46 protein-coding genes and 1 pseudogene (1 of these 47 running past the window's edge) are annotated in these 57,671 nt (G+C 68.3%); 27 read left to right on the top strand and 20 right to left on the bottom strand.

Translation table 11 applies throughout. From position 1 onward, the window contains the following. The 3 genes from ACFWAY_RS20020 to ACFWAY_RS20010 all read left to right on the top strand — a co-directional run. Positions 1-1,008 carry the 3' portion of a cytochrome P450 gene (locus ACFWAY_RS20020; RefSeq protein ID WP_378511804.1) on the top strand. Its footprint begins 351 nt before the window's first position, so the window shows 1,008 of its 1,359 coding nt (coding positions 352-1,359); the start codon falls outside the window, past its left edge; the stop codon is at positions 1,006-1,008. Between the two features lie 73 nt (positions 1,009-1,081). Next, on the top strand, positions 1,082-2,242 hold the full coding sequence (locus tag ACFWAY_RS20015; RefSeq protein ID WP_378511803.1) for an alkaline phosphatase family protein: 1,161 nt from the start codon (positions 1,082-1,084) through the stop codon (positions 2,240-2,242). A gap of 74 nt (positions 2,243-2,316) precedes the next feature. Then, positions 2,317-3,078, top strand: a complete 762-nt coding sequence (locus ACFWAY_RS20010; protein WP_378454549.1) for an HNH endonuclease family protein — start codon at positions 2,317-2,319, stop codon at positions 3,076-3,078. Here ACFWAY_RS20010 and ACFWAY_RS20005 read toward each other — a convergent pair whose 3' ends face one another. Together ACFWAY_RS20005 and ACFWAY_RS20000 are read right to left on the bottom strand one after the other, a co-directional pair. Then, positions 3,079-3,702 (bottom strand): DUF3060 domain-containing protein, encoded by a 624-nt coding sequence (locus ACFWAY_RS20005; protein ID WP_378511802.1) that lies wholly within the window; start codon positions 3,700-3,702, stop codon positions 3,079-3,081. It abuts the gene before it with no gap. Positions 3,703-3,736: 34 nt separating this feature from the next. Then, on the bottom strand, positions 3,737-4,756 hold the full coding sequence (locus ACFWAY_RS20000; RefSeq protein WP_378454547.1) for a beta-ketoacyl-ACP synthase III: 1,020 nt from the start codon (positions 4,754-4,756) through the stop codon (positions 3,737-3,739). A 284-nt stretch (positions 4,757-5,040) separates the two neighbouring features. On the opposite strand from ACFWAY_RS20000, the gene ACFWAY_RS19995 reads away from it, so the two are divergent. From ACFWAY_RS19995 to ACFWAY_RS19980, 4 genes are all read left to right on the top strand, one after another. Further along, the gene (locus ACFWAY_RS19995) at positions 5,041-6,156 is read left to right on the top strand and encodes a DUF4185 domain-containing protein (protein ID WP_378511801.1); all 1,116 of its coding nucleotides are present in this window, start codon (positions 5,041-5,043) and stop codon (positions 6,154-6,156) included. A gap of 21 nt (positions 6,157-6,177) precedes the next feature. Continuing rightward, positions 6,178-6,801 carry a class I SAM-dependent methyltransferase gene (locus ACFWAY_RS19990; protein ID WP_378511800.1) on the top strand — a complete coding sequence of 208 codons (624 nt, stop codon included), beginning with the start codon at positions 6,178-6,180 and terminating at the stop codon, positions 6,799-6,801. Positions 6,802-6,883: 82 nt separating this feature from the next. Then, a complete protein-coding gene (locus tag ACFWAY_RS19985) occupies positions 6,884-8,719 on the top strand; it encodes an acyl-CoA dehydrogenase (protein WP_378454544.1) in 1,836 nt (611 codons plus the stop codon). A 229-nt stretch (positions 8,720-8,948) separates the two neighbouring features. Beyond that, positions 8,949-9,932 (top strand): hypothetical protein, encoded by a 984-nt coding sequence (locus ACFWAY_RS19980; protein WP_378511799.1) that lies wholly within the window; start codon positions 8,949-8,951, stop codon positions 9,930-9,932. A 72-nt stretch (positions 9,933-10,004) separates the two neighbouring features. Here ACFWAY_RS19980 and ACFWAY_RS19975 read toward each other — a convergent pair whose 3' ends face one another. Both ACFWAY_RS19975 and ACFWAY_RS19970 read right to left on the bottom strand, forming a co-directional pair. After that, positions 10,005-12,239 (bottom strand): VanW family protein, encoded by a 2,235-nt coding sequence (locus tag ACFWAY_RS19975; RefSeq protein WP_378511798.1) that lies wholly within the window; start codon positions 12,237-12,239, stop codon positions 10,005-10,007. 330 nt (positions 12,240-12,569) lie between these two features. After that, complete coding sequence (locus tag ACFWAY_RS19970) at positions 12,570-13,904, bottom strand: acetyl-CoA C-acetyltransferase (RefSeq protein ID WP_378511797.1); 1,335 nt, start codon at positions 13,902-13,904, stop codon at positions 12,570-12,572. Between the two features lie 130 nt (positions 13,905-14,034). On the opposite strand from ACFWAY_RS19970, the gene ACFWAY_RS19965 reads away from it, so the two are divergent. Both ACFWAY_RS19965 and ACFWAY_RS19960 read left to right on the top strand, forming a co-directional pair. Then, positions 14,035-15,381, top strand: coding sequence for a 3-oxoacyl-ACP reductase (locus tag ACFWAY_RS19965; protein WP_378454539.1), 1,347 nt, complete (start codon positions 14,035-14,037; stop codon positions 15,379-15,381). Beyond that, positions 15,381-16,244, top strand: coding sequence for a MaoC/PaaZ C-terminal domain-containing protein (locus ACFWAY_RS19960; protein ID WP_378511796.1), 864 nt, complete (start codon positions 15,381-15,383; stop codon positions 16,242-16,244). Before ACFWAY_RS19965 ends, ACFWAY_RS19960 begins: the two co-directional genes overlap by 1 nt. Before the next feature lie 48 nt (positions 16,245-16,292). Here ACFWAY_RS19960 and ACFWAY_RS19955 read toward each other — a convergent pair whose 3' ends face one another. Both ACFWAY_RS19955 and ACFWAY_RS19950 read right to left on the bottom strand, forming a co-directional pair. Continuing rightward, positions 16,293-16,892: a TetR/AcrR family transcriptional regulator gene (locus ACFWAY_RS19955; RefSeq protein ID WP_005243713.1), complete on the bottom strand. Its 600-nt coding sequence runs from the start codon at positions 16,890-16,892 to the stop codon at positions 16,293-16,295. A 102-nt stretch (positions 16,893-16,994) separates the two neighbouring features. Beyond that, the gene (locus ACFWAY_RS19950) at positions 16,995-18,179 is read right to left on the bottom strand and encodes a glycoside hydrolase family 3 N-terminal domain-containing protein (protein WP_378511795.1); all 1,185 of its coding nucleotides are present in this window, start codon (positions 18,177-18,179) and stop codon (positions 16,995-16,997) included. 118 nt (positions 18,180-18,297) lie between these two features. Between ACFWAY_RS19950 and ACFWAY_RS19945 the strand changes: the two genes are divergently transcribed. The 4 genes from ACFWAY_RS19945 to ACFWAY_RS19930 all read left to right on the top strand — a co-directional run bounded on the left by ACFWAY_RS19945 (position 18,298) and on the right by ACFWAY_RS19930 (position 24,538). Continuing rightward, entirely contained in the window at positions 18,298-18,765 is a 468-nt protein-coding gene (locus ACFWAY_RS19945; RefSeq protein WP_378454642.1) for a universal stress protein, read from the top strand. A 29-nt stretch (positions 18,766-18,794) separates the two neighbouring features. Continuing rightward, entirely contained in the window at positions 18,795-19,886 is a 1,092-nt protein-coding gene (locus ACFWAY_RS19940; RefSeq protein WP_378454536.1) for an isochorismate synthase MenF, read from the top strand. A 127-nt stretch (positions 19,887-20,013) separates the two neighbouring features. Beyond that, positions 20,014-20,187, top strand: a complete 174-nt coding sequence (locus tag ACFWAY_RS19935; protein ID WP_005258546.1) for a DUF2613 domain-containing protein — start codon at positions 20,014-20,016, stop codon at positions 20,185-20,187. A 46-nt stretch (positions 20,188-20,233) separates the two neighbouring features. Next, positions 20,234-24,538 (top strand): alpha-(1->3)-arabinofuranosyltransferase family protein, encoded by a 4,305-nt coding sequence (locus tag ACFWAY_RS19930; RefSeq protein WP_378511794.1) that lies wholly within the window; start codon positions 20,234-20,236, stop codon positions 24,536-24,538. A gap of 20 nt (positions 24,539-24,558) precedes the next feature. Here ACFWAY_RS19930 and ACFWAY_RS19925 read toward each other — a convergent pair. Next, positions 24,559-25,581, bottom strand: a pseudogene (locus tag ACFWAY_RS19925) (acyltransferase family protein); the annotation flags it as partial. A gap of 247 nt (positions 25,582-25,828) precedes the next feature. On the opposite strand from ACFWAY_RS19925, the gene ACFWAY_RS19920 reads away from it, so the two are divergent. After that, positions 25,829-26,983: a DUF3068 domain-containing protein gene (locus tag ACFWAY_RS19920; protein WP_378454534.1), complete on the top strand. Its 1,155-nt coding sequence runs from the start codon at positions 25,829-25,831 to the stop codon at positions 26,981-26,983. 150 nt (positions 26,984-27,133) lie between these two features. Here the strand turns inward: ACFWAY_RS19920 and ACFWAY_RS19915 are convergent, their stop codons facing one another. Beyond that, positions 27,134-28,342, bottom strand: coding sequence for a polysaccharide biosynthesis protein (locus ACFWAY_RS19915; RefSeq protein ID WP_378511793.1), 1,209 nt, complete (start codon positions 28,340-28,342; stop codon positions 27,134-27,136). 54 nt (positions 28,343-28,396) lie between these two features. Here ACFWAY_RS19915 and ACFWAY_RS19910 point away from each other — a divergent pair, with 54 nt between their 5' ends. Next, complete coding sequence (locus tag ACFWAY_RS19910; RefSeq protein WP_378511792.1) at positions 28,397-30,118, top strand: hypothetical protein; 1,722 nt, start codon at positions 28,397-28,399, stop codon at positions 30,116-30,118. Here the strand turns inward: ACFWAY_RS19910 and ACFWAY_RS19905 are convergent. Then, positions 30,059-31,279, bottom strand: a complete 1,221-nt coding sequence (locus tag ACFWAY_RS19905) for a glycosyltransferase family 4 protein (protein WP_378511846.1) — start codon at positions 31,277-31,279, stop codon at positions 30,059-30,061. The two genes, ACFWAY_RS19910 and ACFWAY_RS19905, sit on opposite strands and share 60 nt — an antisense overlap. 174 nt (positions 31,280-31,453) lie before the next feature. On the opposite strand from ACFWAY_RS19905, the gene ACFWAY_RS19900 reads away from it, so the two are divergent. From ACFWAY_RS19900 to ACFWAY_RS19880, 5 genes are all read left to right on the top strand, one after another. Continuing rightward, positions 31,454-32,209, top strand: coding sequence for a class I SAM-dependent methyltransferase (locus ACFWAY_RS19900; RefSeq protein ID WP_378454640.1), 756 nt, complete (start codon positions 31,454-31,456; stop codon positions 32,207-32,209). A 2-nt stretch (positions 32,210-32,211) separates the two neighbouring features. After that, entirely contained in the window at positions 32,212-33,099 is an 888-nt protein-coding gene (locus ACFWAY_RS19895; protein ID WP_378511791.1) for an ROK family protein, read from the top strand. A 79-nt stretch (positions 33,100-33,178) separates the two neighbouring features. Next, a complete protein-coding gene (locus ACFWAY_RS19890) occupies positions 33,179-34,348 on the top strand; it encodes a phosphotransferase family protein (protein WP_378511790.1) in 1,170 nt (389 codons plus the stop codon). Continuing rightward, positions 34,345-35,490 carry a hypothetical protein gene (locus tag ACFWAY_RS19885; RefSeq protein WP_378511789.1) on the top strand — a complete coding sequence of 382 codons (1,146 nt, stop codon included), beginning with the start codon at positions 34,345-34,347 and terminating at the stop codon, positions 35,488-35,490. Before ACFWAY_RS19890 ends, ACFWAY_RS19885 begins: the two co-directional genes overlap by 4 nt. A 28-nt stretch (positions 35,491-35,518) precedes the next feature. Continuing rightward, positions 35,519-36,967, top strand: a complete 1,449-nt coding sequence (locus ACFWAY_RS19880; RefSeq protein ID WP_378454528.1) for an aldehyde dehydrogenase — start codon at positions 35,519-35,521, stop codon at positions 36,965-36,967. 65 nt (positions 36,968-37,032) lie between these two features. Here the strand turns inward: ACFWAY_RS19880 and ACFWAY_RS19875 are convergent, their stop codons facing one another. From ACFWAY_RS19875 to tnpB, 5 genes are all read right to left on the bottom strand, one after another. Next, entirely contained in the window at positions 37,033-37,533 is a 501-nt protein-coding gene (locus ACFWAY_RS19875) for a hypothetical protein (RefSeq protein ID WP_378454527.1), read from the bottom strand. Positions 37,534-37,684: 151 nt separating this feature from the next. Continuing rightward, complete coding sequence (locus tag ACFWAY_RS19870; protein ID WP_378454526.1) at positions 37,685-39,514, bottom strand: phosphoenolpyruvate carboxykinase (GTP); 1,830 nt, start codon at positions 39,512-39,514, stop codon at positions 37,685-37,687. A gap of 274 nt (positions 39,515-39,788) precedes the next feature. Beyond that, on the bottom strand, positions 39,789-40,118 hold the full coding sequence (locus ACFWAY_RS19865; RefSeq protein ID WP_378454525.1) for a DUF6802 family protein: 330 nt from the start codon (positions 40,116-40,118) through the stop codon (positions 39,789-39,791). Positions 40,119-40,231: 113 nt separating this feature from the next. Then, positions 40,232-40,930, bottom strand: a complete 699-nt coding sequence (locus ACFWAY_RS19860; RefSeq protein ID WP_378511788.1) for a hypothetical protein — start codon at positions 40,928-40,930, stop codon at positions 40,232-40,234. A gap of 48 nt (positions 40,931-40,978) precedes the next feature. After that, positions 40,979-42,355, bottom strand: a complete 1,377-nt coding sequence (tnpB, locus tag ACFWAY_RS19855) for an IS607 family element RNA-guided endonuclease TnpB (protein ID WP_378511787.1) — start codon at positions 42,353-42,355, stop codon at positions 40,979-40,981. Positions 42,356-42,820: 465 nt separating this feature from the next. Here tnpB and trmB point away from each other — a divergent pair, with 465 nt between their 5' ends. From trmB to ACFWAY_RS19840, 3 genes are read left to right on the top strand one after another with little or no spacing between them, the layout of a single operon-like run. Further along, positions 42,821-43,597, top strand: a complete 777-nt coding sequence (gene trmB, locus ACFWAY_RS19850) for a tRNA (guanosine(46)-N7)-methyltransferase TrmB (RefSeq protein WP_378458750.1) — start codon at positions 42,821-42,823, stop codon at positions 43,595-43,597. Further along, positions 43,594-44,325 carry an NYN domain-containing protein gene (locus tag ACFWAY_RS19845; protein WP_378511786.1) on the top strand — a complete coding sequence of 244 codons (732 nt, stop codon included), beginning with the start codon at positions 43,594-43,596 and terminating at the stop codon, positions 44,323-44,325. The genes trmB and ACFWAY_RS19845 overlap by 4 nt, the downstream gene beginning before the upstream one ends. A gap of 10 nt (positions 44,326-44,335) precedes the next feature. Beyond that, the gene (locus ACFWAY_RS19840) at positions 44,336-47,317 is read left to right on the top strand and encodes an MMPL family transporter (protein WP_378458748.1); all 2,982 of its coding nucleotides are present in this window, start codon (positions 44,336-44,338) and stop codon (positions 47,315-47,317) included. Here the strand turns inward: ACFWAY_RS19840 and ACFWAY_RS19835 are convergent. From ACFWAY_RS19835 to ACFWAY_RS19815, 5 genes are all read right to left on the bottom strand, one after another. Beyond that, positions 47,292-49,154 (bottom strand): DUF2339 domain-containing protein, encoded by a 1,863-nt coding sequence (locus ACFWAY_RS19835; RefSeq protein WP_378511785.1) that lies wholly within the window; start codon positions 49,152-49,154, stop codon positions 47,292-47,294. The two genes, ACFWAY_RS19840 and ACFWAY_RS19835, sit on opposite strands and share 26 nt — an antisense overlap. A 67-nt stretch (positions 49,155-49,221) precedes the next feature. Next, on the bottom strand, positions 49,222-49,872 hold the full coding sequence (locus ACFWAY_RS19830) for a DUF1707 domain-containing protein (RefSeq protein ID WP_378511784.1): 651 nt from the start codon (positions 49,870-49,872) through the stop codon (positions 49,222-49,224). 61 nt (positions 49,873-49,933) lie between these two features. Then, positions 49,934-50,602: a response regulator gene (locus ACFWAY_RS19825; protein ID WP_378511783.1), complete on the bottom strand. Its 669-nt coding sequence runs from the start codon at positions 50,600-50,602 to the stop codon at positions 49,934-49,936. Further along, positions 50,595-51,797: a MacS family sensor histidine kinase gene (gene macS, locus ACFWAY_RS19820; RefSeq protein WP_378511782.1), complete on the bottom strand. Its 1,203-nt coding sequence runs from the start codon at positions 51,795-51,797 to the stop codon at positions 50,595-50,597. Before macS ends, ACFWAY_RS19825 begins: the two co-directional genes overlap by 8 nt. Then, entirely contained in the window at positions 51,781-53,016 is a 1,236-nt protein-coding gene (locus ACFWAY_RS19815) for an AI-2E family transporter (RefSeq protein ID WP_378511781.1), read from the bottom strand. The genes macS and ACFWAY_RS19815 overlap by 17 nt, the downstream gene beginning before the upstream one ends. A gap of 188 nt (positions 53,017-53,204) precedes the next feature. Here ACFWAY_RS19815 and ACFWAY_RS19810 point away from each other — a divergent pair, with 188 nt between their 5' ends. After that, a complete protein-coding gene (locus tag ACFWAY_RS19810; protein ID WP_378458742.1) occupies positions 53,205-54,662 on the top strand; it encodes an adenylate/guanylate cyclase domain-containing protein in 1,458 nt (485 codons plus the stop codon). A 28-nt stretch (positions 54,663-54,690) separates the two neighbouring features. Continuing rightward, on the top strand, positions 54,691-55,824 hold the full coding sequence (locus tag ACFWAY_RS19805) for a YbhN family protein (protein WP_378511780.1): 1,134 nt from the start codon (positions 54,691-54,693) through the stop codon (positions 55,822-55,824). A gap of 32 nt (positions 55,825-55,856) precedes the next feature. Here the strand turns inward: ACFWAY_RS19805 and ACFWAY_RS19800 are convergent, their stop codons facing one another. Next, entirely contained in the window at positions 55,857-56,687 is an 831-nt protein-coding gene (locus ACFWAY_RS19800; protein ID WP_378511779.1) for an alpha/beta fold hydrolase, read from the bottom strand. An 86-nt stretch (positions 56,688-56,773) separates the two neighbouring features. Here ACFWAY_RS19800 and ACFWAY_RS19795 point away from each other — a divergent pair, with 86 nt between their 5' ends. Both ACFWAY_RS19795 and ACFWAY_RS19790 read left to right on the top strand, forming a co-directional pair. Next, positions 56,774-57,346, top strand: coding sequence for a TetR/AcrR family transcriptional regulator (locus tag ACFWAY_RS19795; protein WP_378511778.1), 573 nt, complete (start codon positions 56,774-56,776; stop codon positions 57,344-57,346). A 148-nt stretch (positions 57,347-57,494) separates the two neighbouring features. Then, on the top strand, positions 57,495-57,671 hold a 177-nt coding region (locus ACFWAY_RS19790; RefSeq protein WP_378511845.1), incomplete at its 3' end, for a YceI family protein.

Below are 57,671 nucleotides of genomic sequence, written 5' to 3'. Positions count from 1 at the left end.
ACCCGCGACCGGCTGTCGCGCTATACCGAGGCACTCCATCCGGCCGTCGAGAAGGGGCTCGACGCCTGGCAGCCCACCCCGGGCTTCGCCGCGTATCCCGCGCTGAAGGAGTTGACACTCGATCTCGCCACGAGCATCTTCATGGGCGGCGCCGAGGGGTCGACGCCCCGGGAGATGGCCGAGATCAACAAGGCCTTCATCGACTGTGTGCAGGCCGCCACGTCGGTGGTGCGGTATCCGCTGCCCGGAACGCGATGGAAGCGTGGCATCGACGGGCGCACACGACTCGAGGAGTTCTTCCGCCGCTACCTGCCCGCGCGTCGAGGGGGTGCCGGCGACGACCTGTTCTCCGCGCTGTGCCACATCGAATCCGAAGAGGGGCAACGGTTCGGCGACGACGACGTCGTCAACCACATGATCTTCCTGCTGATGGCCGCGCACGACACGTCCACCATCACTTTGTCGACGATGATGCAGTACCTCGGTCAGCACGCCGACTGGCAGGAGCGGTGCAGGCGGCAGTCGGCGGCGCTGGGAACGTCCACCCCGACCTACGGTCAACTCGACGAACTGACCGACCTCGACCTCGTCATGAAGGAATGCCTGCGCCTCGTTCCGCCGGCCCCGGTGGTCGCTCGCCGCGCCGTCGAGGACACCGAGGTACTCGGCCACTACATCCCCCGGGGCACGTACATGTCGGTGGTGGTGCACTTCACCCATCACATGCCCGAGTACTGGCCCGATCCGGAAAGGTTCGACCCCGAACGGTTCGCACCCGAACGCCGTGAGGACAAGGTTCACCGGTTCGCGTGGGAGCCGTTCGGCGGCGGCGTGCACAAATGCCTGGGGATGCACTTCGCGGGCGCCGAGATCAAGACGGTCATGCACCACCTGCTGCAGCGATTCGACTGGCAGGTGAGCCCCGGCTACGTCGCACCGCTCAACTACACCTCGCTGCCGTTCCCGTCCGACGGCCAGCCCGTGGACCTGTATCACCGCGTCGGCTGAGCCGATACCGCATGGTGCAGTCCGAGCCGATACCCCATAGTGCAGGCCGGGCCGATCCACCATAGTGGAAGTCATGACCGTTACGGCGCCCCCGCTCGACGTGTATTCGCAGCCCACGCTGTCTGCCCTGATGCCGTCCGTCCTCGCCTCACTGGGCGTTGCCGGCGAACCCAACCGGCTGCACCTGCCGGACAGCAGGCACACCGTGGTGTTCTTGATAGACGGACTCGGCTGGACGCTGCTGCGCCGCCACCGCGAACACGCCCCGTTTCTCGACAGCCTGACCGGACGGCCGATCCGGGCGGGCTTCCCCACCACGACCGCCACCAGTATCGCGTCGTTCGGCACGGGGTTGCCGTCCGGCGATCACGGCATCACCGGCTACCAGTCATACGTTCGTGAGGTTCGCGGCACGCTCAACTGGTTGTCGTGGCGGGCAGGCCACAAGGGCGACGAACTGACCCGGCTGGTGCCCGAGGTCGTCCAGCCCGCACCGACCGTGTTCGAACGCGCCGCGGCAGCCGGTATCACGTGCACGACGGTGGTTCCCGCGAAATTCGACGGGTCCGGGCTCACCCGCGCCGTCCTCCGCGGCGGCACGTTCGCAGGAATACACGCGTACGGTGACCTGATCGCGCACGTCGTCACCGCGGCCCAGGCGGGCGAACGGACCCTCACGTACTGCTACCTCAGCGAAATCGACACGCTCGGGCACATTTACGGACCGGGATCCGAATCCTGGCTGCACCAGGTCACCCTCGTCGACCGGCTCGTCGAGAGGCTCGCCGCCGGACTCGCGGCGGCACAACCCGACACCACTCTCTACGTCACCGCCGACCACGGCATGGTCACCGTCGACGACGCCGACAAGATCGACTTCGACGCCACTCCCGCCCTGTCGGACGATGTGGTGGCGCTCGCCGGCGAACCGCGGTGCAGGCACGTCCACACCCGAGCCGGAGCCGGGCACGACGTCGCCGCCCGGTGGAGGAGCGAACTGGGACACCGCATGTGGATCGGCACGAGGGACGAGGCCGTCACCGCGGGACTGTTCGGGCCGGCCGTGCGATCCGAGGTGCAGGGCCGCATCGGAGATGTCGTCGCCATCGCACAGGGCGGCGTCGCGGTGGTCCGGCGCAAGGCGGAGTCGAGGCTGTCCGCTCTCCCCGGGCAGCACGGCGCCCTCACCGACGACGAGTTGCTGATTCCCCTGCTGCAGGGCACCACGACGTAAACCCGGGCCGATCACCGGCCCGCGGGGCAACTCCTGATAGAAATGACGAACAGCGTTGATTTCAGGAGAGATTCATGCCCCGCTCTGCGGTACCGAACACCGGCTCCATCATCACGACCATCCGCACCAAGTGGCCATGGATCTTCGCCGGGCTGCTCGTCGTCGTACTCGTCGCGATGCTCTCCCCGGACCCCGACGACACCCTCGCCGCCGGAACCGAACCGGCTGCACCCTCGGAAGTCACCGACGCACAACAGATACAGACGGCGTTCACCGAGCTGTCCACCCTCGAGGTGAAGGGCCGGGCACCCAAGACGGGATACGACCGGGAACTGTTCGGCGCCAGCTGGACCGACAACGTGTCGGTCGAACTCGGACGCAACGGCTGCGACACCCGCAACGACATCCTGCGACGCGACCTAGTCGACATCACCTCACGGGACCGCACCCGCAACTGCGTAGTGCAGACGGGCACGTTACGGGACCTCTACACGGGCACCATCATTGCGTTCACCCGCGGGACGAAGACGTCGGACGACGTGCAGATCGATCACGTGGTGGCACTGTCGGACGCGTGGCAGAAGGGCGCTCAGCTCCTCGATGCGCAGACGCGGGCGGACCTTGCGAACGATCCCCGCAACCTGCAGGCGGTGGACGGACCCACCAATCAGCGCAAGAGCGATGCCGACGCGTCGACGTGGCTGCCCCCGCTGGCGGCGTACCGCTGCACCTACGTGGCGCGTCAGGTGGAAGTGAAAGTGGCGTACCGACTCTGGGTGACGCCGCCCGAGCGCGATGCGATGGCCACAGTGCTCACCAGCTGCGGCGCCCGGTGATCACGCGCCGGGTGGGGTGAGCCGGTTCTCCGATCCCGTGTCGACCGCCGGGGCCGTCGCACCGGAATCCCAGTCGACGGAATTGTTGGACCCGGTGAGTTCGAGGGAGTCGAGGGACACGGCGCGCACGAAGTTGTCGTTGCCACTCACCGTCATCGCACCGGAGTCGTCCACGTTCACGGAGTTCCCGCTTCCGCTGACCGAGATCCGCTCCGCCTGCTTGCCGAGCACGGTCACGGCGTTGCCCTGCACGTCGATCGACTCGGCGACGTCGATGGTGGAACTGTTGCTGCGCCCCGAGATGGTGAGCGTTCCGGTCTGCCCGCCGACGACGTTGGTGTCCTGACCGCGCACGATGACCGCGTTCGACATGGCGACGTTCGCCGAGACGCCGTTGGCCTCGATGGTGACGGTGCCGCACTCGCCGTCGAGGACGACCCCGGCACCGTCCCTGCTCACGATCACGTCGCGGCCGGCGCAGTCACCGCCCGAGTTCAGTTCCACCGCAGAGCCGGACACCGTCGAGGCGCTGCCGCCGCCGGTGCTCCCGCCGCCGCAGCCCGCGAGGGCCACGGTGCAGGACATCAGCACGGCGACGGTGACCGACTGCCGGGTGACGCTCATCGACCCCTGCTTTCCTGCCCCCGACGGGACCGGGTCAGTTCTTCGCGAGTACCGGCATCGTCACGACCTGGGCCGCGTAGGACAGCCCGGCACCGAAGGCGAGCAGCAGGGCGGTGTCGCCGGGCTTGGTGGCGCCGGACTGCAGCATTTCCTCCATCGCGAGCGGCACGGACGCCGCCGACGTGTTGCCGCTCTCGGCGATGTCGTCGGACACGGGCACATTCTCGGGGAGTTTCATGCTGCGCGCGATCACCTCGGTGATCCGCGAGTTGGCCTGGTGCGGGACGAACGCGTCGAGATCGTCGACGGACATGCCGGCCTTCTCGATCGCCCGCAGTGCCACCTTGCCCATCTCGAAGGCGGCCCACCGGAACACCGCGGTACCGGCCATCTTGATGTACGGACGCGTGGCACCCGGCGTCGTGATGTATTCGTACCAATCCAGGTCCTGCACGATGGCGTCGGCCTGGGCGCCGTCCGAACCCCACTCCACCGGACCGATGCCCGCGACGTCGCTCTTGCCCACGACCACGGCGCCGGCGCCGTCACCGAAGATGAACCGCGTCGCGCGGTCGGTGGGGTCGGTGGTGATGCTCATCTTCTCGACACCCACCACGAGGGCGTAGTCGACGGATCCGCCGCGAACCAGATCCGACGCCACCGTCAGCGCGGTGCAGAAGCCGGCACAACCACCGCCGAGATCGAACGCTCCGGGCCCGTTGGTGCCCAGCGCGTCGGCCACCACCGCGGCGGCGGGCGGCGTCAGCAGGAGGTACGTCGACGTGGCGACGATGACACACCCGATCTGCTCGGGATCGATCCCGCTCGCTTCGATCGCCTTGCGCCCTGCCGCGATGGACATCGTGACGACATTCTCGTCCTCCGCCGCGAACCGCCGGTTGCGGATTCCCGAGCGCGACTGGATCCACTCGTCGTTCGAGTCGATCAGTTCACAGATCTCGTCGTTGGTGACGACCCGTTCGGGCCGGTACACGCCGAGCCCGAGAAGGGCGGACTGCCGACCTCCAGCCACGGTGGCAATCTGCTTTCCCATCGATCGATCTCCTCATCAGGTCCCGCGTGGTTACGCGCAGTGTGGACTTGCCGCCAGCACACGTTACGTCGGCGGCCGCCCAGCGGGTAGCACCGGTTCCTGTTACTCGTCGGTAACATCGATGCCGTGGGGGCGCCCATGAAACGAACAGTGCGGTCAAACCGACACTTTCGTAAGAACAGACTTGTTAGACTTCTCGCGATTTCCAGCAGTTGATCACCGGTAGGGGGAGTGGTCTCTTCGGGCCACGCGTGCCGCCTGCTGCTAGAGATGGAGTGTCCTTCGTGAAGCGAACCAGAGCTCTTGCAGCAGCGTCGCTCGCCGGCGCAGCCGTGACGTTGATCGCATTCGCCGGCCCGGCCGCCGCGAATCCCAACGCCATCAATCCGATCCCCGGACTCAACGGCACCAACGGGATTCCACACCTCACCGGACGCACCCAGGCGGTCGCGCAGCAGACCGGCATGCTCAGTCCGAACCGAACCCAGGACGCCAACGTCCTCGGCACCGACCTCGGCGTCATGTGGGACAACGGCCAGGGCCAGGTCCTCACGGCGTTCGGCGACTCCGCCGGGCTCGGACTGCCCAACCTGCTGTCGGGCAGCCTGTGGGCCTGGCGCAGCAGCACACTGTTCCGCAGCTCCGACGGCATCCTCTCCGACGGGATGAACTTCGACAGCTCACCCCGCGACATCTTCGGCCAGTCCAAGGAGCTCGTCCCGAGTCCGAAGATTCCGTTCGTCGAGATCAGCCGAATCCCCACGGCCGGCGTCGCCGTCGGCAACACCCAGGTTCTGAGCATGATGTCGGTGAAGAACTGGGGACCGGCGGGAACGTGGGACACCAACTATTCCGGCCTCGTCTACTCACAGGACAACGGCGAGAACTGGACCGTCGCGCCCGAGACGCAGCGCCCGAACGTCGGTGGCAACGCCAACTTCCAGATGAGCGCCTTCGTCAAGGCCGACGGCTTCGTCTACCAATACGGCACGCCCGCCGGCCGCGGCGGACTCGTCCACATCGCGCGGGTCCCGGAACCCCAGATCATGGACCTCGGCGCGTACGAGTACTTCGACGGCGCCAAGTGGATCAAGGGCAACCCCGACGTCGCCAAGCCGATCATGCCTGGCGGGGTCGGCGAATTGTCCGTCGCGTACAACGAGTACCTCGGTCAATACATCATGCTGACCACAGACCAGTACAACTCGGTGGTCATGCGCCGCTCACCGTCGGTCACCGGACCGTGGGGCCCACCGGAGGTACTCGTCGACACCCGGGAGCTGCCCTCCGCGTACGGCGCCTACATCCACCCGTGGTCGTCGGGACGCGACCTCTACTTCCTCACAACGGTGCACAACAACTACAACGTGCTCCTCATGCGGACCACACTCACTCCGTAGCCCGCGTACTAGCGTCGGGGCATGGATGCAGCTGCCTGGGACGAACGGTATTCACAGAGCGAACTGGTGTGGGGCGCGCCACCCAACGCCGTCGTGGTCGAGCGGGTCACTTCGCTCCCCCGCGGCCGCGCACTCGACCTCGCGTGCGGGGAGGGCCGCAACGCGCACTGGCTCGCCACCCGCGGCTGGGAAGTGACGGGGCTCGATTACTCGGCCGTGGCCCTCGACAAGGCCCGCCGGGTGGCCGCCGAGGCACCCCGCTCGGTCCGGGAACGGCTCGACTACCGCGTCGCCGACGTCACCGATTCGGACCTCGGCGGCGAGTACGACCTCGTGCTCATGATCTACCTCCATCTCGCCCCCGAGGAGCGTCTGCAGGTTGTGAACCGCGCCATATCTGCGCTGAAACCTGACGGAATCCTCATGATTTTGGGGCATGACGCCGTTAACTTGTCGCAGGGAGTCGGGGGTCCCCAGGACCTTGAACTCCTTTACACGCCAGACGATGTGGTGAATTCGTTCGACGGGCGACTCGTCGTCGACGTCGCCGAACGGCGCTTCCGCGAGACGGACGCCGGAACGGCGATCGACGCGCTCGTCGTCGCACACCGCCCGAGTCTTGGCAGTCAGGTAAATCGGGCGTAATATCGCTGATGTTACCGACGAGTAATAACTTGGGCGGTACTAACGGATAGACCGCACCATCTCACTGGGAGAGACAGAAGACATGGGCCATTACAAGAGCAACGTCCGCGACCTGGAGTTCAACCTCTTCGAGGTACTCGGTCTCGAGCAGCCGCTGAGTGAAGGCGTGTGGGGCGATCTCGACGCCGACACCGTCCGCAACATGCTCAGCGAAGTTGCCCGCCTCGCCGAGGGACCGCTGGGCGAGTCCTTCGCCGACGCCGACCGCAACCCTCCGGTCTTCGACCCCGAGAACCACACCGTCACCCTGCCGGAATCCTTCAAGAAGTCGTTCCGCGCACTGTGGGACGCCGAGTGGTACCGCATGGGGCTCTCCGAAGAAATCGGCGGCGTACCCGTCCCCCGGTCCGTCGTGTGGGCCATCGGTGAGCTGATCCTCGGCGCCCAGCCGGCCGCGCACATGTACCAGGCCGGACCCGCGTTCGCGGACGTGCTGTTCCACAACGGCACCGAAGAGCAGAAGAAGTGGGCCGCCACCTGCGTCGAGCGCGGCTGGGGTGCCACCATGGTCCTCACCGAACCCGACGCCGGTTCCGACGTCGGCGCAGGCCGCACCAAGGCCATCAAGCAGGACGACGGCTCCTGGCACATCGAGGGCGTCAAGCGGTTCATCACGTCCGCCGACTCCGACGACCTGTTCGAGAACATCTTCCACCTGGTCCTGGCCCGCCCCGAGGGCGCAGGCCCCGGCACCAAGGGACTGTCGCTGTTCTTCGTCCCGAAGACGCACTTCAACTTCGAGACCAACGAATTGGGCGAGCGCAACGGCGCCTTCGTCACCAACGTCGAGCACAAGATGGGCCTGAAGGTCTCCGCCACGTGTGAGGTCACGTTCGGCGGCCACGGCATTCCCGCCCAGGGCTGGCTCGTCGGCGAGGTCCACAACGGCATCGCGCAGATGTTCGACGTCATCGAGCACGCCCGGATGATGGTCGGCACCAAGGCCATCGCCACCCTCTCCACCGGCTACCTCAACGCCCTCGACTACGCGAAGGAACGCGTCCAGGGCGCCGACCTCACGCAGATGACGGACAAGGCCGCACCGCGCGTCACCATCACGCACCACCCCGACGTCCGTCGCGCCCTCGCCATGCAGAAGGCGTACGCGGAGGGCCTGCGCGCCGTGTACCTGTACACCGCGGCGCACCAGGACGAGGCCACCGCCAAGCTGGTGTCCGGCGCCGACAAGGACCTCGCGTTCCGCGTCAACGACCTGCTGCTCCCCATCGTCAAGGGCGTCGGCTCCGAGCGGGCGTACCAGTACCTGACGGACAGCCTGCAGACCTTCGGTGGCTCCGGCTTCCTGCAGGACTACCCGATCGAGCAGTACATCCGCGACGCCAAGATCGACTCGCTGTACGAGGGCACCACCGCCATCCAGGCGCAGGACTTCTTCTTCCGCAAGATCGCCCGCGACCGCGGTGTGGCACTCGCCCACGTCGCAGGCGAGGTCAAGAAGTTCATCGACAGCGAGGCAGGCAACGGACGCCTCAAGGCCGAGCGCGCCCTGCTCGCCACCGCCCTCGAGGACGTCCAAACCATGGCCGCCACCCTCACCGGGTACCTCATGGGTGCGCAGGAGCAGCCGTCCGAGCTGTACAAGGTCGGCCTCGGTTCCGTCCGCTTCCTGATGTCCGTCGGCGACCTGCTCATCGGCTGGCAGCTCCTCCGCCAGTCCGAGATCGCGATCAAGGCCCTCGACGAGGGTGCCTCCGACAAGGACAAGGCGTTCTACGAGGGCAAGGTCGCCATCGCGTCCTTCTTCGCGAAGAACGTCCTGCCGGAGCTGACCGCCACCCGCAGCATCGTCGCCAACATCGACAACGACATCATGGAGCTCGACGAAGCAGCGTTCTGATCCGCTTCACACCGCCCGGCGGCTAGGGTACTTCCCCGGCCGCCGGGCTTCTTCGTGCCCCGACCACGTGGACTCCGGCACTTCTTCTCGGTCGACGCACATCTTCTCGGCCCCCACACGCAGTGCGCGAGCCGAGAAAGAGTGCGGGAGTTGTCCACAAGCCTCAGTTCATCCACAGACGGGTCCTTCGGACCGGATTCTTCAGGTGGCTCCGGCGAGAATCGTTCCCATGGAACATGACCCGGAGGCGATGCTGCGGCGCCAGGAGGCGTTGGACCGCGGCTACAGCGACGACGAGATCCGACGTCTGTACACGCGCGGCGACTGGCAACGCATCGGCCGCGGTGCGTACCTCTCCGCGTCGATGTACACGGCGCTCGGCGAGGAGGAACGTCATCGATTCCTGATCGACTCGACAGTTCACGCCGTGTCGGACGACGCGGTGCTCAGTCACCAATCCGCAGCCGTCGTGTATGGCCTGCCGCTGCGGAAGACACCCCTCGACCGCGTGCACGTCTCCAGAAACCGACGCGGAGGTGGCCGGATCAAGCGGCGGATCACGGTGCACTGTGCCCCGATCGGAGAGCACGTGGCAGTGGTCGACGGGCATTCGCTGACGCTCCCGGCGCGGACCGTGATCGACCTCGCGAGAACTCTGCCGTTCGAGCAGGCCGTCGTGGTGGGTGATGCGGCGGTCCGCAGGTTCGGCATCGGCCGCGACGAACTGGACGCCGAACTCACCCGCGCTGCGCGTCGTCACGGCGTCGATGCGGCGCGGAGGGTCGTCCGCTTCGTGTGCGGGCACAGCGAAAGTGTCGGTGAATCACGGAGTCGGGTGATGTTGTGGAATGCCGGGCTCCCCGCCCCGTTCCAGCAGGGTGAGGTGTTCGAGCCCGATGGGCGGCGAATCGGACGCGTCGACTTCCACTTCGACGGCATCGTCCTCGGGGAGTTCGACGGACGCGTCAAGTACGGACGCCTGTTGAAACCCGGGCAATCGCCCGGCGACGCGGTCTTCGCCGAGAAGCAACGCGAAGACGCGCTGCGCGACCTCGGATTCCAGGTGGTGCGGTGGACCTGGGACGACCTCGAGTCGCCGAAGCAGGTAGCGGAGCGTGTCCGCCGCGCGATCGCGCGTGCCGCGTCGCCACGAGGCTGGGTGACGCAGGCGCCGCTCCCATCCGCTCAGCCGCTCACGGTGCGGTCGCTGTAGCCGCACCCTCTCTCGGTTCGCGCTCTCCTTTTCGGGCTCGAAAAGCGGTGCACGAACCGAAAAGTGGTGCGTCTATTCGCCGTCGTTCGAATTCGGCTTCGGGGTGGTGGGTTTCGGGCTTTCCGCCGGGGTGGACGGGGCCGGCGAGGCGGCGGGGGTGCGCTCGTCGGGTTTCGGTGCGGCGGCGGGTGGCTCGCACTTGACGATCGGGACGGGGTCGTAGCGGACGGTCCTGGTGTCCCGGGAGATTTCCTGGCCGCTGGCGTGATCGGAGATCACCCGGGTGTCGCTGGCGGTGAATCCCGGTGCGCCGCTGGAGGCGATGCAGTGATCACCGACGGGCAGGGTGACCGTGTCGGGCTCCGTCGGCTTGGTCCGGTTGCCGGTGATCGAGTCGACATCGACAGACTTGGTTCCCCAGAACCGGATGGTCAGGTCCGAGGCGCCGCCGATGGCCTGGATCATCACACCCGTCTTGGCGGTGTTGCGGAACTGCAGGTCGATGGCGCCTTCGAAGACGGTGGCCTCGCGCGCCTCGGGGTATCGCGAAATGTAGTACGAGTGCTCGGTGTGCGCGACGTCCTCCATGCCGGCGAAGTACGCGGCGTTGTAGAGCGTCGTCGCCACCTGACTCACACCGCCACCGACGGCGGTGTCCGGGCGCCCGTTGTTGATGATGCCCGACTCGACATAACCCTGAGCCGTGCCGCGCGGGCCGGTGTACCCGTTGAGGGAGAACGTGTCGCCCGGCTTGATCAGCGCCCCGTTGATCTCACTGGCGGCGAGCCGGATGTTGGTACCCGACGCCGCAGAGAAGCCGCCGGTCGTGAACTCGCCGATCACTTCCTTCACGCCGAGCGCCTGCGCGGCCTCGGTGGTGAGGGCGGGCGGGATGGGTCCGTAGACCGCCGCGGTGGTGTGAGAACCGTTGCCGCGCAACAACTCGGGCAGCGTCTCCAACGTCTTGGGCCACTGCACCAGGTCGCCGACGACCGCCGGGACGACGGTGGGCGATCCGCCGTCGAGCGTGATCGTCGCATCCTTCGGCACGATCTCCGTCGAGACGAGCTGCGGCGCCAGGATGCCGGTGGCAGCCTCGATGTTGTAGGTGGGCTTCAGCCCGCCGTTGCCGTCCGGTTCGAAGCCGACGATGGACCCGATCTGCTGACGCGCCGCGGTCGCGACCTTGCCGTCACGACCGGTCACCACCAGATCGGCGGAGGCAGCGGGTGCCGCCACCTCGTCGAGCGCCCTCTGGACGCCTTCCTTCGTCACCGTCACGGACACGACGTCGACGGGCAGTTCCACCGTCCGGCCGAACGCCCATTTCTCGGTCAACGCCGCCTCGGCACCCTCACCGTTCAGGTTCTGCCCGGTCGACGGGTCGACCGGCACCGGGGTCGCGCCCTCGAACACGACGGTTCCTTCGCGGGACGCGCGATCGGTCTCACCGCGTAGGCCGTCGACGGCGGAGGCAAGCACGGCCTCGTCGCGGGTCGACACCACACCGATCTCGTCGGTGGTGAAGAACGACGTGAGCCTCGTGAACGGGTTGAGCGGCTGCGAATCGGCCCGGTCGAGGGTGGCCTCCCAGTCGACGCCGAGCCCGGCAGCGGACGGAACGAGTTGCGTCGACACGTCGCCGGCCGTCACCGTCAGCGGCTGATCGACGCGCGGGCCGACCTGCGCCTGCAGCGTGGCCTCGGCCTCCTCGCGGGACGAACCGCCCACGTCGACGCCGGCCACGGTCACCCCGCGCGGCAGGTTTCCGGAGGACACCGCGAGGTCCGCGGCGTAGGCGACGCCGATCAGGGCGATCACACCGCCGGTGACTGCTGCGATCTTCATCCAGGGAGCACGGGTGGTCGATTCCGTGGACGGCTCGGCGGGCGCGGAAGGTTCCGGTTCCGGCTGCGGTGGGACCTGCGCCGCGGCGGCCGGAGCCACCACGGTCGGCTCGTCGGCCGGTGTGGTGTACGCCTGCGTCGGCCCGGGAACGGGACCCGGCGGAATCGCGGGGATCACCTGCGTGACGTCCTCGTTCGCCGGCGGCTCCACCCATAACGGTGCGTCGGGAGCCTGCTCCTCGGAGCGTTCTCCCAGGTCACCGAGGTTCAGCTGCGTTGTCGGGGCATCGTCGGCACTCGGCTGTTCCATAGAAGCCTCGGAAGCCGACGCCTCCTCGTCCGGTTCCGGAGCGGCCGGATCGGCCACGTTCTCGGGTTCGACACTCTCGGGCGTCGCGGAAGGGTCCGGCGTCGACCGTTCGGGTGCCTTGCTCCCCGTGTCGCCGTCTTCGTCGTTCACCGTGGCCCTCTCGCCGAGTTGTCCTTCGTGCGGGCCTCAGCTTGCCGTCGGTGCTCGTTGCATTTCAAGCGCGATCCGATCCGAGCGAGGCCCGGTCGAGACCCCCACGTCAGCGTACCGGCCGCCGGAAATGCAAGAGCCCCGCGCTGCTGCCAGGTCGGGGGTCAGGCAGCAACACGGGGCTGACAGGGATATCGCCAGCTAATCTCCAGCGTTACACCTGTTGGAAAAGATTTCGGGGATCCGGCCACCCCTCGTTGCCGGATCCCCGCTCGCACTGCGCGCACGCTGGCCTTTCCGGTCTCCCAGCTACCGGAAAGGCCAGTCGGATCACGCCTCTATGATTGCCGTCACACCCTGGCCTCCGGCGGCGCAAATCGAGATCAGGCCGCGCCCCGAGCCCTTCTCCGCCAGCATCTTGGCGAGCGAGGCGACGATGCGGCCGCCGGTCGCGGCGAACGGGTGCCCCGCCGCGAGGGAGGACCCGTTGACGTTCAGCTTGCTGCGGTCGATGGACCCCAGTGCGCCGTCGAGGCCCAGGCGCTCCTTGCAGTACTCGTCCGATTCGAACGCCTGCAGCGTCGCCAGCACGACCGACGCGAACGCCTCGTGGATCTCGTAGTAGTCGAAATCCTGCAGGGTGAGGCCGTTGCGGGCCAGCAGGCGCGGGATGGCGTACGTCGGCGCCATCAGGAGCCCGTCCTTGCCGTGGATGTAGTCGACGGCCGCGGTCTCGGAGTCGACGAGATGCGCGAGCACCGGAAGCTTGCGCTCGGCGGCCCATTCGTCGGTGGACAGCAGGACCGCGGACGCGCCGTCGGTGAGCGGGGTGGAGTTGCCCGCCGTCATCGTGGCGTCGCCCGCCTTCACACCGAAGACCGGCTTCAGCTTGGCCAGCTTCTCGGCGCTGGAGTCGGGCCGCAGGTTGTCGTCGCGGGTGAGCCCGAGGAACGGCGTCACCAGATCGTCGAAGAATCCGCGGTCGTAGGCGGCGGCCATGTTCTGATGGCTGGCGGCGGCCAGTTCGTCCTGGTCCTCGCGGCGGACGCCGAATTCCTTCGCCGTGATGGCGGCGTGCTCGCCCATGGACAGCCCGGTGCGGGGCTCGCCGTTGCGGGGGATCTCGACGCCGAGCATGGACGGGCGGACGTTGCCGAGGAGCTTGATGCGGTCGCCGGTGCTCTTCGCGCGGTTCAGCGACAGCAGGAACTCGCGGAGCTCGTCGTTGACGCCGATCGGCGCATCTGACGTGGTGTCGACGCCGCCGCCGACGCCCGCATCGATGCGGCCGGCCGCGATCGCGTCACCGACGGCGACGATCGACTGCAGTCCGGTGCCGCACGCCTGCTGCAGGTCGAAGGCCGGGGTGTACGGGCTGAGGGCGCTGCCGAGGACGCATTCGCGCATCAGGTTGAAGTCGCGGCTGTGCTTGAGCACGGCGCCGCCTGCGACGAGGCCCAGCTTCTCACCCTGGAGGTTGAAGCGGCTCACCAGTCCGTCGAGGGTGGCGGTGAACATGTCCTGGTTGGACGCCTGCGCGTACTTCCGGTCGGAGCGGGCGAACGGAATGCGGTTTCCGCCGACGATCGCGACGGGACGCTGCTGCTTTCCGCCTGGCTTCGGCGCCGCTGCGGAATTCGAATTGGTGCGAGCTTTGCTGGTCACTGACGTCTCCAAGGATCTGGTGCGATTACCTGTTGGCTACTATTCTTACTCAGGAGTAAGTTAATTGTCGACACCGCACTTCACTCGGTGCTCGGTGACTGACCGCCAAACGACGACAGAAGGTAGGACCGTGGCAGCCAGCAAGGGAGCTCCCGACCTCTATTCCCAGTTCCTCTCATCCGCCCCCGGCGCGTTCATCGCCGCGAAAGCGGGACTGCCGCGACCCGAGAACCTGCGGCGATACAAGCACGGTGAACCGCCGCTCGCCGGTCCGGTCCTGATCGGCGGCAAGGGCCGTCTCGTCGAGCCGTTACGCGAACTGCTGTCCGACTACCCCGCCGCGGGAGCGGGCGACGACACGTACGGCGCATTGGTGTTCGACGCCACAGGCATCGGTTCGGTCACCGAACTCGAGCAGCTGTTCGAGTTCTTCCAGCCGGTCGTCCGCAACCTCGCGCCGTCCGCGCGCGTAGTCGTCATCGGCACCACCCCCGAAGAGACGTCCGGCGTCGACGAGCACATCGCCCAGCGCGCGCTCGAGGGCTTCACCCGCAGCGTCGGCAAGGAAGTCAAGCGCGGCGCCACGGCTCAGCTCGTCTACGTCTCACCGAAGGCCTCCGCAGGACTGTCGGGTCTCGAATCCACGCTGCGCTTCCTGCTGTCGGCCAAGTCCGCGTTCGTCAGCGGCCAGGTCATCCGCGTCGGCGCCGAGGATTCCGTCGCACCCGCCGACTGGGACAAGCCGCTCGACGGGAAGGTCGCCATCGTCACCGGTGCGGCCCGTGGCATCGGTGCGACCATCGCCGAGGTCCTCTCCCGCGACGGGGCGCACGTCATCTGCGCCGACATTCCGGCCGCCGGTGAGGCACTGTCGGAGACCGCCAACAAGGTCGGCGGCACGTCCCTCGCCCTGGACGTGACCGCGGACGACGCTGCCGACAAGCTCGCCGAGTTCGTCCTCGAACGGCACGGCGGCGCGGACATCATCGTCCACAACGCCGGCATCACCCGCGACAAGACCCTCGCCAACATGGACGAGGGCCGCTGGAACATGGTGATCGGCGTCAACCTTCTTGCGCCGCAGCGCATCACCGACGTCCTCGTCGCCAAGGGCGCACTGAAGGAAGGTGGGCGCGTCATCGACGTCTCCTCCATCGCCGGCATCGCGGGCAACCGGGGCCAGACCAACTACGGCACTTCCAAGGCCGGTGTCATCGGACTCGTGCAGGCCTCCGCGCCGGTGCTCGCGACGAAGAAGATCACGATCAACGCCGTCGCACCGGGCTTCATCGAGACGGCGATGACCGCGGCGATCCCGTTCGCCACCCGCGAGGCCGGACGTCGCATGAGCTCCCTGCTGCAGGGCGGCGAGACCGTCGACGTCGCCGAGACCGTCGCCTACTTCGCGAACCCCGCGTCCAACGCCGTCACCGGACAGATCGTCCGCGTCTGCGGCCAGAGCCTGCTGGGCGCCTGATGTCGGGCAAGGTCGTGCAACTCACGGAGAAGCCGGGCACGCTCGACATCTACACCCGTGCCGTGCGCAGCGCGCTGCCGGTCATCGGCGCGAGCGGGCACAGCGCCCCGGACACGACGCTGGTCCTGAACGGGGTGCGCGTGGACCCCGACAACCTCGCAGCGTACGACCGGGTGACCGGGCTGCGTTTCGGCGACACCCTGCCGCTCACGTACCCGTTCACGCTGGTGTTCCCCATCGTGATGAAGCTGATGGTGTCCGAAGGTTTCCCCTTCCCCGCCATCGGTTCCGTGCACGCGGAGAACGTCATCGAACAGTTCCGCCCCATCTCCGTGATCGAGCCCCTGGACGTGTCGGTGCACGCGGAGAATCTGCGCGAGCACCGCAAGGGACTCCTGATCGACGTGATCAGCGAGATCCGGGTCGGACGCGAACTGGCATGGAAGCAGACGTCGACGTTCCTGCGGCAGCAGAAGACGTCGCTGTCGGGTCAGCCCGGTCCCGAACCGAAGGCCGAGGAGGAGCCGCCACGTCCGCTGCGGACGCTGCGGGTCGATCAGAAGACGATCGGCAAGTACGCCGCGGTGTCCGGTGACCGGAACCCGATTCACGTGTCGACGTTGGGCGCCAAGGCATTCGGATTCCCGAAGACCATCGCGCACGGCATGTGGAGTGCTGCCGCCGTCCTCGGCTCGGTGGAGGGCCGGATCCCGGCCGCCGTCACGTACAGCGTGCGCTTCGGCAAGCCGATCCTGCTGCCGTCCACGCTGAACGTGTACGCCGATCAGACCGGCGACGGCTGGGATCTGTCGATCAAGCACCCGAAGAAGGGTTACCCGCACCTCACCGCGACGCTGCGCTGACGGGGACGAACGAGACGCTCGTTCGATCTGATCGAACGAGCGTCTCGTTCACTCCGGCTTCTTCTTGCCCGCGAGGCCGCGCCACGCCAGGGATTCCAGCAGGTCTGCGGCCGCGTCGACTTCGATCTCGCCGCCGGCGACGCGGTCGGCCACGGCCTCACCCGCACCGACCAGGGCGATGGCGATCAGTTCGAAATCCTGCCCCGGCTCCGGATCCTTGGTGCTGGACTCGAGCAGGTGCGCGGTCAGCTCGATCAGCCGGTCGCGGCTCGACTGCACCGACCCCACGAACGCCTGCTGCCCCATCGCCTGGCGATACAGCACCATCCACGACTTGCGGTGCTTGCCCACGAACCCGAGAAACCCCTCGAGCGCCCGGCGCAACTGTTCGCGCGGGCTCAGCCCCGGATCGCCCGCCGGAGCAAGCGCCTCGACGAAGCGCAGGCCCTCCCGCTGGATGCACGCCGCGAACAGTTCGTCCTTGGAACCGTAGTACAGGTACAGCATCGGCTTGGAGATCTCCGCCTTGGCCGCGATCGCGTCCATCGACGTCTCGTGAAAACCTCTGTCGGAGAAGACGTCGACAGCAGCGTCGAGCATCTGCTGCTCGCGCACTGCGCGCGGCAGTCGCTTGGTGCCGCCGGCCATTCGTCCTCCATCATCGTCGAACCCGCTATCTTACTCTACGGTAATAAAGCGGGCTCGACCGGCGGACGAGAAGAATACCAACACCCTGTCGCGGACCGCGCGTCAGCAGGCGATGACGCCCTTGGCGCGCGCGACCGTCAGCACGGCCTCGTCGACGCGTTGCTGCGGCAGCTTGCCCGAGGCCACAACGCTTTCGAGGTGATCGAGTACCCGCGGGACGTCGTCGGTGGTGAGCCACAGGGCGACGTCGACACCCGACTCCAGCGCGGTCTCGACGGCAACGGTGATGTCGTAGCGGTCGGTGATCGCCTGCATGCCACTGAGGTCGTCGGTGAAGATCGGCCCGGTGAACGGCGGCGCCCCGTATCCGGTGCCGCCGCGCAGCAGCGCCACGGCATCGGGGCTGATGCTGGCAGGGATCCCGGGGGCGGTCAGACCCGGCACCTCGAGGTGGCCGAGCATGACGCCGACACCCGTGGACACCAGGTTCCGGAACGGGACGAGGTCCTTGGTCTGCAACTGCTCGAGCGGCGGGGTCGTGACGGCCCCGGTATGCGAGTCGCCGGACGCCGATCCGTGGCCGGGGAAGTGCTTGATCACGGGCAGGATTCCCGCATCCCGCATTCCGCGCGCGTACGCGTCGGCGTAGCGGGTGACGACGGCGGGATCGTCGGAGTAGGAGCGGTCGCCGATCACGCTGTCGTCGGGCTGGCTGCTCACGTCCACGTCGGGGGCGAAGTTCACGGTGACACCGAGGTCCTTCAGTCCGCGACCACGCTCGAGCGCCATCTGATACGTCTGTTCCTCCGTCATCGTGGCTGCGGTCTGCCGGGCCGAGGGATCGGCTCCGAGCAGGTTCTCGACGCGCGACACGCGACCACCCTCCTCGTCGATCGTCACCATCAGTGGCAGCGACGACGCCGACGCCACCTGGGGAATCTCACGGTTCGCGAGCATGGCCTCGTCGGTCCAGCTCCCGACGAAGATGCCGCCGATCTGCTCGTCACGGACCACCTGCGCCGCATCCGCGGTGCCGGTCACTCCCACGTTCAGCAGCTGAGCGAGCTTGCGCCGCAACGGCAACGACTGCAGGAATTCCGTCTCGCACGACGCCGGTGCGGCGGCGGGCGCTGCGGTGCCGGTGTGCGACGCCGGCTCGACGGAGGACGGTGACGGAGACGTCGTCGCCGACGACGACGACTCCGCGACCGACTCGCCACCACCCGACGAACATCCGGCGACGAGGCCGGTACAGGCAGCGAGCACGAGTGCATACTTGATCCGCATGGGTTCGACGGTAGCCCAGTTCGCCACCGGCGACGCCGTGACAGGCCCCGAATCGGCTACCGCTGCCGCCCGTCTTGGTAATCTGGACACAGAGGAAGCCCGTACTCAGGAGGTCGTGGTGCCCGGTGGTTTGATGTTGATCGCCTACGACGGATCCGACAACGCCAAGCGTGCGGTGGAGTGCGCAGGTCGTTTCCTCGCCTCCAATCGCGCTGTGCTGGTGACGGTGTGGGAGCCGATGGTCCGTCAGGCCGCGCGCATGTCCGGGCTCTCCGGTGTGATGCAACCCGAATGGGTGCCCGACGAGGAGACCGAGGACGTCGCGTTCTCCGACGCCAAGGTCACCAACGAAGAGGGCGTCGAACTCGCCGAGGCCGCCGGGCTCGCCACCGAGGGTCGCTGCATCGAGTGCACCAGCACGATCTGGACGGCCATCGTCGAGACGTCCGACGAACTCGCGGTCGACATCATCGTCACCGGCACCCGCGGCACCACCGGTCTGCGGTCGCTGCTGCAGAGCAGCGTCGCCGACCACGTGTTGCGCCACAGTCACCGCCCGGTGCTGATCGTGCCTCCCGGGAAGTAGTCCGGAAGCCCGACTACTGTCGGGTGACCATGGACGGCTTCCTTCTCTCCCGCGCCGACCGGACGCTGCGCACGTCCGGTGCGCGGCACGGGTACGACACCACGGCAGCCGCTGTCGCGGCCCTCGCGAACGGTGACACCGAACTGATCGTCGGAGCGCTGCCGTTCGATCCCGAGCGTCCCGCCGCGCTGACCGCCCCGGAATCGTGGGAGTTCACGGACGGCCCGTGGCGGCCCGGCACCGTTCCCGACCTCCCGTCCGTACGCCTCACGCGGGAGGTCCCCGACCCCGCCGAGCACGTGGCCCGGGTGCGGTCCCTCGTCGACCGCCTCCGCGAGGGCGCCCTCGGCAAGGTGGTGGCCGCCCGCAGCGTCGTTCTCCACGCGGACACCCCCATTTCCGCAGAAGCGTTGGCCGCGAGAATGATTGATCAGAATCCCACCGCCAACGGGTTCGCCGTCGACCTCTCCGCGGCCGGCGAGAGTTTCCGCGGACGCAGCCTCGTCGGCGCCAGTCCCGAGGTGCTGCTCAGCCGACGCGGGCGACGCGTCACCTGCCGTCCCCTCGCCGGGACCGCCCCGCGGCGCGCCGATCCGGAGGCCGACGAGAAGGAAGGTCGCGGCCTCCTGGAGTCGACGAAGAACCTGGCCGAGCACGCGTTCGTCACTGCGTGGATCAGGGACGTCCTGGCACCGCTCTGCACCGAGTTGTCCGTCCCGGATTCCCCGGTTCTGACGAGCACGCACGAGGTGTGGCATCTCGCCACCCCCATCGAAGGCGTGCTGCGCGACCCGTCGACCAGCGCGTTGAGCCTGGCCACCCTGCTGCACCCGACCCCCGCGGTGTGCGGAACCCCCACCGACCTCGCCCTCGCGACCATCCGGGACGTCGAGGAGGATCGACGGTTCTACGGCGGCGCCGTGGGGTGGTGCGACGGCGACGGCGACGGCGACTGGGTGGTGGCCATCCGCTGCGCCGAGATCGCCGCGGACGGACTCGAAGCACTGGCGACTGCGGGCGGGGGCATCGTCGCCGATTCCGACCCGGAGTCCGAACTCGACGAGACGACCACCAAACTGCGCACGATACTCCGGGCGCTCGGCGTGCAGCAGAGCCCCTGAACTGCAGAAACGGTGGCCCACGAGCACCAATCAGCAGTTCGGCGGCGCCCGGGTGATACCTTGACCCGAGCAATTCGTACGCGGGAGTAGCCGTGTGCGTCGATGGCACGACGGTGGGAGATGTCTGATGGGGAAGTTCCTTGTGCCCGGTGTGGTCAGCGCCGTAGTCGGTGTCGCTCTCGGCACCGTGGCGACGCTCGGCATCACCGCAGCCGCACAGGACAACACGCGTCCCGAGATCGACCGCAGCGGCAACGCGGATTCCTCACTCCTGAACCAGGTTGAGTACGGCAGCCGCTGAGAGCGCCGGCTCAACAAGTTCCCGCACTTCCCCCGAGTCGGCGGCCATGGCGCCCTCGGCGGAGCCTCTGTCACGGCGGTGGCTGTTCGGCGCCTCTGTCGTAGCGTTCCTTCTCGCATTTCTCCAAACCCCCGGCCGGCTCGCCGCTGACACCAAGTACGACCTGTCCCAGAATCCGATCGGATTCCTGGAACGAGCCGCGCATCAGTGGAGCAGCCAGGCCCCCATGGGCCAGGTGCAGAACCAGGCCTACGGCTACTTCTTCCCACACGGCGCGTTCTTCGCGCTCGGCGACGTCCTGAGCGTCCCGCCGTGGATCACCCAGCGGGTCTGGTGGGCCCTGCTGCTCGTCGCCGGATTCTGGGGCATCGTCCGTCTCGCCGAAGCACTCGGCGTCGGCAGCCGCTCGTCCCGCATCATCGCCGGTGTCGCGTTCGCGTTCTCCCCCCGTGTCCTCACCACCCTGGGTTCGATCTCGTCGGAAACCCTCCCGATGATGTTGGCGCCGTGGGTTCTTCTTCCCGTAGTCGTCGCCCTCTCCCACGTGAGTGGCACGGCGTCCCGGGACACGCGATGGCACTCACCTGCACGGCTCGCGGCCCAGTCGGCGCTCGCCGTCGCATTGATGGGTGCGGTCAACGCCGTCGCGACCGTGGCCGCGTGCCTCGTCGCAGGTCTGTGGTGGATCTCCCACCGGCCCAACCGTCGGTGGTGGGTGTTCACCGCGTGGTGGTTCCCGTTCCTGGCACTGGCCACATTGTGGTGGATCGTGCCGCTGCTGCTGCTCGGCAAGGTGAGCCCGCCGTTCCTCGACTACATCGAGTCGTCCGGGGTGACCACGCAGTGGACGTCGCTCGCCGAGATCCTCCGCGGCACCGACAGCTGGACGCCGTTCGTCTCCCCCGAGCGCATCGCCGGCGCGGTCCTGGTCACCCAGCCCGCCGCGGTCGCGGCGACCGGCCTCATCGCCGCCGCCGGTCTCGCCGGACTGTGCATGCGGTCGATGCCGGCCCGCGGTCGCCTCACCCTGATCCTGTTCGTCGGTGTCGCGGGACTCGCGGCCGGATATATCGGCGAACTGGGCTCCCCGTTCGCCGACCAGGTGCGACTGTTCCTCGACTCGACCGGTGCGCCCCTCCGGAACGTGCACAAGCTCGAGCCGCTCGTCCGGCTGCCCCTCGTGCTCGGGTTGGCGCACCTCTTGGCGAAGGTGCCGCTGCCCGGATCCGTGCCGGTCGCGCGGTGGCGCAGCGCATTCGCGCACCCCGAGCGCGAACCGATGGTCGCGGTGACGAGCCTGGTGCTGGTCGCCCTCACCCTGGCGACGTCGCTGGCCTGGACGGGCAAGCTCGCACCGCGGGGCACATATTCCGAGGTCCCCGGCTACTGGCAGCAGGCCGCCTCGTGGCTGGAGGACAACGCCGGGGGAACGAGCCCCGACGGTTCCGACGCGGAGCGGGCTCTCGTGGTGCCCGGCGCACCGTTCGGCAGCCAGCTCTGGGGTCTCACCCGCGACGAGCCGATGCAGGCCCTGGCGTCCACGCCGTGGGCGTCCCGCGACGCCGTCCCGCTCACCCCGCCCGGCACCATACGGGCCATGGACTCGATCCAGCGGTTGATCACGGACGGCCGCCCCTCGGACGGCATGGCGCAGACCCTGCTCGGCCAGGGCATCCACTACCTCGTTCTCCGCAACGACCTCGACCCCCAGACGTCGCGGTCGACGCGCCCCATGCTCGCGCACCAGGCCGTCACCGGCTCGCCCGGATTCACGCAGGTCGCGGAATTCGGCGAGAACATCGGTCCCGGCGACGTCGAAGGCCTGGTGATCGACAGCGACCTACGGCCCCGGTACCCGGCGATCGAAATCTTCGAGGTGTCGATGCCGGACGGTTCGCCGACGACGAGCGGGCCGTACACCGCGAACCTCGACGGCATCCCCCGCGTGCAGGGCGGGCCCGAATCGCTGCAACGCCTCCGGGAGAACGGCGCCCTGCCCGGAGCCGGACCCGTGTTGCTGGCCGCGGACGCGAAGCGTGCCGGACTGCCCGTCGACGATGTCACCGTCACGGACACGCCCCGGAACCGCGAAACCGATTACGGCCAGGTCGACAATCACAGTTCGGCGCTTCGCTCCCCGGACGACGCGCGCCGCACGTTCAATCTCGTCCCCGACTATCCGGTGGCGGACACCCCGCTGGTGGAGGGGCAGTGGGAGGGCGCGACGCTGAGCGTGTCGAGTGCGGCGTCCGACGCCACGCAACTCGGCGGCGCCTCCCCTGCCAGCAGCGCCGCCGCGACCGTCGACGGCGACCCGGCGACGGGCTGGTTCAGCAACGGCATCGAGCGGGCGCTGGGTCAGTGGCTCCAGATCGATTTCGACACCCCGCTCACCAGCTCGCTGCTGCACATCACGACCAGCCCGGCCGCGATCGGTGCCCCCGTCCGCTGGATGGAGGTGTCGACTCCGAACGGCAGCACGGCCGTCAAGGTCGACGCCCCGGGCAAACCGATCGCCGTGTCCGTCCCCGGAGGCGTCACCCCGTGGGTGCGGATCACCGCGACTCGAACCGAGAATGGTTCCGCGGGAACGCAGTTCGGCATCAGCGAGGTGTCGGTCGAGGACTTCTCCCAGCGCGATGCCCCGGTCACCGTGCCGATCCGGTACCGGACGGTGTTGCCGCCCACCCCCGACGGCGCGTCCGTCTCGGGTTGGGATCTCAGCCAGGAACTCCCCGGCCGTAACTCGTGCGCCGAGTCCCCGGACCGCGTGCGGTGCAGCAACGCCTTCGTCCTGCCGCCCGAGGAGGTCGGCACGTTCGAGAGAACGTTGTCGGTGCCCGAACCCACCGCGGTCACGCCGCAGCTCACCCTGCGGGCGCATCACGGCGCACCGCTGGAAGAGCTTCTCACCCAGCGAGATCGGCCGTCCGCTCACGGGACCAGCAATATCGCCGATCTCCGCGGGTCGGCGTTCGCCGCCACCGACAACGATCCGCGCACCAGCTGGTCGGCGAAACAGGACACCACCAGCGGCAAGGGCGCGAAACCGACCCTCACGATCGACCTACCCGAACCCACGCTGGTCACCGGCCTGCAACTGACACCCAGCCTGGGCGCCGTGCCCGCCGCCCCCGACCGCGTCGCCGTCGACCTCGGGAACGGGCCGCAGGTGCGCGACGTCGACGAGGACGACGGGACCGTCACGGTCGAACCCCGGGTGACCGACCGGATCGTGCTAAGCCTCGTGTCCTGGAAGAGCACCCTCGATCAGAACGCGCTGGGCTTCGCCCAGTTGCAGCCCGCGGGACTCGCCGAGGTCGGCGTGCTCGGCGAGGACGGCGTGCTGCTGCCCGGTTCGGGTCCGGCCGAAGACGCCGGCGCCCGCGAGGTGACGGTGTCCTGCGAGGAGGGGCCGGTCGTGTCGATCGGCGGGCAGCCGGTTCGCACGAGCGTCACGGCAACTGTCGGGCAATTACTTTCCGGTGACCCGGTTCCCGCGACCCTCTGTGACACGCCCGGCCCCGTTCCGCTGGGAGCAGGATCCCAGGACGTGACGGTCGACCCGGGGTCGGCGTTCTTCGTCGACAGTCTCCGCCTCGACGCCGGCCCGCAGGCACCGGTCGTTCCGACCGAGCAGGTGTCGACCACAGCGTGGACGGAGAACCACCGGGAGCTCACGGTGCCCCGCTCGGACGTCGAGCGCGTCGTCGCCGTCCCCGAGAGCACCAACGTCGGCTGGGTGGCGACCGCACCGGACGGCGCCGAACTGACACCGATCGTCGTGGACGGCTGGCAGCAGGGTTGGGTCCTGCCCGCCGGAACCGAGGGAACGGTGACCCTCGACTTCCCCACCGACCGCTGGTACCGCCTGGGGATCTTCGGCGGTCTGCTGCTGCTGATTCCGCTGATCGCCGCCGCGCTGTGGCCGCGCCGCGCACGCGAGCGCGATCCCGGCCCGGCACCCCGGACCTGGCGCAGCGCGACGGTCGGGTGGCTGGGAATCCTCGCTGCCGCCACCGTGATCGGTGGTCCCGCCGGCGCGGTGACGACGGTCGTGGTGACGCTGCTCTCCGTGACCCTCGTCCGTCTACGCGGAACCGCCACCACCGCGCGCGTGCTGGTGGGGGTCGCCGGAGCGTCGACCATGCTCGGCATGGCGATGCTCTCCACCGGCCCGTGGCGCGCGCCAGGCGGGTACGTGGGGCACTCGTTCCTCGTTCAGTTCCCGCTACTGCTGGCGCTCGTCGCCACCGGGCTGGCGGTGCTGCCGCTCGGACGGTCGGCGCTCCTGGTGCGCGCCTCCCAGCGCTTGACGGCGCGGCGAGCCGGTTCCTCCACCAACGCGTAACTGGCCGACGCGACCGCGACGCTCATCACGGTCGTCAGGAACAGGATGTAGACGAAGTGGCCGGAGAACGGAACGAGCCCGAACACCGGAAAGACGATCGACAGCACCGCGAGGTGCCAGATGAAGATGCCGTACGACCAGCGGCCCACGGCGAGAGCGAGCGGACTCGCGAGGTAGCGGTGGGTGGACGTGTCGGACAGCACCAGCGGAGCCATCAGCGCGAAGCTGATGACGGCGCCGAGCGCCATCTTGACGGCGTACTGCCACGGTTCGGGACGAACCAGCCCCTCCGGGCCGGCGAGGTCGGTCGCCGTGAGCGCGAATGCTACTGCGGCGACGAGAAACATCCGGACGCGATGATGCGCCCAGCGGTGCATTCGTCCGGGCGGACTCACCGCCAGTTCGGCCAGCACCATCCCGGCTCCGAACCACGGGAGGTACCCCGGCAGCCAGTTGTCGTGATGGATGCCGCCGGGTGTCGACACCGGCACGAATGCCCACGTCAGACTCACCGCGATCAACGCGAGAATCACCGGAACACGCAGCCGCGCAGCCGGACCCCGCAACCGGACCAGCGCGAACGCCAGCAACGGAAGCACCAGGTAGAAGGCCACCTCCACCGACAGACTCCACATCTGGGTCAGACCGTCGGTGAGCGTGAGGGGCACGAACACCTGCACGAGACCGAGATTCGCCCACCACGTGCGGTAACTCGCGTTCGCGGTGGGCAGGAACGTCAACACCACCGCCACGGCGACCCAGTACGCAGGCAGGATGCGCGTCGCCCGCGAGATCCAGTACCGGACGATTCCCTGGGCGGGGCCCATCCCCCGCGCCGCCCCGGCGTGGCTGCGCCACAACAGGAATCCGGACAGCGCGAAGAAGACCGCCACCGCCAGATCGAAACGTCCCCAGATACGGCCGAGCACGGGCACGTGCGTCGCACCCGTTTGGAACGCGACGTGCGTCACGAGCACCCCCAGCGCCGCAAGGCCGCGCATTCCCTCGAGTGCGGGAATGAAACCGCGCGGGGTTGCGGTCATGCGCGTGGTGTTTGCCGAGGTGCTCATCACCAACAGTGTGCCTGGTCCCGGGGCTGTGACGGAAAACTCCGTCCGAGTCACTTCGCTCGCGAACGGCTGGTGCGTTTACTATCCGATGGGGCAAATGCGCATTCGAGACTGTTAGTGTTTTGCCTCACGTGGTGTCGATGTGGGCTCCATGCGATCCGTGCAGCCGTGCTGCCGGTGGGGGAATCTCAATCGACAGAATTGGGTTAGGAGAGAAAGCATGGCGGAGCGCTCAGGGCCGAGCCGGATACTTGCTTGCATTCTGGTGGGCCTCGGTGCCTTCCTCTTGGCCGTCGCCATTCTCATTCCCGCCTACACGGTGGGCAAGTTGGAGAAGACGCCGTTGGACCTCGAAGTGACCACGATCGCCGAAGGTTCCGGCAGCGTGCTCAACTCGCAGGCTCTTCTCGCAGGCAAGGCCGAAGTCAACACGAACGTTCCACTGGTGTCACAGCGCTACGTCACCACCGAGGACCCCGCGAACGCGGACGTCGTCACTCTCCAGGCGGGGCAGACGCTGCGGCGCACCGACAAGCAGGGCGACACCGGACTGCTGTCCGCGATCGTCGACCGCAACACCGTCGACCGCAAGACGTCGATGCCGACCAACGACCCGGTGGGCACCATCCAGACGCAACCCAACCAGCCTGCCGAGGAAGTTCCGCGCGACGGACTGCAGTACAAGTTCCCGTTCAACTCGGAGAAGCAGAGCTACCCCTACTTCGACCTGAACGCGCGCGCCACCCAGGACATCGACTTCGTCGAGGAGACGGAGATCAACGGTCTGAAGGTGTACCACTACAACCAGACGATCGATCCGGTCGACCTGTCGAAGGTGGTCAGCTCGCCCACCAACAAGCTGACGCTGCCCGCCGAGGCGTGGGGCGTCCCCGGTGGCACCCTCCCCGTCACGATGACCCGCTGGTACACCAATGTGCGTGACCTGTGGGTCGAGCCCGAGACCGGTGTCGTCGTCAAGGGCCAGGAGCAGCTGCACCAGTACTACGCCCGCAACAAGGACAAGCCGGAGATCGACGTCCTGAAGGTGGAACTGCCGTTCAACGAGCAGACCATCGAATACCAGGTCCAGCAGGCCAAGGACGGCATGGACAAGCTCAGCACGTTCGGTCGCACGGTGCCGATCATCGCCGGCATCCTCGGTGTCATCGCACTGATCGCAGGACTCTTCCTGGGTCTGCGCGGCGGCAAGGGCAGGCAGCCCGCGCAGACCACCGGCGACGACTACCCGCCGAGCGACGGTGGCCGCCACGTCAACATGGACAAGTCGGAGGCTCCCACCGAGCAGCACGACTGGACCACGGACAAGACGGAAGAGATTCCCGTCGCGGATCCGCGCAGGTACGACGAGCGCTAGAGCTCGAGCGGTAGAGCTGTAAAGCCGGACGCCACGTAGTCCGGTGCGAAGGGGACCTCGGTACTTCACCGAGGTCCCCTTCGTCGTTCCCGGGGGCGGCCTGTGCAGTGGCGCAGGATGTCACAGACGGCTCGTCGGAGTGAACGGATGTCACATCGGGCGCGGGGCATCACGCCGCGCGCTGCGCACGGCGAGGACGCTGACGACCAGTGCGGTGCTCGACGCGACCGTGACGGCGACGGCGATGAATTGCCCGATCGTGGACGCGAGGGTCAGCATGCCGGTCATCTCGACGGCGAGGCCGATCCAGGCGATCACCGCGAGGTGCGTTCTCTCCCCCGCGATGGCGGAGAGCAGGGCGCCCTGCAGGACGGCCAGGCAGGCACCGTGGAGTGCGAACAGCCACAGCAGCGACTGGACGGGCTGGTACGCGTCGCCGACTACGAGCGGGACGAGGGGGGCGGCCACCGCGACGGCTGCCACGAGCACCGCACCGAGTCCGACGAGGACGGCGAGCGCCGACCGGATCGCCTGCGCGGAGTGCGCGGGATTCGCCATCCGCGGGTAGAGCACCACCCCGACGGCCTGCGGTAGCCAGAACGCGGCCTTGGTGGCGACGGCGCCCAGTGCGTACAGGCCGGCGTCGTCGTTACTGAGCACGATCCGGGCGATCACCAGGTCCATCGACGACAACGCGATCAGCGCCAACTGCACCTGCGACGCCTTCAGCACGGCCGCGACGCCGATCCGGGTGCCCGGCTCCCCGGCGATCCCGGAATCGGCGAACAGTCGCGCGCACAGGGCCACCAGCCCGGTGCCGACCGCACTGGCGGCGAGGGCGAGCCCCGGCCCGGCGCCGACGGCCAGCACCACGACCGCGGGAACGACCTTCGCGACACCCGCGGCCGCGAGGACGACGCTGAGCGGACCGAACCGTGCCGCGCCCTGCAGCAGTCCCTGTTCGGTGGCGAGCAGGACCAGGACGGGCGCCGTGATCAGCGCAGAGAACGTGGCGAGCATCCCGGTGTCGAGGGCCCACGACACGAGGGGTGCGAGCAGCATCGCCGCGACCGCGACGATCACCGCGCACCGGTACCCCAGCAGCCGGACCGCATGGGCGCCCTTGCCCCGGACCACCTCGCGGGCGACGACGGTCTGCAGCGCGAGAGCGGGGACGGCGAGGACGAGCTGGGCCGCCAGCAGACTCGCGAACTCCCCGTAACCCGCCGGTCCGAGCCAGCGGCTCGCCGGCAGATGCAGCAGGTAGGACGCGATGTTCGCGATCATCGAGCCCGCCGTCACCATTGTCACCCCGGCGACCGCCGAGCTGGTGAGGGTCTGGCGTGGCATGCGCCCCATGATGCACTACGTACCGTCCGAGCCGGGTCGATGCACCACGTATCGTGACGGCCCATGACCGCCCGGCGCCGAGCACCGTTCGTCGCGCCGGTCTACAGCCTCCTTCTGGCATTGCTGATCCTCGGGCCGCTGCTCGGTCCGGGCTACCTGCTGTTGCGCGACGCGGTCAGCACGCCCCGCTCGTATCTGACCGACTCGGCGCTCGGCCTCACGGACGCCGCCGCGCGGGCCGTGCCACAGGATGCTCTCCTCGCGACGCTGAGCGTCGTCGTCGACGGCGGCCTGGTGGTGAAGGCGATCCTGTTGCTCGCGCTCTGGGCGGCGGGCTGGGGCGCGGCCCGGATGGTCCGCACCGTGCTGCCGACGGCGGGGCTCGGACCGCAGCTCGTCGCGGCGACGGTGACGGTGTGGAACCCGTACGTCGCCGAGCGACTGCTGCAGGGTCATTGGAGCCTGCTGACCGGGTACGCGGCGCTGCCGTGGACGGTGTGCGCAGCGGTCGCGATTCGACGGGGTGACCGCCGGGGGTGGTTCGCCCTCGCGGCCTGCCTCGCCGCGGCCGGTCTGACACCCACCGGGGTGTTGCTCGCGGTGGTGACGGCGGTTGCTGTCCTCGCGCTCCCCGGCGGACGACCGGCCGCGTGGCTCCGGGTGACGGGCGCGCTGGGCCTGTTCGTCGTCGCGAGCGCGCCGTGGCTGGCGGCCACGGCCCTGGCCGGCGGCGGCGGGGACGGCTCCGATCCCGCCGGGGTCGCGGCGTTCGCCGCGCGCGCCGAGCCGGGGCTGGCGACGCTGGGCAGTCTCGCCGGACTCGGCGGCGTGTGGAACGAGACCGCCGTCCCGGACACCCGGACCACGCTGTTCGCCCTCGTCGGAACGGTTCTGCTGCTCGGTGTCGTCCTGTGCGGACTCCCGGCGCTGTGGCGGCGGCGACGGCATCCCGCGGTGGGCGCACTGTCCGCGCTCGCGCTGGTGGCGGTGCTGCTGCCCACGCTCGGCGCGACCGCGTGGGGTCTCGACGTCGGCCGATGGATGGTGCAGAACGTCCCGGGCGCGGGGTTGCTCCGGGACGCGCAGAAGTGGGTGGCGCTCGCGGCGCCGCTGTATGCGCTCGCCGCCGCGGCCGCGGTGCTGCGACGCCCCGGCACGTGGTCCGTCTCAGCCGTCCTGGTCGTGCTGCTCGCCCTCCCCGACCTCGCGTGGGGCGTCGGGGGCGCGCTGCGCCCGATCCACTATCCGCCGTCGTGGCAGCAGGTGTCCGCCGAGGTGAAGCGCGACGCGAACAGCGGGGACGTCGCCGTCCTGCCCACCGGCATGTTCCGCAAATTCTCCTACAGCGGTTCCGCTCCCGTCCTGGACCCCGCCCCGAGGATGCTGCCCGAGGACGTCCTGGAGACGGGCGAGTTGGTGGTGGCCGGTGGGACGGTGACAGGCGAGGGGTCGCGGGCGCAGCAGGTGGAACGGGTGCTGCTCACCGGCGGTTCCGCCGCCGATCTCGCGTCGCTGGGCGTCCGGTGGGTACTGGTCGAGCGCGACACGCCCGGACCGCGCGGCGAATCCGCGACCACCCTGGCCGGTCTGGAGCGACAGTTCTCGGACGAACATCTGGAGCTGTACCGCGTCGGCGGCGACGTCGCGCGGCACGAGGCGTCCGATCGGGCACGTGCGACGGTGATCGCGGCCCACGTGCTGTGGGCCCTCTTGCTGGCCGGCGGTCTACTCGGCGCGGGCGTGCTCGAGGCCCGGACGCGCCAGCGCCGGCGACACCAGCCCTGACGTCCGCAGGCCCGCGGCCGTGCCCGCCAGCACCTCGTGGACGCCGTTCCCGGTGTGCTTCCACGAGAACTCACCCGCGCGGATCCGCGCCTTCTCACCGAGGACCATGCGTGTCTCGGGGTCGAGCAGGAGGGTGTTGACGGCCGCGGTCAATTCGCCGACGTCGGCCGTCGCCGCTTCCGCGCTGCCGACCAGCACTCCGGTCACGCCGTCGACGATCGAATCCGTCAGTCCCTTGGAGCTGCGGTAGCCGACGGTCGGGACCCCGTGCTGTGCGGCCTCGATGACGGCCAGACCCCAGCCCTCCTTGCGGGACGGCATCACGTGCAACCAGGACTGCGACAGCAACCGGTGCTTGCGGGTCTCGTCGACGTGCCCGTGGAACGTGACGGCGTCGCCGATGCCCAGCTCGTGCGCGCGGTCGCGGAGATTCTGCTCCCACCAGCCGCCACCGATGACGTCGAGGTGCACGTCGGCGATGGTGGGACGCAGCTCCGCGACGGCCTGGAGGGCGTCCTCGATCTGCTTGTGCGGCACCAGTCGGGACAGGACGCACACGCTGGGGTGCGCGGTCCGGGTGTCGGTGCCGCCGACGTCCACGCCGACCGGGATGTCGTCGGCGCCGTTGCGCACCACCGCGATCCGTTCGCGCTCGACGCCGAGTTCGATGAGTTCGTCGGCGGACGGCAGCGACACGGTGAGGTACTGGTCGTCCCGGTGGGTGCGCGGCGACAACCGTGATTCCACCCACCAGCCGATCTTGCCCATCAACCGGCCCGCCACCGGCCACTGCTCGCGGTGGCAGTGATGCACGAGCAAGGTCACGGGTGCACCGGCGACGACGCGGGAGAAGAACGGGATGCCGTTCTGGGTGTCGATCACGGCGTCGGGCCGGATGCCTCGCAGCGGTCCGAACCCGAGCCGGCCCGCGGCGATCGCGGCGAGGGCGCGGGGGTAGACGCTGTACCGTCCGCCGGCCCGGCTGATCTCGATGCCGTCGACGGTCTCCTTCTTGGCGGCGCCGCGGTAACCGGCGGTGCGGAGGGTGACCTTGATTCCCCGCGCCGCGAGCTGGGCGCCGACCTCCTCGAGGTACCGCTCACTGCCGCCACCCTGCGGGTGACCGGTGTCGCGCCAGCAGAGCAGCAGAACCTCTCGCACGTTCATATACTCCTGTGGTCGGTGCGGTACATGTGGTCTCCGGGCGGGACGTTCCGCGCTGTAGTCCCCGAACACCCTATCGGTCGCATTCCACCGGATGTTGCAGCCACCGCGAACGGATTGCGGCCCCGGCGGCTGCACTCGCTAAGGTTCAGTCTCGTGACGACGCCTCCCGTGACCCGGCGATTCGGTCGACGGGCAACCCTGAAGCGGTCGTTCGGCCTGCTCAGCGACTTCCGGCACGAACAGACCGCACCCGACCTGTTCTACGGCGCCCTCGCCCGCGACTCCGTCGAACTGATCGGCGACCTGTACGGCGGTCTGACCGAATCGGATCTCACCGGGACGACGATCCTGGACGTCGGCGGCGGCCCCGGTTACTTCGCGGACGTGTTCCAGCAGGCCGGCGCCCGGTACGTCCCGGTCGAGCCGGATCCGTCCGAGATGCATGCCGCCGGCCTCGCCGTGGGCGGCGCGGTTCGCGGGTCGGGGTTGGCGCTGCCGTTCCGGACGTCGTCGGTGGACATCTGCTTCTCCTCCAACGTCGCCGAGCACGTCAGCGAACCATGGGCAATGGCGGACGAGATGGTGCGCGTAACGAAACCCGGCGGCCTGATCGTGCTGTCCTACACGTTGTGGTGGGGCCCGTTCGGTGGCCACGAGACCGGGCCCTGGCACGCACTGGGCGGTGAGTACGCCGCCCGTCGCTACCTGCGCAAGAACGACCGCGAACCCAAGAACCGGTACGGCGTCTCCCTGTTCAAAGTGGGTGCGGCCGACGGGCTTCGGTGGGCCCGGCGCGTCCCGGACGCGGACTTCCTGGCGGCCTTCCCCCGCTACCACCCGCGCTGGGCGTGGTGGATGGTGCGCGTCCCCGGACTGCGGGAGTTCCTGGTGAGCAACCTCGTTCTCGTGATGCGGAAGCACTGACCGTGGTCGCGCTGGCTCTCGACATCGGCGGCACCAAGATGGCCGCCGGGATCGTCGACGCGGACGGCACGGTGCCACGCCCGGCGACCACCCCGACGCCGACGACCGGCGTCGCGGACGCGTGCGCCGCCCTGCTGCGCGAGGTCGCGGGAGCGTCGCAGATCACGTCGGTCGGCATCGCCTGCGCGGGACCGGTCGACACGATCGCCGGCACTGCGTCACCCATCAACATCGGCGAGTGGGCGGGCGGATTCGGCCTGCTCGGCTTGGTGCAGGAACTTTTTCCCGGCGTCCCGGCGAGGCTGGCGATGGACGGCGCCGCCGCCGCTCTCGGCGAGCATTACCACGGCGCCGGGCGCGGCGTCCCCGACCTGCTGAGCCTCGTCGTGTCCACGGGCATCGGCGGCGGAGTGGTCCTCGGCGGCCGCATCGCCACGGGCCGCACCGGCAACGCGGGACACATCGGTCATCTGGTGGTCCCCGGCGGAACCGAGCCGTGCACGTGCGGCGGGATCGGGTGCCTGGAGACGGTGGCGAGCGGACCGTCGTCCGTGCGGTGGGCCCGATCCCGGGGATGGCGCGGGTCGACGGGTGTCGAATTGGCGAGGGCCGCCGCGGACGGGGACGACGTCGCCGTGGCCGCCCTCGACCGCGCGGGGACCGCGCTGGGGCAGGCCATCGCGTCCGCCGCAGCCCTCCTCGATGTCGATCTCGCGGTGGTCGGTGGCGGATTCGCGCAGGCCGGACCCCCGTTGTGGGACCCGATGCGCAGGGCCGCAGCCCGCCACGCCCGGTTGTCGTTCGTCGCGAATCTGCGGGTGGTCCCGGCGGAACTCGGCGCCTCCGGAACCCTCGTCGGGGCGGGAGTCCTGGCCTTAGACAGGGGCTGACACAGCGGGATCTCCTCACCTGTTCCGAAATTCTGTAACGTGTTCTAGTGTTCAGGTCACACCACGTTCAGGAGAGGAGGTGACCGTGAGCACGAGCACTGCCCGATCCGCCGACGACTCCGATCACTCGTCCGAAGTCGCCCGGCCCCGTGACTCCCGTCGCGATCCGGAGGTGCTGCGAGACGCGCTGCAACGCTGGCTCGCCGCCCAATTGCCCGCCGACGCCGCACCCGACGTCACGCACGTCCATCTCCCCGACGCCAACGGCATGTCGAGCGAGACCATCCTGTTCGACGCGACCTGGTCGGGCGAGGTTCACCCGCTGGTCGCGCGGGTCGCGCCGGCCGACACGACGATGCCCGTCTTCCCGGACTACGACCTCGACGGACAGTTCCAGGTGATGGCGCAGGTCCGGGAGCACTCCGCCGTCCCGGTCCCGGTCGTCTACTGGTCCGAATCCGACCCCGGTCCGCTGGGCGCCCCGTTCTTCGTCATGGCCCGCGTCTCCGGGCAGATCCCGCCGGACGTGATGCCCTACAACTTCGGGTCGTGGGTGACCGAGGCCACCGAGGCGCAGCGCGCGCTGCTGCAGCACAGTGCGGTGAAAGTCCTTGCGCAACTGCACGACATCGACCGGCCGTGGGAGCGGTTCGCGTTCCTGCGACTGCCCGGCTCCGGCCCCACCGTCACCGAGGCGCTCGCCGCGCACATCCGGCAGCAACGCGAATACTACGAATGGACGACGCGGTCCGGTCCCCGGTCCCCGTTGATCGAACGCGGCTTCGCGTGGATGGAGGAAAACCTCCCGGACGACCCCTCCCCCGCCGTCTTCTGCTGGGGCGACGCCCGGATCGGCAACATGATGTTCGAGGACTTCCGGCCCGTGGCCGTACTCGACTGGGAGATGGCCGCACTCGGGCCCCGCGAACTCGACCTGGGCTGGATGACGTACCTGCACCGGTTCTTCGAGGACATCGCCGCGGCCGCCGGACTCGACGGGATGCCCGACTTCCTGCGACTCGACGACCTCGCCGCCCTCTACGAGGAACTGACGGGCCACACGCCCCGCGATCTCGAGTACTACACCGCCTACGCGGCCCTCCGGCAGGCCACGATCATGCTGCGGATCCAGGAGCGCGCCATCCACTTCGGACAGGCCGTCGCCCCGGAAGACCCGGACGACATGATCATGCACCGCGCCTCGCTGGCGGCGATGCTCGACGGCACGTACTGGGAGAAGATCCGATGACCGCCGACTACGCGGGAAACCCGCTCTCCCCGATGGACGACTACCCCATTCATCAGGTGGCCGAACCCATTCGGCGCGTCGCCACGTCCGACCGCAACTTCTACGACCGCTACTACTTCAACTGCTATCCCTCGGCCGAGTCCGACCTCTTCCTCATCATCGGTCTCGGGCAGTACCCCAACCTCGGCGTGACGGACGCGTTCGCGGTGCTCCGCCGCGGCGACGACCACATCGTCGTCCGCGGGTCGGCCGCGCTGGGTCACGACCGCTCCGACAGCACCGTCGGACCGTTCCGCGTCGAGGTCCTCGAGGGTCTGCAACGCTTGCGCGTGGTGCTCGAGCCCGGCGACTACGACCTCTCCTTCGACCTCACCTTCGACGGCGCGATCCCCGCGACGCTGGAACCCCGCCACTTCCGCAGGCAGCTCGAACGCGTCACGTTCGACACGAGCCGATTCGTCCAGACCGGCACCTGGGCAGGTGAACTCACGATCGACGGGCAGAGCCGCCCCGTCACCCCCGACACCTGGCGCGGCAACCGCGACCGGTCGTGGGGCGTGCGCCCCGTCGGCGAGTCCGAGCCTCCCGGACGTCGCGCGGTCGACGGGATCCAGAACTTCTTCTGGATCTACTCGGTGATGCAGTTCGACAACTACTCCGTCTCCGTCGTCCTGCAGGAGGACGAACTCGGCAGGCGCATCGTCGAGGAAGCCGTCCGCATCTGGCCGGACGCCGACCGCGAACCCGAATGGCTCGGCCGACCCGAACACGAACTGAAGTTCGAGCCGGGGACGCGGGACGTCACGTCGGCGTCGCTGAGTTTCCACCGCCCGACCGGCGAGGTCGTCACCGTCACCTGCGACCTGCTGGTTCCCAACTACATCGGCATCGGCACGGGATACGGCCTCGAAGCCGATTGGCGTCACGGCATGTGGCAGGGCGAACTCGTGGTGCAGGGACTGCGCAAACGAGCCTCCGAGATCGAGCCGGGACTCCGGATGTTCTGCCCCGTGGACAATCTCACCCGCTTCCGACTCGAGGACGGCGGCGAGACCGTCGTCGGGACCGGGCTGTTCGAGGTCGCGGCGATCGGCCCACACGCACGATACGGATTCGACAGTTTCACCGACACCGCCTCCTGACCGGGGGAACGACACGAGGAATGGACTCATGACCGACTACGAGAAGCTCTACATCGGCGGCAAGTGGGTGGCCCCGGCCACCGATCAGGTGCTCGAAGTGTTCTCCCCCGCGACCGAGGAACGCGTCGGCAGCTGTCCCGTCGCGTCGCCGGCCGACATCGACGACGCCGTCGCCGTGGCCAGGCGGGCATTCGACGAAGGTCCGTGGCCGCAGACGACTCCCGCCGAGCGCGGCCAGATCCTCGCGAAGGCGGCGAAACTCATCGAGGAGCGCGGCGACGCCCTCAACGCACTGATCTCGTCGGAGATGGGCCAGCCGCCCGCGATGGTCGGGATGATGCAGCAGACGCCGTCGCTCGCGACCCTGAACTTCTACGCCGGTCTCGCGAACGAGTTCGAGTGGGAGCAGACCCGCACCGGCGCGTTCGGCCAGACGAAGGTGCTGCGGGAACCGGTCGGCGTGGTGGCTGCGGTCCTCGCCTGGAACGTGCCACTGTTCCTGGCCGTCAACAAGCTGTCCCCGGCGCTGCTCGCGGGCTGCACCGTGCTGCTGAAGCCGGCACCCGAATCCCCGCTCTCCACACACCTTCTCGCCGAGATCTTCGCCGAGGCGGGGGTCCCCGAGGGCGTCATCTCCGTCCTGCCCGGCGGCGCCGACACCGGCGAATACCTGGTGTCGCATCCCGGCATCGACAAGATCACGTTCACCGGCAGCAGTCCCGTCGGCCGCAAGATCGGGGCCATCGCCGCGCAGAACCTCAAGCGCTGCTCCCTCGAACTGGGCGGCAAGTCGGCGGCCATCATCCTCGAGGACGCCGACCTCGCGTCCACGATGCCGATGCTGGTGATGTCCGGGCTCATGAACACCGGGCAGGCGTGCGTCGCGCAGACCCGGATCCTCGCCCCGCGTTCCCGCTACGACGAGGTCCTGGACGCCCTCGTGGCGGGTGCCGGATTCATGACCGTCGGCGATCCGTCCGACCCGGCCGCGCAACTCGGACCGCTGATCTCCGAGAAGCAGCGCGACCGCGTCGAGGGCTACATCGCCAAGGGCAAGGAACAGGGCGCCCGCGTGGTGCTCGGCGGCGGCCGCCCGGAGGGCCTCGACAAGGGTTGGTACGTGGAGCCGACGATCTTCGCGGACGTCGACAACTCGATGACGATCGCCCGCGAGGAGATCTTCGGACCCGTCCTGTCCGTGATCCCCTACGACTCCGAGGACGAGGCGATCAAGATCGCCAACGACTCCGACTACGGACTCGCCGGCTCGGTGTACACCACCGACATCGATCACGGTCTCGCCGTCGCGAAACGGATCCGCACCGGCACCTACGCCATCAACTGGTACGCATTCGACCCCGGCTCACCGTTCGGCGGCTACAAGGCCTCCGGCATCGGTCGCGAGAACGGACCGGAGGGGCTCGAAGCGTTCTGCGAGATCAAGTCCGTCCTCATGCCGCCCGGCTACACGGGGTAGGCGCTTCGCGCCCGTGCGCCTTTCTGGTTGCTGCAGCTACCAGAATGGCGCACAGGTGCGTAGCACTAGCTGCCGAACTGGACCCCGCCCAGCGGACCGCCGACGAGGACGATCTGCGGCAACGTGGTCTGGGGATTGGCGACCGTGGTCAGCGACAGGCATTCTCCGAGCACCGCGTAGGCGCCGTCCGGAAGTTCCGGTGTGGTGAACGTCTTGACCGCGTTGCCTGCGGCGTTCGCGACGACGCGCTCGATCGGATTGGTGGCCCACGCGACGAATCCTGGTTCGAGAACAACGGTGGGATCGGCAAGTACGGCGGGCAGCTTGGTGGCGTCGAATGCGACTGCACCGCAGGACTGGGCGTCCAGCAGATTCAGGACGTTGGGATTGGTGACGGTGATGCCGAGGGTCTTTCCGTCGACCGCGGTCACCACGGTGGGAGGCTGCACTTCCGTCGCTGCGGAAGCGGTCGCCGGCATGGTCATGGCTACGGTGGCGGCGGCTGCGGCAGCGAGTGCGGCACCTCCGGCGAGTCGTTTCATGCCCCTGCTGGTCCCTGTCTGCATCTGCAATCCTTTCGTCGGGTGCGAGCTTCGAGAATCGAGGCTTTACAAACCGAATGGTATGCGTTTACTGCAGACTTCTCCCCTCGAACGACGAATGTCGCAGTGGTTCAGTCGAACTGAACCACTGCGACATTCGGTCACCGGGGAGGGACTAGCTCAGGCGCTGCTTCAGGGCCTCGAACTCGTCACGGATACCGGAGGGAACCTTCTCGCCGAGGAACTCGAACCATTCCTCGATGAGCGGCAGCTCCTGCTTCCACTCGTCGACATCGACCTTCAGCGCCTCGTCGACATCGTTGGCGTTGACGTCCAGGCCGTCGAGCTCCAGATCGGCTGCGGTCGGAACGAATCCGATCGGGGTGGACTCGGCACCGGCCTTGTGCTCGATGCGGTCGACGATCCACTTCAGCACGCGGGAGTTCTCGCCGAAACCGGGCCACAGGAAGCGGCCGTCGTCGCCGCGACGGAACCAGTTGACGTAGAAGATCTTCGGCAGCTTCTCGGAATCCGCGTGCTTGCCGAGGTTGATCCAGTGGTTCAGGTAGTCGCCGGCGTTGTAGCCGATGAACGGGATCATGGCCATCGGGTCGCGGCGAACGGTGCCGACGGCACCCTCGGCGGCCGCGGTCTGCTCGGACGACAGCGTCGCACCCAGGAACGTGCCGTGCTGCCAGTCGAAGGACTCACTGACCAGCGGAACCGTGGTCTTACGGCGTCCACCGAACAGGATCGCGGAGATCGGAACGCCCTGCGGGTCGTCCCACTCCGGCGCGAGGATCGGGCACTGCGACATCGGGGTGCAGTAGCGCGAGTTGGGGTGCGCGGCCTTCTCGCCCGACTCGGGCGTCCACTCGTTGCCCTTCCAGTCGGTGAGGTGCTGCGGGTCGCCCTCGAGACCCTCCCACCAGACGTCGCCGTCGTCGGTCTGCGCGACGTTCGTGTACAGCGAGTTACCGGCCTCGAGCGTCTTCATCGCGTTCGGGTTCGACCCGTAGTTCGTGCCCGGCGCGACACCGAAGAAGCCGTACTCCGGGTTGACGGCGTACAGGCGGCCGTCCTCACCGAAGCGCATCCACGCGATGTCGTCGCCGAGGGTCTCGGCGCGCCATCCGGGGATGGTCGGCTGGATCATCGCGAGGTTGGTCTTACCGCAGGCGCTCGGGAACGCGGCCGCGACGTAGTACGGCTTGTCCTCCGGGGAGATCAGCTTGAGGATCAGCATGTGCTCGGCCAGCCAGCCCTCGTCGTGGGCCATCGCCGACGCGATGCGCAGCGAGTAGCACTTCTTACCGAGCAGCGCGTTTCCGCCGTAGCCGGAACCGTAGCTCCAGATCTCGCGATCCTCGGGGAAGTGGGTGATGTACTTGGTGTCGTTGCACGGCCACGGGACGTCGGCCTGGCCCTCTTCGAGAGGTGCGCCGACCGAGTGCAGCGCCTTCACGAACGGCTTGTCGGTGCCGAGCTTCTCCATCGCGGCAGTACCCATGCGCGTCATGATGCGCATGGACACGACGACGTACTCGGAGTCGGTGATCTCGACACCCAGCTTCGGATCGTCGGCACCGAGGGGACCCATGCAGAACGGCACCACGTACATCGTGCGTCCACGCATGCTGCCGCGGTAGAGGTCGGTCATGAGCGACCGCATCTCGGTCGGGTCCATCCAGTTGTTGGTGGGCCCGGCGTCGATCTCTTCACGCGAGCAGATGTAGGTGCGCGACTCGACGCGTGCGACGTCCGACGGGTCGGAGTTGCCGACGAACGAGTTCGGCTTCTTCTCGTCGTTGAGTCGCGTGAACGTACCGGCCTCGACGAGCTGCTCGGTCAGTCGATCCCATTCTGCGTCCGAGCCGTCGGCGAAGACGACGCGGTCGGGCTGAGTGAGTTCGGCAACCTCTCGAACCCAGGCGAGCAGCTCACTGTGCTCCGTGGGGGGCGTGCCGTCAGTTCCGTTCAGACCGGGAATGGTCGCTGAGGTCATCAAACTCTCCTGGGGTGAGCCGGAACCGGACCATCTGCCGTCCGCTGAGAGAACCTCGCAGCGAGTGCCAGACGGTCCGATTTCCCCTCTCGGCGGGGTCCAGCCAGGCCGTCCATGCCACATGGAAGACGCGGGCGCCGGGTGTCCTATCCCTAGAGGTTAACGCCGCGAGTCCCATCTCGGGGAATCGGGTGCGGTTGGAATGGTCACAGAAACGATTCAGTAGAGCTACCAGGGGCCTTTCCCGCGTTTGCAGTGCGGATTTCGGAGGTGTTCAGCCGTTACCGAGAGTCCCACCATCGGTCTGCTGCCAGTGCACGACGCCGTCGCCGTCGCGGCGAAACTCCCAAGACGCGTACCCGCCGTCCTCGTGGATCATCGTCAGATGGTCTGCGTCGCCGTCCGAGTCGAGGTCGGAGGCGATGACGACGGCGTCGCCCGCGTCGAACGTCTGGGTGTCCAGGACGCCGTCTCCGTCGATGTCGTGGGTCGGATCGGTGAGCGCGACCGCCCCGGAATCGTGGCCGAAAGTGTTCGGATCGAGGTCCGGCATGTCCGGCATGTCCGGCATGTCCGGGACCAGAAAACTCTCAGTCGTCGCCACCACGGTCTCCCTTCGCATTTCGGACCAGTTTCCCGCACAAATCAAGACATATCAAGATAATTCAACACAATTCCACACGAAAGCGGGCGAACTTCGGTCAGGCACCTATGTATTCAGACGTTCGATACGGCGATTCGGTTCCCCGACTGCCTGCGGACCTCCTGCAGCCCCCGGTCGACGGCCCCGAGGTCGCGTTCGCAGGACGACAGCTGCCCGTTGCGTCTCGCGGCCAGGCGACGGAGTTCGCCGTCGATCTGCGCGACCCGCTCGTCCACGTCCCGGGCGCAGATCCGGCTCTCGGCGATGATCGCCTCACTCACCTGAGCCTCCGCCGCCAGCAACCGGCCGAGGACGAACTGCTCCCACTGGGACCGCACGTGCACCAACGCCTCGGTGGCCCACTGCCGCACGTGGGCACGCTCGGCGACGTGCCCGCGCGCCCGCGTCAGCCACCACGCCGCGACCGCTCCCAGCGCGAGGGTGGGCGGGATGGTCGCGATGTCGAGCGCCGGCACCATCGACAGCGGCGAGACCATCAGCCTGCCCAGACCGAGCCCGGCGGACGCACCGATCATGATCGTCATCCGGTCTTCGAGTCCGCGGTGCCGCGGTTCGGGTCCTTCCGGCGTAACCGGCTCCGGCAGCGGACCGCCGTCCCTGCGGGACCGCAGGTCGTCGAGGCGCACGGTCACCGCGGCATCGACCGCACCACTTCTCTCGCGCACCATCTCGGCCAGCCGGTCGGGGTAACCCGCAAGCGTCCCGCTGCCCGGCGCGGTCAATCTCGGCGCGCGCGGTCGTTCCGGCCGCACGAACCTCCGACCGCCTTGGGGTGGGGGTGCCCATGACGCAGTCACCGTTCAGGAAACGTCTACAAACGTGTCCTGAGTCGACGCCTCACGGTGTCGACGTTGACCCGCACCTGGCGCGGGTCTTCCCGTGGCGGTACCCGTTGCCCGCATGGTGCGGGTCTGACATGGGTTTCCATCGGGCTCGTTTTCCGTCGCCCCGCAACTCGGGGAGGACGCCTCAACCAGGGCCGCGAGGTTGCGGGCCGCGTTGAGGTCACGATCGATGCTCATCCCGCAGGATTCGCAGACAAAGGTGCGTTCGGATAGGCGCAGCTTGGCTTTCACCACACCACATCCCGAACACGTCTTGGAGCTGGGATACCACCGATCCGCCACGTGCACCCGACGTCCGGACCCGCCGGCTTTGTACTCGAGCTGACGACGCAACTCACCCATCCCGACCCCGGCGATGTGCCGGGCCAATCTTCGGTTGCGGACCATCCCGGCCACATTCAGATCCTCGACCACCACCACGGTATGTGAGCGGACCAACCGGGTCGAGAGCTTGTGCAACCCGTCGCGGCGGGCGTTCGCCACGTACGCGTGCAGGCGAGCGATCCGCGCCTGAGTCTGTCGCCATCGCTTCGACGGCTGCTGCCCGGGACGACGATCAGGGCCTTGCCGTCGGGCGGCCTGACGCCCCAACCGCCGTAACTCGCGTTGGGCGTGTTCGAGGTGTTTCGGTTTCGGCACCACCTCACCGGTGGACAGCACCGCGAGGGACTTGACCCCGAGGTCCACCCCCACCACCGACTCCGGCAGCGTCGGCGCCGGATCGGTTCGTTCGACCTCCACGGAAAAGGACACGAACCAACGACCGGACCGGAACGTGATGGTGGCCGACCGGATCCGCGCCGTCCCTGCCGCGACGCGGCGGGCGAGCTTGCGGGTGGACTCGTGGGTCCGCACCATCCCGATCCGGGGGAGTTTCACGTGCCGACGATCGGTGTCGACCAGCCCGAATGCCCCGGTGGTGAACCGGCACGACAACGGTGCGCGCTTGCCCTTGAACCTCGGGAACCGCACCCTGGAACCCTTCCGCATCCCTGCCCGTGAGCTGGACCAGTTCGTCAGGGCCGTCGCCAGGTTCGCAAGCCCGGACGAGTAGGCCTCCTTCGAGTTCTCACCCCACCACGGCGCCGCCTCACCCTTGACCTGGTTCCAGTCCTTGCGCAGGCTGTAGGCAGACCACGACATCGCCGGGGTGAGTTGCTCGCCGGTCACGCCGTAGGAGCGTTCCGCCTCCCGTTGATCCAGGTTCGCCCTGACCTGCGCCAGTCCCCAGTTGAACGCGAACCGCTGACCACCACAATGCGACCGCAACGCCGTCTCCTGCGCGCAGGTCGGGTCGAGCGCGAACCGGTATGCCTGCAGCACCGTACTCACCGACCACCCCTCATCGAATGTGCGTTCGATACTAGGGGGACGGTACGACAAGTTCCACGAACCTCGTTGGGAGTATGGACCGACGACCCGCCCGGGGCGCCGCGAGCGATGCGAGGCTCCGGCCGGTCGCGGACACGGCGGTGGCGAGGTGCCCGACACGAAATTGGGCCAAACCGGCCCCGATGCCCGACCACGATGGCCCGAGGCTCTAAATCACACGACAGTGTCCGCCTGGAACGACTTCACGGCAGTCCGGTGAAAACCGCCTGCCACCACCCGCCCACTCCTACAACTTCGCCGGAACATTCCTACACCGAAGACATTTTTCTACCTATATGCGCGAACGGCTGCGACCCCCTTCCTACCGCGCCCGATTCTGTCAGACTCGCACCGAGTCGCTACCGGCAACTGTGCAGGCTGGGCACCGGATTATCGAAAAAGTCTCAAGGTGAACTTCAGACCCGTATGCCAGAAACGCTCCTCATGCGTGACAATGGTCCGGTGAACCACGCTGATCAGGATGCACCCGTCGTCCCCGAGGAGGGGCAGATGAAGGACTCGAAGGGGTCCCGTCTCCACCCGAGGGTGACAAGTTTCCGCTCGCGCCGGGGCGCCCTGACCGCTGCGCAGCAGGAGTCGTGGGACCGGCAATGGCCCGAGATCGGCGCGGACGTCTCGGACAATCGCCTGGATGCGCCGTCATGGTTCGGCCGTGACGCCCCTCTGATCCTTGAGATCGGCTCGGGAACGGGCACCGCCACCGCGGCGATGGCGAAGGCCGAACCCCACGTGAATCTCGTGGCCGTCGAGGTCTATCGGCCCGGGCTCGCACAGTTGATTCAGCAGATCGAACGGGACGGGATCCCGAACATCCGGGTCCTGCGCGGCGACGCAATGGATGTCCTGGAGAACATGATCGAACCGGAATCGCTCACCGGAGTCCGTGTCTTCTTCCCGGACCCGTGGCCGAAGGCCCGCCATCACAAGCGGCGCCTGCTGCAGTCCCCCACTTTCGCCTTGATCGCGAGCCGGCTAAAGGCCGGTGGTGTGTTGCATGTCGCAACAGATCACGCCGAGTATGCCGAGGCCATCGCCGAGGCAGGCAGCGCGGAACCCCTCCTGACCTCCCTCGACTGGGAATCGCCGATGACGCACGAGCGTCCGGTGACGAAGTTCGAGGACAAGGCCCACCAGGTCGGCAGTGCGATCACCGAGTTGATTTGGGGGAAGATCAGGTCATGAGCGTCAGCGAGCAGTACTCCGACATAGCCGGCGCGGTCCCGGCAGGCACCGCGGTGTCGTCAGGATCTCCCGTGGTGGGTGCACGTGACGGACGCCACCAGAAGCGGGTCCTTCTCGTCTGGGACGCACCCAACCTCGACATGGGTCTCGGCGCCATCCTCGGCGGCCGGCCCACTGCCGCCTACCGGCCACGATTCGACGCGCTCGGCCGCTGGCTGCTCTCCCGGACCGCGGAATTGTCCGCGTCCGGCACCGACACACTCGAACCCGAGGCGACGGTCTTCACCAATATCGCGGCTGGCAGCGCCGATGTCGTGAGACCGTGGGTCGAAGCCTTGCGTAATGTGGGCTTCGCGGTGTTCGCCAAGCCGAAGATCGATGAGGACAGCGACGTCGATTCCGACATGCTGGACCACATCGCGCTTCGTCACGGCGAGGGGCTGGCCGGTGTCATGGTCGCCTCCGCCGACGGTCAAGCGTTTCGCGAACCGTTGGAGAACATCGCCGCGACCGGCATTCCGGTCCAGATACTCGGGTTCCGCGAGCACGCCAGCTGGGCGGTTGCGTCCGACCTTCTGGACTTCGTCGATCTCGAGGACATCCCCGGCGTGTTCCGGGAGCCACTACCTCGGGTCAGCCTCGACACACTGCCCGACGAGGGTGCCTGGTTGCAGCCGTTCCGACCGCTTTCCGCCCTGCTCGTCGGGCGGAAGAGTGCTGCCGAGTAGGAGTTGATCAGTGTTCGCGAGCTGGGGAAGCGTCGTCTACCGGGCCCGATTCACCGTCATCGGCATCATGGTTGCCTTGTTGCTCGGTTCGGCCGCGTACGGCCTGGGCCTCGAGAAGCATCTCAGCCAGAGCGGCTGGGACGATCCGGGCTCGGAGTCGGTCGCCGCGGCCAAGCTGGCTGACGGCACCTTCGGTCGCGACACCAACAGCGACGTCGTGGCGCTCTATACGGCGCCGGAGGGCAAGACGATCGAAGACCCCGAGTTTCAGGCGAAGGTCGTCGAGAACCTCGAGCGGCTGGCCGCGGAGCACCCGGACAAGATCCTCAAGATCAACGGCGGTTACTTCAAGGTCGGCACTGCACCGCAGCTGGCGTCCGCCGCGGACGCCGACAAACAGCACGCGATCGAGAGCATCGCGATCGTCGGCGACAACGACACCGAGGTCACGGCCAATTTCCGCGACATCAAGGACGAGTTCTCCATCGACGGCGTCAACGTGCAACTCGCCGGACTCCAGCCCGTGTCGGGTGCGCTCAACGACACGATGGCCAAGGACATCAGGCGAATGGAGATCCTCGCGATCCCGGCCGTCGGTATTTTGCTGTTCTTCGTGTTCGGTGGTGTCGTCGCGGCGGCGCTGCCGCTGATCATCGGCGGACTGACCGTGGTCGGCGCCAACGGCGTCGTCCGTCTGATCACCAACTTCACCGAGGTCAATTCGTTCGTCGCGCCCGTGGTCTCCCTCGTGGGGCTCGGTCTGGCCATCGACTACGGGTTGTTCATCGTCAGCCGATTCCGAGAAGAGATGGCGGAGGGGTACGACACCCGCTCCGCCGTCCGCAGAACGGTGATGACCTCGGGCCGCACCGTGGTCTTCTCGGCGACGATGATCGTCGCCAGCCTCGGTGGTCTGCTGCTGTTCCCGCAGGGCTTCCTGAAGTCCGTCGCCTACGGCGCCATCGCGACGGTTGGGCTGGCGGCGCTGACGTCGATCACGATCCTGCCCGCGATCCTCGGCATCCTCGGCAAGCGCATCGACGCCCTCAGCCTCGACCGTTTCCGTCAGACCAAGAACACCGAGGAGATCGAGGCGAGCATCTGGGGCCGGCTCACCCGCTGGGTGATGCGTAACCCGCTCAAGGTCACCATCCCCATCGTCGTGGGTCTGCTCCTGCTGATCGTGCCGCTGACGGGCATCAAGTTCGGTGGCATCAACGAGACCTACCTTCCCCCGGACAGCTCGACCCGCGCCGCTCAGGAACAGTTCGACGACATCTTCCCGAATCTGCGCACCGAACCGGTCAAGCTCGTCGTGTCCGACGCCGACAACAAGGCGCTCGGCCAGATCATCAAGGAAGCCAGCGGCGCGCCGGGGCTGATCGAGCGATTCACCCCGGAGGGCGCGGCCAAGGACGGTGTTGTCGTCCTCAAGGCGGGTCTCGTCGACCGCAACGAGTCGAAGCCGACCATCGACTATCTGCGCGCCATGGACAGTCCGGACGGCGTGCAGGTGCTGGTGGGCGGCACCCCGGCGATCGAGCAGGACAGTATCGCCGCGCTGCTCGACCACCTGCCGACGATGGTGATCTCCGTCCTCGTCCTGACGACGCTGTTGATGTTCCTGACGTTCGGCTCGCTGGTGCTGCCGATCAAGGCGGCGTTGATGAGCGCGCTGGGCCTCGGGTCCACGCTCGGCATCCTGACGTGGATCTTCATCGACGGTCACGGTTCGGAGTGGTTGAACTTCACCCCCGGCCCGATCATGTCGCCGGTGCTGGTGCTGATCATCGCGATCGTCTATGGCCTGTCCACCGACTACGAGGTGTTCCTGCTCTCGCGCATGGTCGAGGCGCGGGCGCAGGGGGCGAGTACGACGGAGTCGATCCGCATCGGCACGGCGCACACGGGCCGCATCATCACTGCGGCCGCGCTCATCCTCATCGTCGTCACGGGTGCGTTCGGGTTCTCGGAACTCGTGATGATGAAGTACATCTCCTACGGCATGATCGCCGCGCTGATCATCGACGCGACCCTCATCCGTATGTTCCTCGTTCCCGCCACGATGAAGCTCCTCGGCGACGACTGCTGGTGGGCGCCGGCGTGGATGAAGCGGATCCAGGAGAGGACGGGTCTCGGTGAGCCCATCCTCGACAGCGAGTTGATGCCCGCCGACGTCCCGGAGCTCACCCCGATCGGTGCCGTCCCGCCGCAGCGCAAGCTCGCGGCGCCGCCCGCACCCCGGAAACCGGAACCGCTCACCGAGCCGATCCCGTTGGTCACCGCGCGGGCGCTGGCCGCGAAGATGTCCGAGGACGACGCGAAGGCGCGCCGGGCGCAGAACGAGGCCCGCCGGTCGGCGACCGGCCGTCCCGCTCGGCCACCGGAGGCGATCGAGGACACACCGCCCGCGGAACCGCAGACCACCGTGCTGCCGCAGCCTGCTCCGCCGCGTCCGGCCCCGACGCAGTCGCGTCCCGCGCCGCCGTCGCGGCCCGCACCGCAGTCGCGTCCTGCTCCGCGGCCCCGTCCGGCGGCCCCCGCCCCGGGTCCGGCCACCGAGTCGCGTCCCATCGAGAGTTGGCTCGCGGATCTCCGGTCCACGTCGGCCGCCGAGCCGCGGCCGGTCTCCTCGCCCGCCGAACCGCGACCCAGCGCGTCGTCGCCGTCACTGCCGACCCGCTCGCCGCGCTCGGTGCCCGCACCGTACGAGCAGGAGACCCCCCAGTCGTCTCCTGCCCGCCCGGTGCCGCCGATCCCGTCGAGGCGTCGTGCCGCGGAGCCTTCGGAACCCGTGAACGGCGGCAGGCGCACCAACGGCACGCCTGCCAACGGAACCCCGCCCCACGGCGCCCCGGCCAACGGCTCGCGCCGCCGCAGCGTCGAGGAGCCGCCCGTCGATCCGGACGACGCCTCGAGCGGCAGGCACCGTGCGGACGACGGCAACGCCGTCAGCGTCAGCGAGCTCATCGCTCGGCAGAACCGGCGCTGACGGAGCCGTTCGGCGTTCCCCGTCCGGCCTCCCGCTCCGCGAACTCACGCGCGTAGCGGGTGCCGGCGAGGAGCAGCAGCAGACCGACGACGAGGAACGCGAGGACGCGGAACAGACCGTCGAGGGTGGCCAGGTCGAACAGGAACAGTTTGGCCAGCGCCGCGGCGGTCAGTCCCAGTCCGACGCCGAGTGCGGTGTGGGCGTAGTCGCGGCGGGCAAGTCCGAACACCAGTGCCGCCGTCGCCGCCGCCATCCACGCGATGGTCGCGGCGCAGTGCCCGGCGATGAATCCTGCGGACGTCCCGGTGAGCGCCGCGCCCGCGGACACTGTCGCGGTGGTGACGGCGTACAGGATCACCAGCCCTGCGAGCACCCACCACGGCTGGGCGGTGTTGTCACTCAACAGTTTCAGCGAGTGCGCGTACCAGACGAACAGGAAGACCGTTCCCGCCAGCACCAGCGAGGAGAGCACGGTGGTCACCCCGAGCGAGTCGAGCGCGCTGTACTCGTCGACGAGGACGAACGGCGGCGCGGTGATCACGAAGGCGAACCCGCCGACGACGGTGAAGACTGCACCGACGGCGTAGGCGATCCGTGACTCCGCCTGCCCGCCGATGGTGAGGAACAGTGCCGCCACCCCGAGCAGGACGAGCGGCGCGAGGTCTTCGCTCGATCCGATGAGGCAGGCCTCGAGCAGAGCGAGGGTACCCACGCCTGCGAGCGCGATCCGTCCGTGTCGCGGCAACGACCGTGCAGACGCGAACGCGGCGAACATCGTGGCGGCCAGGACCAGCGCGATGAGCGTGGACCCGAGCCGGTCGAAGAGGTGGCCGATCACCAGCGTCGGGACGGCCGTCGTGACGATCATCGCGGTCGCGGTGACATCGCGAGAGTTGCTGCGCAACAGGATGCTCGACGAGACGAGTCCGAACAGGGCGACCAGTGCGGCGGACGCGAGCAGCCAGACCCTCTCCGGCCGGTCGGACAGTCCGGAACTCGCGATCGCGATCAGCAGCGCGATCACCACCGGGCACGTCCGCGCGATCGCCAGGTACAGCCAGTCGCGACCGAGTTGCGCGGGGAAGCTGGCGACCTGGATGACGAACAGGAACCCGATGAGGGTGAGCGTGATGCCCTCGGTGAGGACGGGTGCGAGCACGGCGGCGCCGGTCACCACGAGCAGCGCGAGGGGTTGCGAACCCCACTTGACCGCCAGTGCGACACCGGCTCCCGCGATCCCGAGTGCCACGACCATCGCGAGCACCGGCAGCAACCAGTGGTAGACGACCGCCACGGCCACGACGTCGAGGTAGGCGCCGGCGATACCCGTTGCCGCGAGCGCGATCCCGCCGACCCGGCCGCCGGGCCGTCCGAAGACGCGGGTACCGGTGTAGACGAGACCGGCCGAGAACAACCCGCCCGCCACGACGCGCAGTTCCGGACCGAAGAATCCGGCCTGCGCCGCCAGCACGAGCAGCATCACGACACCGATCAGGGTGACGGCGACACCCGCGACGGCCAGCACGCGGCTGATCACCCCGTCGCGTTGCCACCAGGGTTCGCGAGCGGCCCGGGGAGGCGGCGCCGGAGCAGGCCGGTACGGGACGGCCGGTGCGGGTGGCGGCGTCTGGGCGACCGGGGGTGCCTGCGGCACCGGGGGTCGGTACGTCGGCTGCGGCGCCGGCTGCGGCTGGGGACGCGGGACGCTCGCGAGCTGCGCCTGCAGGACGGCGAGGTTCTCACCCACGTGACGCATCTGCTGCCCGAGCGCCGAGAAGTCACCGGAGAGCTGCGCGACCAGCCGGGGGTCGATCGAAGGAGTACCAGGTGTGGACATGGATCAATCGTCCTGCGGCGACGGCACCCCACACATGAGTAGGCCTACTCGAGAAACCTGCGACGTGCTACCCGAACATTCGGCGAATCGAGGTGCCGAAAGGGTGTTTGGCGGTCACGTTCCCGAACCTGACCTTGCCCCGGACGACGACGTGCAGCGGGCCGATGGGAGGTCCGGTCCGCACCTTGTTGGTCGCCGAGCCGCCGACCGTTTCGACGCCGTTGAGGTCGACCGTCGCCTCTTCCGGCACGACCAGCGAGATCGTGCTCGCGTAGTCGTCGATCGTCACGTGCACCACCTGCGTGGCCATGACGGCCCGCGTGAAGTCGAGCGTCACCGTCGACAGCCGGGTGTTCACCTCGAGGGCGGGGGGAACGTTCCACGAGCCGGTGCGGCTGACCGACGACATCCGGCCCCGGATGACGTCTCCCGGCGGCGGCGCGGGCGACCGGTGCACGACCGCCGGAACCGGGGGCGCCGGGCGAGACACGTACGGCTGGTCGGGGTACGGCGGAGGCGTGAACTCGGAGATCAGCTGGATTCCCGGCAGATCCACCAGGACGACGTTCAGCTCCGCCCGCGTCTTCGCGGCGAGTGCCGTGTCCATCCGTTCGGTGAACTCACCGAGCGAGAGCATCCCCTGGCCCACCGCCCGCTGCAACAATTCGCCGACGTGTTCGCGCTCCGCATCCGATACCCGTAGGTCCCGTGCCTCCATACCGACCAGGCTAGCGCCCGTGAGTACTTATTAACCGCCCGCGGTTAATAAGTACTCACGGCTACTCGAGGCCCTGCTCGATGGCGTACCTGGTCAGCTCCACGCGGTTGGCCAGCTGCAGCTTGCGGAGGGTGGCCTGGACGTGGTTTTCGACGGTGCGGTGACTCAGCGACAGTTTGGTCGCGATCTGCTTGGCGCTGAGCCCTTTCGCGACGAACCGCAGGACCTCGGTCTCCCGTTCCGTGAGTTTGGGGACGGCGGGACCGTGCTCGTCGGCGGGCGCACTCGACATCCGGCGGTACTCCCCCAGCACGAGTCCGGCGAGCCCCGGCGTGAACACCGCCTGCCCGGCCGCGGTGGCCCGCACCGCGTCCAGCAGTTCCTCCACGGATGCGCTCTTCACGAGGTACCCGGATGCACCGGCCTTGACGGCGTCGAGGACGTCGTCGCGCTCGGACGAGGCCGACAGCACCAGCACCCGGCTGTCCGGCGACACCTCGAGGACGGCGGCGGTGGCCGCGGCACCGTTTCCGTCGGGCAGTTGCATGTCCATGAGCACGACACCGGGCCGGGTCGCCGCCGCCCGACGTCCCGCGGTGGCGACGCCATCGGCCGTGGCGACCACGGTGAACCCGGCGCCTTCGAGGTCGCGGGCCACGGCGTCCAGCCACATCGGGTGGTCGTCGACGACCATCACGGTGATCTGCTCGTCGGTCTCCGTGTCACCCATGCGTTTCGTCTCCCTTCGGCACGCGGATCTCCCATTCGGTGCCCTGACCGGGTTCGGTGTCGAGTTCGGCGGTGCCGCCGAGCGCACCGACGCGGCCCAGAATGGATTTCGATACTCCCATGCGACCCTCGGCCTCCGCTTCGGCCAACCGTCCCGGGGCGATTCCGCTGCCGTCGTCGCGGACGCTGACGATCACCTCGTCGCCCAGATCCTCCAACAGCACGTAGGCCCGGGCGCCGGTCCCCGCGTGCAGTGCGACGTTGGACAGTGCCGTGTCGACGATCGCGGCGAGCTCCGTCGCCCGGCCGCGCTCGATCGTCACCGGATCCGCCGGGGTCGACACGGACACGGTGGTGCTCGCCCGCGTGCCCAGCAGCAGTCGCACGTCGATCGCGCTCCCACCCAGATCCGACGCCACACCCGCGCCCTGCTCGGAGATGAGCATGCGCAGGGCCACCTCCTGCTCGCCGGCGAGATCCGCGAGTTCGACTGCGGATCCGCCGATCTCGTTGCCGCGACGGCGGACGAGCGCGAGGACCTGCAGGACGCCGTCGTGCACCTCGCGGGCGAGTCTTTCCCGTTCCTCCGTGGCGGCAGCCAACCGCACGGCCTGCTCCAGCTGGGCCTGCGCACGCCTCGCGGTGGTGGTGGCGAGCCCGAGCGCCAGCCCCACCGACACCAGGACCGGTGCCGTCGCGTCCCGCCACAAGTCGAGGTTGATCTGGTCGCGCACCACCGCGCTCACCGCCGCCATCAGCACACCGGACGCCATCCCGACCCACGGCCCACCGAAGACGGCGGCGGAGATCACCGCGTTGGTGACCCACAGCGTCGTCGGCAGCGTCTGATGGTGGTTGTACCAATCATGATCGGAGACAAGGCGAGTCGACGCCATCAGCGCGATGACGATCAGCTGGTCGGCGATCACCACCTGGTAGCGCGGGACCTTCCCGTGGGACAGCAGGACCGCCGAGAGTCCCGACCACACCGCCATCAGGGCGACGAGGAACCAGCTCAGCCGCTGATGGGTGTAGTACTGCACCGACACGATCTGGTAGCTGATCGCGTACACCAGCGTGACGAGGCGGAACGCCTGCGCCGCCCGCCACAGCGGTGCGTCCGGCTGGGTGTCGAGCTCGGTCGTGGCTCGTGGGCGGTAGTGCAGTCGGGTGCGGTGCTCATTCCGGTCGGTCATGGATCTGCGCAGTGTCGTCGAGGTGCGGGTTGCCGGGGTGCGGCAGGTGCGGGCCGTCGGCTTCGGCCGGATAGAGCGGGACTGCCGGATCGTCGACCTCGAGGGCGTCGTAGGTGGCTTCGGGATCCGTGGACAGGAGCGAGCGCACCGCCGTGTTCAGCAGCGCGACGATCGGCACCGCCAGGAGGCCACCGACGATCCCGGCGAGCACGATGCCGGTGGTGATGGCGAGCACCACCGCGAGCGGGTGCAGCCGGACCGCGCGCCCGAGCAGCAGCGGTTGCAGCACGTGGGCCTCGAGTTGCATCACCCCGATGATGATGCCGAGCACGATCAGCGCGGTGAGGAACCCTTTGGTGACGAGGGCAACGAGCACCGCGAGGAAGCCGGTGAGGAACGCACCGACGATCGGGATGAACGCGCCGATGAACACGAGCGACGCCAGCGGCAGTGCGAGCGGAACCCCCAGAATCGCGAGTCCCGCGCCGATGCCGACGGCGTCCGCGGCGGCCACCGCCACCGTGGCGCGGACGTACCCGATCAGCGAGCCGAACCCCTGAGTCCCCGCCAGCCGGACCCGCCGCCGCGACGTGGTGGGGACGAGGCGGGTGACGAACTCCCAGATCTGAGATCCGCCGTAGAGGAAGAAGATGAGCGTGAACAGCGTCAGCAGGGCACCGGTGAAGATTTCGCCGACGACCGTGGCGGTGGTCAGTGCCCCACTCGTCAGCTGCTGGCGGTTGTCCTGGATGGACTTCACCACCGAGTCACCGGCCTGCCGGATCTGATCCTCGCTGAAATGCAACGGGCCGTCGGTGAGCCACCCCTGGATCTGTGTGACGCTCGCCTCGAATTGTTCGGTGAGGCCGGGAAGACCTTCGATGAACTGCTCGACGACGAACGTCATGATCCCGGCGACGATGCCGATCGAACCGATGAGGACGACCAGGACCGCGGCCGACCGCGGCACGCCCTTGCCCTGCAGCCAGTCGACGAGCGGCACCAGCAGCGCCGACGAGAGCAGCGCCAGACCCACCGGGATGAGGACGGTGTCGAGCCTGGTCACGATGTAACCGAGGGTCAGCAGGCCCGCGAAGATGACGAGGAGCCGCCACGTCCATTCCGCCGCCACCCGCACCACCGGGTGCACGGACGCCGAGGCGTGGCCCCCGCCCTGTGTTACCGCGGCAGTGTCCGAGCGTTGCTCGTTCGCGTTCACCTGCGGAGCGTATCGAGGTTCGGACAGTGCCGGGCGATTCGCGTGGGAAACACGCGCGCGGGGCACGCATATGCGCCGTTTAGGGGACGTGTCCTACGCCACCCGGTACACCCCCCGCTAAATTGAACGACGTGCGGAAATCCTATAGAGCGATCGCGGCGACGGTCCGCAGCAGATGGCCGCTCTATATGGTTTCGATGCTCCTCGCCAATTTCATCGGCGCGATCCTCGTCTTCGCGTTCGTGCGGTACGGCGTGCCGATCCCCGAATCGCAGGCCATCATCGCCGACCGGGTGCGCAACGTCGCGATCTTCGGCGGCTATCTCGCGTTCGCCGCCGTGGTGAGTCTCACGGCCGCCGCGATGATGCTGCGGTCGGTCGTCCGCTGGCAGTTGCGTGGGGGTCCGCCGACGCGCAGCGAACAGATGTCGGCGCTGCACGCACCGCTGCGGCAGGCGATCGTGCACCTGGTCCTGTGGATCCTCGGCGGCATCATCTTCGTGCTGCTCACCATCACCGAGATGCCGGAACTCGCCGTCGCGGTGATCGTCACCGTCTGCATGGCCGCGACCACGACGTTCGGTTTCACATACATGCTCGGCGAGCGCATCCTGCGTCCGGTGGCCGCCCGCGCGCTCAGCGAGGGCGAGTTCGACCGGACCATGGCACCCGGCGTCGGCACCCGGATGGCCATGACGTGGGGGCTCGGAACGCTGATGCCCGTCATCGGCATCATCCTGCTGTGCGTGACGCAGCTGACCACCGACCTGGTGTTCTCCCCGAACGCGCTCGCATGGGCGATCATGCTGCTGTCGATCATCGCGATCGCGCAGGCGTTCGCGCTGTCGATGCTGACGGCCAGCCAGATCTCCGACCCGATCAAACAGCTGCGGCGGGCCATCGAACGCGTCCAGCGCGGTGCCACCGACGTCCGCGTCGAGGTGTTCGACGGCAGCGAGATCGGGCGACTGCAGGTCGGGTTCAACCGCATGATGCGCGAATCGGACGAACGGCGGCTGCTGCGCGAACTGTTCGGCCAGCACGTCGGTGAGGACGTCGCGCGGCGGGCACTGCAGTTCGGTACCGAACTCGGCGGAGAGACGAGGTTCGTCGCGGTGCTGTTCGTCGACATGGTCGGCTCCACCGGTGCCGCCGCGGAGCGTCCCCCGGGCGAGGTCGTGAACCTGCTCAACGAATTCTTCCGCGTCGTCGTCGACGTGATCGACCGGCACCACGGCTTCGTCAACAAGTTCATGGGTGACGCAGCTCTCGCGATCTTCGGCGCCCCGCTCGACCGCCCCGACGCACCGACGGCGGCGCTGGCGGCGGCCCGGGAGCTGCGGTTCGCGTTGAACGAGATCACCGGCCTCGACATCGGCATCGGTGTCTCCGCAGGCCTCGCCGTCGCCGGCAACATCGGCGCCGCCGAACGCTTCGAATACACGGTGATCGGCGACCCCGTCAACGAGGCGTCGCGGCTCACCGAACTCGCCAAGCTCCACCCCAGCCGCGTGCTGGCCTCGACGAGTGCCCTGTATTTCGCGGACGACGACGAACAGGCGCACTGGGAACTCGGCGAACAGGTCCAGTTGCGGGGGCGCCGCCGCAACACCCACCTGGCTTGGCCGGAGGACTATCCGGAGTAATCCGCTACCCGTTGGTTACGCTGGCCAGGTGGCCCAGCCTCGATCCGACCCGCCCACTGCCGAGCATCCTCGGCAGCGAAGCCGATACTGGTGGATCAAATGGCTACTCGGCGCCGGCCTCCTCGCCCTGCTGACCGTCGAGGGCATCTACCTGTGGCCCACGCTCAGCGACTCGTGGAAAGCGCTCACCGAGATCCACTGGGGGTGGGTCGCGGCATGTATCGCAGCCCAGGCCATCTCCCTGAGCGGATACGGAGCGGTCCAGCAGCGACTGCTCCAGGCGGGCGGTGTCGTCGTCAGCCAACTCAAATCGGTCTCGGTGATCTACGCGAGCACCGCGATGGCCGTGAGCCTGCCGGCCGGTCAGGTGTTCTCCACCGCCTTCACCTACAAGCAGACCCGCAAGTGGGGTGCCACCCCCATCGTCGCGTCCTGGCAGCTGGCGATCTCCGGAGTGATCGCCGCGGGCAGCCTCGCACTGCTCGGCGCCGCAGGCGCGTTCGCGGTGGGCACCAAGGTGAGTCCGGTCACGCTGGCGCTGTCGCTGGTGGCCGCGTTCGCACTGTTCTACGGACTGCGATACATCTCACGCAATCCCGACTCGATCGAGTCGATCGGGCACTGGGTGCTGACCCGGTACAACAAGTTCCGCAAGAATCCCCCCGACACCGGCGTCGAACGGTGGAAGGAAATCCTGAGCCAGCTCGACTCGGTCGAGCTCAGCCGCAAAGACACCGTGATCACGTTCGGGTGGTCGGCGGTGCACCGTCTCGCCGACGTCGCGTGCCTCGGTTTCGCGTGCTGGGCGGTGGGCGCGGAACCGTCGCTGCCGGGTCTGCTGATCGCGTTCGCCGCCGCCAAGGCCGTGGGCAGCATTCCCCTGGCCCCGGGCGGGCTGGGGTTCGTCGACGGCACCCTGATCGCAACCCTGACAGCAGCAGGAGCCACCGCGTCGCAGGCCCTCGCAGCCGTGTTCGTCTACCGCGTCGTGAGCTACATCCTCGTCGCGCTCGTCGGCTGGGTGGTCTTCCTCATCCTGTTCCGGCACAACCAGCACGAAGACCTGGAGATGGACCTCGAGTTCGAGCGCCGGGAGCAGTCCTCACCGACCACCAAGCGCACGCAGCACACCGGGGACCCCGAGCCCGACTCCCAGCCGTGAGTACTTATTAACCGCGGGCGGTTAATAAGTACTCACGGGCGGCGAAGCCGCAAAGCCTCCGCCACCACATCCGGGCGGTCCTCGGGCATCAACGTGTAACTGTCCTCGACCTCCTGCAGTTCGGCGTGCGGGTAGAGCTCGGCCAGGCGCCGGCCGTGGTCGCGGGGCATCACCTTGTCCTCGACGGCCCACAGCACGAGGACCGGCCGGTCGAAGCCCCGGTTCGCCTCCGCCCAGTCCCGCAGCGTCGACTTCGGCGGCACCGAGGTCGTGTACTTGCGCAGGTCTCGCCGCACCCGGCGGTCGGTGGTCGCGGGCCGGAACCACCCGTCCATCACCGACTTCGGTACCGGGCGCTTGCTCATCCAACCCCACCCCGCGGGCGCCCGTCGCATCGCCCGGAATCTCAGCGCGTGCATGGTCAACGCCAGACCACCGGGGACCGCCACCGCGAAACCTATTGCGCGACCCGGAATTCCGGGCGGATAGTTGTCGAACGCCTCGCACGGGGTGAGGACGAGAGCCCCGACGCGACTCGAGTCGCCGAGCGCGATCAGCACCTGCGCGCCGCCCCAGTCGTTCTGCACGAGGGTGACGTCCGCGAGATCGAGCCGTTCGAGGAACTCGCCGATGAGCAGTCCGAGACCGCGTAGCGAGAGGTCGGCATCCTCACGCATGGGAATGCGGTGCGCGCCGAGCGGGAGGTTCGGGACGATACAGCGGAAGTCCGGGGCGAGTCGCTCCACCACGTGTCGCCACACGGTGCCGCCGATCGTCAGCCCCGAAATGAACACGAGGACGGGGCCGTCACCCCCGGTGTCCCGATACTCGACGGTGCCTGCGGAGAGCTCGATCTGCTTCATGGCACTACCCCAATTGATAGATCGTTCTACTGAGAATCACGTTACGATGAGGTACGCACCGAGTGCAACGGTCGGAGGGCAGAAAAGTGAACGACACCAAGGCCCGGATCCTCGGCACCAGCAGCGATCTCTTCCGCCGCAACGGCTACACCGGGACCGGACTCAAGCAGGTCGCCGCCGAGGCGCACGCCCCGTTCGGGTCGATCTACCACTTCTTCCCGGGCGGAAAGCAGCAGCTCGGCGAGGAGGTCATCCGCTCGTCGGGCGAGGAGTACGCCCGGCTGGTCTTCTCCATCCTCGACGCGCATCCCGACATCCTCGAGGGGATCGAGGTGGGCTTCCGGCTGGCGGGCGAGACCCTGGTGGCCACCGATTACGCGGACGCCTGCCCCATCGCCACGGTCGCACTCGAGGTCGCGAGCACCAACGAGGTGCTCCGCGTGGCCACGGCCGACGTGTTCACGAGCTGGATCGACTCGGGCAGCGCCCTGCTGCGCGCCCGCGGATTCGACGAGACCGATGCGAGACGCCTGATCCTGGGCTTCGTCACCAGCCTGGAGGGCGCGTTCGTCCTCGCCCGCGCGCTCCGCAGCACCGAACCGCTCGACGCGGCCGGCGCCACCGTCCTCGCCGCCGCGCGGGCCTGCCTCCCCCCGTGAGAAAGCGTCACCGGGCACACCGTGCCACTCACCTGCATCCTGTGACAGGCATCACAATCGGGTTGCGGAAGAAATCCACCCTCGCCATAGTTGAAGGTACAAGAACTTAAACATTCAACTACTTAAGTCGACGATCCGAGGAGCTTCCATGACCACCGCCACCGCCACCCTGCCCAACCTCACCGCCGGAACCTGGGCCATCGACACCGTCCACTCCACCGTCGGCTTCGCCGTCCGCCACCTGATGGTCAGCAAGGTCCGCGGCACCTTCAACGACTTCACCGGCGCGATCACCGTCGCCGAGGACGGCACCGCCGCCGTCACC

Origin of the sequence: Rhodococcus sp. NPDC059968, from assembly GCF_042738615.1 — a bacterium.
Lineage (GTDB): Bacteria > Actinomycetota > Actinomycetes > Mycobacteriales > Mycobacteriaceae > Rhodococcus_F.
Note: the sequence above shows the minus strand (reverse complement) of the source record. Positions and strands in the feature narration are given on the sequence as shown.

What these genes read in the sequence shown, in the direction of transcription:
- ACFWAY_RS20015 (WP_378511803.1), top strand. Translation starts at nt 1,082, where the DNA reads ATGACCGTTACGGCGCCCCCGCTCGACGTGTATTCGCAGCCCACGCTG.
- ACFWAY_RS20010 (WP_378454549.1), top strand. Translation starts at nt 2,317, where the DNA reads ATGCCCCGCTCTGCGGTACCGAACACCGGCTCCATCATCACGACCATC.
- ACFWAY_RS20005 (WP_378511802.1), bottom strand. Translation starts at nt 3,702, where the DNA reads ATGAGCGTCACCCGGCAGTCGGTCACCGTCGCCGTGCTGATGTCCTGC.
- ACFWAY_RS20000 (WP_378454547.1), bottom strand. Translation starts at nt 4,756, where the DNA reads ATGGGAAAGCAGATTGCCACCGTGGCTGGAGGTCGGCAGTCCGCCCTT.
- ACFWAY_RS19990 (WP_378511800.1), top strand. Translation starts at nt 6,178, where the DNA reads ATGGATGCAGCTGCCTGGGACGAACGGTATTCACAGAGCGAACTGGTG.
- ACFWAY_RS19985 (WP_378454544.1), top strand. Translation starts at nt 6,884, where the DNA reads ATGGGCCATTACAAGAGCAACGTCCGCGACCTGGAGTTCAACCTCTTC.
- ACFWAY_RS19980 (WP_378511799.1), top strand. Translation starts at nt 8,949, where the DNA reads ATGGAACATGACCCGGAGGCGATGCTGCGGCGCCAGGAGGCGTTGGAC.
- ACFWAY_RS19960 (WP_378511796.1), top strand. Translation starts at nt 15,381, where the DNA reads ATGTCGGGCAAGGTCGTGCAACTCACGGAGAAGCCGGGCACGCTCGAC.
- ACFWAY_RS19955 (WP_005243713.1), bottom strand. Translation starts at nt 16,892, where the DNA reads ATGGCCGGCGGCACCAAGCGACTGCCGCGCGCAGTGCGCGAGCAGCAG.
- ACFWAY_RS19950 (WP_378511795.1), bottom strand. Translation starts at nt 18,179, where the DNA reads ATGCGGATCAAGTATGCACTCGTGCTCGCTGCCTGTACCGGCCTCGTC.
- ACFWAY_RS19940 (WP_378454536.1), top strand. Translation starts at nt 18,795, where the DNA reads ATGGACGGCTTCCTTCTCTCCCGCGCCGACCGGACGCTGCGCACGTCC.
- ACFWAY_RS19935 (WP_005258546.1), top strand. Translation starts at nt 20,014, where the DNA reads ATGGGGAAGTTCCTTGTGCCCGGTGTGGTCAGCGCCGTAGTCGGTGTC.
- ACFWAY_RS19930 (WP_378511794.1), top strand. Translation starts at nt 20,234, where the DNA reads ATGGCGCCCTCGGCGGAGCCTCTGTCACGGCGGTGGCTGTTCGGCGCC.
- ACFWAY_RS19920 (WP_378454534.1), top strand. Translation starts at nt 25,829, where the DNA reads ATGGCGGAGCGCTCAGGGCCGAGCCGGATACTTGCTTGCATTCTGGTG.
- ACFWAY_RS19915 (WP_378511793.1), bottom strand. Translation starts at nt 28,342, where the DNA reads ATGGGGCGCATGCCACGCCAGACCCTCACCAGCTCGGCGGTCGCCGGG.
- ACFWAY_RS19910 (WP_378511792.1), top strand. Translation starts at nt 28,397, where the DNA reads ATGACCGCCCGGCGCCGAGCACCGTTCGTCGCGCCGGTCTACAGCCTC.
- ACFWAY_RS19885 (WP_378511789.1), top strand. Translation starts at nt 34,345, where the DNA reads ATGACCGCCGACTACGCGGGAAACCCGCTCTCCCCGATGGACGACTAC.
- ACFWAY_RS19880 (WP_378454528.1), top strand. Translation starts at nt 35,519, where the DNA reads ATGACCGACTACGAGAAGCTCTACATCGGCGGCAAGTGGGTGGCCCCG.
- ACFWAY_RS19875 (WP_378454527.1), bottom strand. Translation starts at nt 37,533, where the DNA reads ATGCAGACAGGGACCAGCAGGGGCATGAAACGACTCGCCGGAGGTGCC.
- ACFWAY_RS19870 (WP_378454526.1), bottom strand. Translation starts at nt 39,514, where the DNA reads ATGACCTCAGCGACCATTCCCGGTCTGAACGGAACTGACGGCACGCCC.
- trmB (WP_378458750.1), top strand. Translation starts at nt 42,821, where the DNA reads ATGCCAGAAACGCTCCTCATGCGTGACAATGGTCCGGTGAACCACGCT.
- ACFWAY_RS19845 (WP_378511786.1), top strand. Translation starts at nt 43,594, where the DNA reads ATGAGCGTCAGCGAGCAGTACTCCGACATAGCCGGCGCGGTCCCGGCA.
- ACFWAY_RS19835 (WP_378511785.1), bottom strand. Translation starts at nt 49,154, where the DNA reads ATGTCCACACCTGGTACTCCTTCGATCGACCCCCGGCTGGTCGCGCAG.
- ACFWAY_RS19830 (WP_378511784.1), bottom strand. Translation starts at nt 49,872, where the DNA reads ATGGAGGCACGGGACCTACGGGTATCGGATGCGGAGCGCGAACACGTC.
- ACFWAY_RS19825 (WP_378511783.1), bottom strand. Translation starts at nt 50,602, where the DNA reads ATGGGTGACACGGAGACCGACGAGCAGATCACCGTGATGGTCGTCGAC.
- macS (WP_378511782.1), bottom strand. Translation starts at nt 51,797, where the DNA reads ATGACCGACCGGAATGAGCACCGCACCCGACTGCACTACCGCCCACGA.
- ACFWAY_RS19810 (WP_378458742.1), top strand. Translation starts at nt 53,205, where the DNA reads ATGGTTTCGATGCTCCTCGCCAATTTCATCGGCGCGATCCTCGTCTTC.
- ACFWAY_RS19800 (WP_378511779.1), bottom strand. Translation starts at nt 56,687, where the DNA reads ATGAAGCAGATCGAGCTCTCCGCAGGCACCGTCGAGTATCGGGACACC.